Origin of the sequence: Flavobacterium sp. (genome assembly GCF_036759525.1) — a bacterium.
GTDB lineage: Bacteria > Bacteroidota > Bacteroidia > Flavobacteriales > Flavobacteriaceae > Flavobacterium.
In genome coordinates this window covers 57,672-102,822 of the sequence record NZ_DAIOUN010000008.1, presented here as the reverse complement: position 1 = coordinate 102,822, position 45,151 = coordinate 57,672, and the positions used below count along the sequence as shown (strand labels likewise).

36 protein-coding genes (1 of these 36 running past the window's edge) are annotated in these 45,151 nt (G+C 37.3%); 15 read left to right on the top strand and 21 right to left on the bottom strand.

The window, feature by feature from the left end:
• Positions 1 to 1,324, bottom strand: a 1,324-nt coding sequence (locus V7M80_RS07755; RefSeq protein WP_333695223.1) for an immunoglobulin domain-containing protein, incomplete at its 3' end; no start/stop codon positions are given.
• Positions 1,325 to 2,131: 807 nt separating this feature from the next.
• Here V7M80_RS07755 and V7M80_RS07750 point away from each other — a divergent pair.
• Positions 2,132 to 7,528 carry a choice-of-anchor D domain-containing protein gene (locus V7M80_RS07750; protein WP_333695222.1) on the top strand — a complete coding sequence of 1,799 codons (5,397 nt, stop codon included), beginning with the start codon at positions 2,132 to 2,134 and terminating at the stop codon, positions 7,526 to 7,528.
• Positions 7,529 to 7,656: 128 nt separating this feature from the next.
• On the opposite strand, the gene hisS is transcribed toward V7M80_RS07750, so the two are convergent.
• The gene (gene hisS, locus V7M80_RS07745; protein ID WP_333695220.1) at positions 7,657 to 9,024 is read right to left on the bottom strand and encodes a histidine--tRNA ligase; all 1,368 of its coding nucleotides are present in this window, start codon (positions 9,022 to 9,024) and stop codon (positions 7,657 to 7,659) included.
• A 230-nt stretch (positions 9,025 to 9,254) separates the two neighbouring features.
• Between hisS and V7M80_RS07740 the strand changes: the two genes are divergently transcribed.
• Positions 9,255 to 10,502 (top strand): ABC transporter permease, encoded by a 1,248-nt coding sequence (locus tag V7M80_RS07740; protein ID WP_333695226.1) that lies wholly within the window; start codon positions 9,255 to 9,257, stop codon positions 10,500 to 10,502.
• Positions 10,503 to 10,511: 9 nt separating this feature from the next.
• Here the strand turns inward: V7M80_RS07740 and prmC are convergent, their stop codons facing one another.
• Together prmC and V7M80_RS07730 are read right to left on the bottom strand one after the other, a co-directional pair.
• Complete coding sequence (gene prmC, locus V7M80_RS07735) at positions 10,512 to 11,363, bottom strand: peptide chain release factor N(5)-glutamine methyltransferase (protein WP_333695219.1); 852 nt, start codon at positions 11,361 to 11,363, stop codon at positions 10,512 to 10,514.
• Positions 11,364 to 11,366: 3 nt separating this feature from the next.
• Positions 11,367 to 11,849 carry a GNAT family N-acetyltransferase gene (locus V7M80_RS07730; RefSeq protein WP_333695217.1) on the bottom strand — a complete coding sequence of 161 codons (483 nt, stop codon included), beginning with the start codon at positions 11,847 to 11,849 and terminating at the stop codon, positions 11,367 to 11,369.
• Between the two features lie 78 nt (positions 11,850 to 11,927).
• Here V7M80_RS07730 and ribD point away from each other — a divergent pair, with 78 nt between their 5' ends.
• Genes ribD through V7M80_RS07710 form a run of 4 tightly spaced genes read left to right on the top strand, consistent with a single transcriptional unit; the run spans position 11,928 to position 15,057 of the window.
• Complete coding sequence (gene ribD / locus V7M80_RS07725) at positions 11,928 to 12,977, top strand: bifunctional diaminohydroxyphosphoribosylaminopyrimidine deaminase/5-amino-6-(5-phosphoribosylamino)uracil reductase RibD (protein ID WP_333695215.1); 1,050 nt, start codon at positions 11,928 to 11,930, stop codon at positions 12,975 to 12,977.
• Positions 12,970 to 13,578, top strand: coding sequence for an HAD family hydrolase (locus V7M80_RS07720; protein WP_333695214.1), 609 nt, complete (start codon positions 12,970 to 12,972; stop codon positions 13,576 to 13,578). The genes ribD and V7M80_RS07720 overlap by 8 nt, the downstream gene beginning before the upstream one ends.
• The gene (locus tag V7M80_RS07715; protein WP_333695212.1) at positions 13,575 to 14,435 is read left to right on the top strand and encodes an EamA family transporter; all 861 of its coding nucleotides are present in this window, start codon (positions 13,575 to 13,577) and stop codon (positions 14,433 to 14,435) included. The genes V7M80_RS07720 and V7M80_RS07715 overlap by 4 nt, the downstream gene beginning before the upstream one ends.
• 1 nt (position 14,436) lies before the next feature.
• A complete protein-coding gene (locus tag V7M80_RS07710) occupies positions 14,437 to 15,057 on the top strand; it encodes an IMPACT family protein (protein ID WP_333695211.1) in 621 nt (206 codons plus the stop codon).
• Positions 15,058 to 15,059: 2 nt separating this feature from the next.
• On the opposite strand, the gene V7M80_RS07705 is transcribed toward V7M80_RS07710, so the two are convergent.
• Complete coding sequence (locus V7M80_RS07705) at positions 15,060 to 15,464, bottom strand: acyl-CoA thioesterase (protein WP_333695210.1); 405 nt, start codon at positions 15,462 to 15,464, stop codon at positions 15,060 to 15,062.
• 196 nt (positions 15,465 to 15,660) lie between these two features.
• Here V7M80_RS07705 and dnaA point away from each other — a divergent pair, with 196 nt between their 5' ends.
• From dnaA to V7M80_RS07690, 3 genes are all read left to right on the top strand, one after another.
• Positions 15,661 to 17,088: a chromosomal replication initiator protein DnaA gene (dnaA, locus tag V7M80_RS07700; protein ID WP_333695208.1), complete on the top strand. Its 1,428-nt coding sequence runs from the start codon at positions 15,661 to 15,663 to the stop codon at positions 17,086 to 17,088.
• Between the two features lie 61 nt (positions 17,089 to 17,149).
• Positions 17,150 to 17,614 (top strand): low molecular weight protein-tyrosine-phosphatase, encoded by a 465-nt coding sequence (locus tag V7M80_RS07695; protein ID WP_333695207.1) that lies wholly within the window; start codon positions 17,150 to 17,152, stop codon positions 17,612 to 17,614.
• A 112-nt stretch (positions 17,615 to 17,726) separates the two neighbouring features.
• Entirely contained in the window at positions 17,727 to 18,449 is a 723-nt protein-coding gene (locus tag V7M80_RS07690; RefSeq protein ID WP_333695206.1) for an SAM-dependent methyltransferase, read from the top strand.
• 102 nt (positions 18,450 to 18,551) lie between these two features.
• On the opposite strand, the gene V7M80_RS07685 is transcribed toward V7M80_RS07690, so the two are convergent.
• From V7M80_RS07685 to dapF, 7 genes are all read right to left on the bottom strand, one after another.
• Positions 18,552 to 18,941: a DUF1398 domain-containing protein gene (locus V7M80_RS07685; RefSeq protein WP_333695204.1), complete on the bottom strand. Its 390-nt coding sequence runs from the start codon at positions 18,939 to 18,941 to the stop codon at positions 18,552 to 18,554.
• A gap of 175 nt (positions 18,942 to 19,116) precedes the next feature.
• Positions 19,117 to 20,100: a hypothetical protein gene (locus V7M80_RS07680; protein WP_333695202.1), complete on the bottom strand. Its 984-nt coding sequence runs from the start codon at positions 20,098 to 20,100 to the stop codon at positions 19,117 to 19,119.
• A gap of 151 nt (positions 20,101 to 20,251) precedes the next feature.
• Positions 20,252 to 20,890 carry a peptidoglycan-binding protein LysM gene (locus V7M80_RS07675; RefSeq protein ID WP_333695201.1) on the bottom strand — a complete coding sequence of 213 codons (639 nt, stop codon included), beginning with the start codon at positions 20,888 to 20,890 and terminating at the stop codon, positions 20,252 to 20,254.
• A 98-nt stretch (positions 20,891 to 20,988) separates the two neighbouring features.
• A complete protein-coding gene (locus V7M80_RS07670; protein ID WP_333695199.1) occupies positions 20,989 to 21,906 on the bottom strand; it encodes a DUF2279 domain-containing protein in 918 nt (305 codons plus the stop codon).
• Positions 21,907 to 22,947: an endolytic transglycosylase MltG gene (gene mltG / locus V7M80_RS07665; RefSeq protein WP_333695197.1), complete on the bottom strand. Its 1,041-nt coding sequence runs from the start codon at positions 22,945 to 22,947 to the stop codon at positions 21,907 to 21,909. It abuts the gene before it with no gap.
• Between the two features lie 10 nt (positions 22,948 to 22,957).
• Positions 22,958 to 23,488 carry a GNAT family N-acetyltransferase gene (locus V7M80_RS07660; RefSeq protein ID WP_333695195.1) on the bottom strand — a complete coding sequence of 177 codons (531 nt, stop codon included), beginning with the start codon at positions 23,486 to 23,488 and terminating at the stop codon, positions 22,958 to 22,960.
• Between the two features lies 1 nt (position 23,489).
• The gene (gene dapF / locus V7M80_RS07655) at positions 23,490 to 24,281 is read right to left on the bottom strand and encodes a diaminopimelate epimerase (RefSeq protein ID WP_333695194.1); all 792 of its coding nucleotides are present in this window, start codon (positions 24,279 to 24,281) and stop codon (positions 23,490 to 23,492) included.
• A 133-nt stretch (positions 24,282 to 24,414) separates the two neighbouring features.
• On the opposite strand from dapF, the gene V7M80_RS07650 reads away from it, so the two are divergent.
• The 4 genes from V7M80_RS07650 to lepB all read left to right on the top strand — a co-directional run bounded on the left by V7M80_RS07650 (position 24,415) and on the right by lepB (position 28,718).
• Positions 24,415 to 25,806 carry a S1C family serine protease gene (locus V7M80_RS07650; protein ID WP_333695193.1) on the top strand — a complete coding sequence of 464 codons (1,392 nt, stop codon included), beginning with the start codon at positions 24,415 to 24,417 and terminating at the stop codon, positions 25,804 to 25,806.
• Positions 25,807 to 25,952: 146 nt separating this feature from the next.
• A complete protein-coding gene (locus V7M80_RS07645) occupies positions 25,953 to 27,404 on the top strand; it encodes a glyceraldehyde-3-phosphate dehydrogenase (protein WP_333695192.1) in 1,452 nt (483 codons plus the stop codon).
• 147 nt (positions 27,405 to 27,551) lie between these two features.
• A complete protein-coding gene (locus V7M80_RS07640; RefSeq protein ID WP_333695191.1) occupies positions 27,552 to 27,917 on the top strand; it encodes a hypothetical protein in 366 nt (121 codons plus the stop codon).
• Between the two features lie 123 nt (positions 27,918 to 28,040).
• Positions 28,041 to 28,718, top strand: a complete 678-nt coding sequence (gene lepB, locus V7M80_RS07635; protein WP_333695190.1) for a signal peptidase I — start codon at positions 28,041 to 28,043, stop codon at positions 28,716 to 28,718.
• Positions 28,719 to 28,776: 58 nt separating this feature from the next.
• Here the strand turns inward: lepB and V7M80_RS07630 are convergent, their stop codons facing one another.
• The 5 genes from V7M80_RS07630 to V7M80_RS07610 form a co-directional block, all read right to left on the bottom strand.
• The gene (locus V7M80_RS07630; protein WP_333695189.1) at positions 28,777 to 31,041 is read right to left on the bottom strand and encodes an aconitate hydratase; all 2,265 of its coding nucleotides are present in this window, start codon (positions 31,039 to 31,041) and stop codon (positions 28,777 to 28,779) included.
• 313 nt (positions 31,042 to 31,354) lie between these two features.
• Positions 31,355 to 32,308 carry an AAA family ATPase gene (locus V7M80_RS07625; protein WP_333695188.1) on the bottom strand — a complete coding sequence of 318 codons (954 nt, stop codon included), beginning with the start codon at positions 32,306 to 32,308 and terminating at the stop codon, positions 31,355 to 31,357.
• Between the two features lie 31 nt (positions 32,309 to 32,339).
• The gene (locus tag V7M80_RS07620; RefSeq protein ID WP_333695187.1) at positions 32,340 to 33,752 is read right to left on the bottom strand and encodes a peptidylprolyl isomerase; all 1,413 of its coding nucleotides are present in this window, start codon (positions 33,750 to 33,752) and stop codon (positions 32,340 to 32,342) included.
• Positions 33,736 to 34,587, bottom strand: coding sequence for a hypothetical protein (locus V7M80_RS07615; protein WP_333695186.1), 852 nt, complete (start codon positions 34,585 to 34,587; stop codon positions 33,736 to 33,738). The genes V7M80_RS07620 and V7M80_RS07615 overlap by 17 nt, the downstream gene beginning before the upstream one ends.
• Entirely contained in the window at positions 34,587 to 36,554 is a 1,968-nt protein-coding gene (locus V7M80_RS07610) for a peptidylprolyl isomerase (RefSeq protein ID WP_333695185.1), read from the bottom strand. Before V7M80_RS07610 ends, V7M80_RS07615 begins: the two co-directional genes overlap by 1 nt.
• Positions 36,555 to 36,741: 187 nt before the next feature.
• On the opposite strand from V7M80_RS07610, the gene V7M80_RS07605 reads away from it, so the two are divergent.
• Together V7M80_RS07605 and V7M80_RS07600 are read left to right on the top strand one after the other, a co-directional pair.
• Positions 36,742 to 38,331 carry a peptide chain release factor 3 gene (locus V7M80_RS07605; protein WP_333695184.1) on the top strand — a complete coding sequence of 530 codons (1,590 nt, stop codon included), beginning with the start codon at positions 36,742 to 36,744 and terminating at the stop codon, positions 38,329 to 38,331.
• A 55-nt stretch (positions 38,332 to 38,386) separates the two neighbouring features.
• The gene (locus V7M80_RS07600) at positions 38,387 to 39,124 is read left to right on the top strand and encodes a tyrosine-protein phosphatase (RefSeq protein ID WP_333695183.1); all 738 of its coding nucleotides are present in this window, start codon (positions 38,387 to 38,389) and stop codon (positions 39,122 to 39,124) included.
• Here the strand turns inward: V7M80_RS07600 and V7M80_RS07595 are convergent.
• The 4 genes in view from V7M80_RS07595 to V7M80_RS07580 are tightly spaced (at most 59 nt apart) and all read right to left on the bottom strand, a layout consistent with a single transcriptional unit that may run on beyond the window.
• On the bottom strand, positions 39,121 to 41,508 hold the full coding sequence (locus tag V7M80_RS07595; protein WP_333695182.1) for a GumC family protein: 2,388 nt from the start codon (positions 41,506 to 41,508) through the stop codon (positions 39,121 to 39,123). The two genes, V7M80_RS07600 and V7M80_RS07595, sit on opposite strands and share 4 nt — an antisense overlap.
• Positions 41,509 to 41,514: 6 nt before the next feature.
• Positions 41,515 to 42,282, bottom strand: a complete 768-nt coding sequence (locus V7M80_RS07590; protein WP_333695181.1) for a polysaccharide biosynthesis/export family protein — start codon at positions 42,280 to 42,282, stop codon at positions 41,515 to 41,517.
• 57 nt (positions 42,283 to 42,339) lie between these two features.
• Positions 42,340 to 44,304, bottom strand: a complete 1,965-nt coding sequence (locus V7M80_RS07585; RefSeq protein ID WP_442902346.1) for a polysaccharide biosynthesis protein — start codon at positions 44,302 to 44,304, stop codon at positions 42,340 to 42,342.
• Between the two features lie 59 nt (positions 44,305 to 44,363).
• Positions 44,364 to 45,151, bottom strand: partial view of a DegT/DnrJ/EryC1/StrS family aminotransferase gene (locus V7M80_RS07580; protein WP_333695180.1) — the 3' portion only. Its footprint extends 349 nt past the window's final position; 788 of the gene's 1,137 nt are visible here — the last part of the coding sequence; its start codon lies beyond the right edge, outside the window — the gene reads right to left on this strand; it ends in the stop codon at positions 44,364 to 44,366.

The window sequence follows — 45,151 nt, the reverse complement described above, 5'->3', positions numbered from 1 at the left end:
TATCAACCGTTAAAGAATAAGCCTGAGCATGTGTGGTTATTTCAGGTTGAAAGGGAGCTGAACCAATAATAACCTGAGTTTGATTATCCGGAATGCGATTCAAATTCCAATTATTGGGATTATCCCAAAGAGTAGAATTGGAACCTGTCCAAATTAATGGACAATCCGAAGAAAAAAGAACAGAAACCGGTAGTGATGTAACAGTTTGTGAAACCAAACAGTTTCCACTAACACTTATTTCTACCCAAAACACGTCGTTTAAAGTAACATTCGATGCTGTATAGGTAGTCGAATTGGTTCCAACTGTTAATCCATTTTTTTTCCAAGTATACACGGGTTGGTAACTCGCATTTATAGAATTAACACTAAATACCACAGGTTCTGTTGGACATGTAGCTTGATACGTTACAGAAGCCGTTAATGTTATATTGGAATTAACCGTAACAGTTGAGTTTTGAGATTGAACAACACTACCACATGAATTTGAAATGGCAACAGAATAGGAACCGGTAACCTGCAAACTTGGATTTGTAATAATCAATTGAGATGAATTAACACCGGAATACATGCTAGAATTGGATAAATTAACACCATCTTTTCGCCATTGATATGTGAGTGATGTACCCGTAGCTTCAACACGTAAAGATTGTGTACCAATGCCTTCACAAAAATTAAGTTGAGATACTGGCTGAGTAGATATTTGAGTTGTAGCACATGAAGGTGCAATAGCTATTTGTTGACCAACCCAAGTTTCAAAATCAGTAGCTACAGCAGTTCTGTCACCAGTAGCACCAACTAGAGTTTGTACAAAAGATGCCATCATATTAGAGGGTATTCCATCTGAATTATTAGGAACATCATAACGTTCTGTAGTTCCGGTTGCTGGAGTGTAAGTGGAGTTCTTTTTATTAGTGTAAAAACACAAAATCAATCGGTTAGCTCCTGTGGTGGTTATGGATGGAGCTGTCACATTTCTGGAAGCAGATGAACCTAAACTTTCGGATGATGTTAAATTGGATACGGTTGCTCCTGAAATTCGACTCATTCCTATAGCCCATTTTTTATTAATAGACCAATTGTAAGATGTAGGTTCACTTGCAGTGGCAACTTTATAATAGGTAGCCATACCTATATTACTACTTTGATTACTTCGTCTGATTAAGGTCCAACCCGAAGGAGCTGTAACTGTAGCTCCGGAACCGGATTCAAACATAACTCCTGCTATCAATAAATTACCTGCAACTGTTCCTGAAGGTCTTGCAATTGTTGCAGTAAAAGAACTGCCTACTGAAGTAGTAGTTGATTCAAGTGTAGGCTGTGCCATCGAGGCAAAAAAAATAAAATAAATAAAAAAAGATAAATTTTTTAATATTCTTTTACTTTTTAATAAAAATGTAAAGTTCATAATACACGGTTATGTTAAGTTAAACTTAGAAACTACTTTGGGAATAATTTCGAAACAAACCTACAACCACTGTTTAAGTAGAAAATAAAAAAATTGTTGTAAAACATTGAAAAATCGGTAAAGTGAAAAACAATAGAAAAAAATGATTACACTGTTCGATGAATAGTTTTTTTTTATCGACAAAATGCACAATCGAATGAATATAATTTACAAACAATTGATTATTAGATATTTAAAAATTATTTTTAAACATATAAAAAACAACCCGGATTAGGTTAATTTATCAAAAAAGAGAATCTATTTTAACATTTATACATTTTATCGATTATTCTGTACGTTGAACAGATTTTTTTTTGAGATAAAAAGAACACCTCTACTTTTGAATCACCATAGCATTAGTAGGTTAAGTTTATGGTAGATTTGGGGCAAAAAAGGTGGAGTAACTTCCACCTTTTTTATTTTATACTATTCCATTAAAAATGGGTATTGACTTCAAGCTTCATTTTGACGCTCTTGCTTCAATTTTTTAAAATTTCAATCTTTTCATTTTACTTGTAAGTTTAAAAAATACATACGCGTATGTATTTTTTAGTAATTATATACTTACATTTATTTTATTTTAATGCATTTCATCGATTTTTTATGCTTTTTATCGATATTAATCAATTTTTATTTTAGTTTTGAATCGTCAAAAAAAAAATCAAAACCTAAAATTTGTTAAATCGTATGAAACAAATTGCAATAAAAAACAACTTCATTTTTATTCTTATTAGTTGCTTAATAAGTTTGCATGTATCGGCACAATCTGTTGAAAGAATTTTCACTTCAACCGGTACTTTTACTGTTCCACAAGGAGTAACTCAGTTAACGGTTGAAGCTTGGGGTGGCGGTGGAAAAGGAGGTACTCGTACTACAAATGGGGTATCCGGTGGTGGTGGCGGTGGAGCATATGCTCGAAAAATAATAACAGTGGTTCCGGGAAATACCTATACAGTTACCGTAGGTAATGGATCAACTACAACAGCAGAAGGAGGTGACTCTTGGTTTTGGAATCAAACTACCATCTTGGCTAAAGGCGGAAATAGTGTTTTAGATAACGACAGTAATGGAGCTCTAGGAGGTGACAGAACAGCCTGTATTGGTGATGTAACTTACTCCGGTGGAAATGGTGCCAATGGTTCTCTCAATTCATTTAGTGGAGGCGGTGGATCATCTGCAGGTACGGCATCAAATGGAAATAATGCAACATCTAGTTCTGGAGCAACAGCCCCAACGGGTGGCGGTGTTGGGGGGAATGGTAGAACTACTCAAGGTGCCGGTAATGGTGGCCAAGCACCCGGTGGTGGGGGTGGTGGCGGTATGCGTACATCTACTTCAACACGTAGTGGTGGAAACGGTGGAAACGGCCAAATAATAATAAGATACGACGCTCCGGAAATTAATGTTACCGGAAACGGAAATTCTATTCCGGATAACGCTACAAGCACTAGTACGGCAAATTTTACCGATCTAGGTACTACCGATGTAGGTGTAGCTATTTCTAGAACCTATGTAATTCAAAATACCGGTACTTTGGCATTAACAATTGGAGCATTCTCTATAACAGGTACTCATGCAACCAATTTTACACTTACCACCTCCCCAGCATCATCGATAGCACCGGGAGGTACAACAACGTTTACCGTAACTTTTAATCCTACGGCTACAGGTATACGTACCGCATCTATTTCATTTATCAATTCTGATGAAGATGAGAACCCATACAATTTTGCTCTTTCTGGTACAGGAACAACTCCTGAAATAGATTTGAGAGGAAACGGAATTTCAATTGTTGATGGTGATACGTCTCCCTCCCTAACCGACTTTACAATTTTTGAAGAAATTGAAAGTGTACCTGGTAGTACATCATCTCGTACATACACCATATTCAACACCGGAAACAGTCCATTAGTATTATCTGGATCACCTGTAGTTCAACTTTCAAATACCATACAATTCTCCGTTTCACAAGGACCCAATACAACAATACCTGCCGGAGGAAGTACTACTTTTACCGTAACCTTTTCGTCCCTTACAGCAGGAACATTTAATTGTGATATTACTATTGCAAACAACGATTTAAACGAAAACCCCTATAATTTTAGAATTTCAGGAACGGCTATCTTAGGTTTACCAAACGGTCCCGGTGGTGTTAGAGCTGATTTAAAATTATGGTTGCGTTCCGATTTACTAAACGGAACAACATCGGTAAACGATAACTCAAACGTTTCGGTTTGGAATACCCAGGGAAGAGGAAGCGATGCAGTTAAACCTACTGCTACGCGAGCTCCTAAATACCGAAACCACCCACAGTTTAATATTAACTTTAATGCAGTGGTTGACTTTACAAACGATTTCAACAGCCAATCTCAAGTATATACAGATAACGCCACCAATAGAGAATACCTAAAAGGAACCAGTGGCTTTTACACTCAAGAAATGTATGTAGTGATGATACCTGACGTTCCTGTAAATTATACCAATAAAACAATGGATATTTTTTGCGGAGATCGAAATCCAGCGGTAAACGAAACAGACGTAACTGGTTTGGGTATTGGAGATTACTCGTCTCGCTTTAATAATGAAGTTTTAGCCTACTGTGTGGGAGTAAATAGCCGCTATGGTATTGCTCAAGTTAGCACTACAACAACTTATTCTAATGTAGGTATAATCAATGCTCGTCAAAACAGCGGAAACAATGGGGCCGATTTATTTTACAATGATGCCAATGTAGGCAACACTACGGTAAATGCGGCAACTTATGAAAACGTATCCGATAGTCGCTATTGGATTGGAAGAAGTAAAGGTTGGGACGGAAGTTTAGACGGTAGAGTGGCCGAAATTATCACCTTAAGCCGTCGCACTACAGATATAGAACGAAGCAATATTCAAAGCTATTTAGCTATCAAATACGGAATCACTCTGGGTACCAATGGAATAGCCCGAAATTATACCAATTCTGACGGAAACCTCATTTGGGACATTAGCGAAAATGCAGGATTCAATTTTGATATCGCAGGTATTGGGAGAGATGATATTTCCAGATTAAACCAAAAACAATCTAAAAGTATAAACCCTAATACCGTATTAACTATCGGTTTGGGGGATATTGCAACAACCAATACAGCAAACCCAAACACATTTGCTAGTGATAAAAGCTACTTAATTTGGGGCTCAAACGGTCAAAACATGAACAATTCCGGAAACCAAATTGCAGTTGATTTGGGTCCGGTTACCATCACTACCTTTACCGATATTGTAAATCGCAAATGGAAAGTGGTAGAAAAAGGTGGCGATGTTGGTACGGTAAAAGTAGCCATTCCAACAGCCGCATTTACAAGTGGACTCCCGGCTTTAGGCCCAACTGATGCTTATGTAATGATTGTAGCTACCAATGCAACCTTTACAACGGGTGTAGAAATGGTTTTCATGTCAACCTCTGGGACCAACCAAGTTTGTTCCTACGATTTTGATGGCACCAAATTCATTTCTTTTGGAGTAGCTCACAGACAAGTACAACCGCTTCATGTTACCTTAGATGGAGATGACGACTTTATCAAAATTGACGATGTAAACCAAATCGGAACCAACTTCACTTTGATGGCTTGGGTTAGACCTAACGGAAACAATACAGCCAATGAAGAAAGAACCGTTTTGGCCAAAAGAACCGAAACAGCTGGATACCGTTTGGTAATCCAAAACGACAATAAAATTAGAATGGAATGGACCAATGCCGGTAACACACTCCAATTGGTATCCAATACTGCTTTACCGGATGGTATTTGGCACAATATTGCAGTTACCTATTCCGGCGGAACCGGTCTTACCCGAATCTATATTGATGGGGTTATTGATCAATCGGCAAACCTTATCGGTATTCCCGAAACGGTTTCGGCTATGTTTACCATTGGTGCCGAATACATCAATAAAAACAATATCAAAAACCGATTCAAAGGCGATATTGATGAAGTTCGTGTGTGGAACCGGGCTTTAAACCAAACGCAAATTCGTTTCATCATGAATCAAGAAATCGAAGTTTCGTCGAGCAACAATACCCGTGGAAAAGTACTTCTGGAAAATGTAACCAAAAACGATGTGTCCGGATTACCATGGTCTAGCTTAATAGCTTACTATTCGATGAACTCCTATATAGGAACGCATTTAGACGACGATTCAAACTTTAGCAACCGCGGAAGTTTGGTTATTCCGGATAAAATTTCCATCGGCAACCAAACCGCTCCTCTACCCTACACTACGCAAGGTAACGGTTCTTGGGATGAAGCAGCAACTTGGAATAACGGAATACAAATGGAAGCTCCCTACAGTTTATCTATTGTAAACGGCACTCCAATTGCTTGGAACATTATCAAAACCAATCACAATGTGGTTTCCAATGGGAACAAAGTGGTATTGGCTGCCTTCATAGAAGCCAACGAACTAAAAGTTGAAAACAATACCAAATTTGAAGTAACGCATTACCTCAAATTGGACGGAAAAATAGATTTGGAAGGAAGATCGCAACTCATTCAAACCTTAAACAGCGATTTGGATCCAACCAGTAGCGGGTCATTACATCGCGACCAACAAGGACAAAGCAATCGTTTCAACTACAATTACTGGTCTTCTCCGGTGAGTAGTATCAACAATACGACCCTAAATCACGGATATACCGTAGCCGGTGTTATGAAAGACGGAACCAATACAGCTTTACCCCAAAACATTACTTGGACTTCTTCACACAATGGTTCGCCTACAAGCCCAATTACGTTAAGCCGCAATTGGATATACAAGTTCCAAAATGTAAGTGGTTCTTATGCCAACTGGACATCTGTGGGACAAAATGGCTTACTATTAGCCGGACAAGGATATACGTTAAAAGGAAGTGGAGCTACCACCCCAAACCAAAATTACACCTTTGTGGGTAAACCCAACAACGGACTCATTACGACTCAAGTGGCGGCTACCAACATGAACCTTTCGGGTAATCCCTACCCTTCTGCTCTGGACGCAAATCTTTTTATCACAGAAAACTTAGGAGTTATAGAGGGAACCTTATATTTCTGGGAACATTTTACAACAAATAATACACACAATTTGAGTGGCTACCAAGGAGGCTATGCCGCACGAACCCTTGTGGGCGGAACCGCTCCGGTAGCACCGGCTGGGGTGAGTGGATTGGGATCTAGTAGTAAAATTGCCCGTAGATACATTCCGGTAGGTCAAGGATTCTTTATTAAAGGAAACGAAACCGGCGGTACAGTTGTATTCAACAACAACATGCGTACTTTCATAAGAGAGGAAAATTCAAACTCAAATACCGTTTTCAGAACAGCCAATGCAACTACTTCGGCCAACCATTTTTACAACAATACCGAAGATGAAGTGGAAAGCGACAGATTTATGAAAGTTCGTTTAGGTTTCAACTCCTACAACAACTTCCACAGACAGCTTTTAATTGGTTTTATGGATAATTTGGCAACCGAAAATTTCGATCCGGGCTACGATGCAATTCATATTGACAACCAACAAAATGATATGTATTTTGTTTTAGGGGAACAAAAATTGGTAATCCAAGGGGATTCCTATTTTAATCCCAACAAAAGATATCCTTTGGGTGTAAAAACACACGCTGCAGGTACAATCCAATTTACTTTAGACGGAACCGAAAACGTAGACGAAAATCAAAAAATTTATGTATACGATAAGCAAACTGAAATCTACCACAACCTACGAAACGGACATGCTTCGGTAATGATGGATGCTGCCGGAGTTGTAGAAGACCGTTTTGAATTGGTATTCATCAACCAAACATTAGGACTATCTAATCCTTCGGTACAAGAAGCTTTACAAGTGGTATTTGCCAATCAAACCAACACCTTAACGATTCAAAATAAAAACAGCGATTGTAACGTTGAAAACGTACAATTGTATACCATATTAGGCCAATTACTTTCAACTTGGACTCCGGAAAACGGATATGAGGAAAGCATTGCTATTCCGGTTCAACAAATGAGTACAGGCACCTACATTGTTCGGGTTACAACCAACCTGGGAACAAGTAGCAAAAAGATCATTATCAAATAGGGTTTAGATAATTGATTTTTGACACCTAAAAAGCTCCTCCACGTTTGAGGAGCTTTTTAATTTTCTACCGGCAATAAAAAAACCTCAAAAGCAAAGCCTCTGAGGTTCTCGTAAAAGTTTTACAGGTTTTAAATCAAGGCCTTTTTCAAACCTTCATAATCTAAAGTATGCTGTTCTCCGGTTTGCAAATTCTTCAATCCATATACCTGATGTTCCAACTCTGATGTTCCGGCAATGACAGCAAAAGGAATTCCACGCTTATCGGCATGCTGAAATTGCTTTCCAATTTTGGCCGCATCCGGATACAACTCTACTTTTATACCACTTCGGCGTAATTTTGTGATGGCCTCCATAGCATACAAACTTTCTGCTGTACCATAATTGATAAAAAGGGCTTTACTTGTAGCTGTTACCGTTTCCGGGAATAAATCCAATTCTTCCAAAACCAAATAAATACGATCTAAACCAAACGAAATACCTACCCCACTCATATTTTTCAATCCGAAAATACCGGTCAAATCATCATATCGACCACCGCCACCAATAGATCCCATAGCAACTTGCGGGGCTACCACTTCAAAAATAGCTCCGGTGTAGTAATTTAAACCTCGGGCTAAAGTAACATCCAAATCTATAATGGCAGTTTGTAAACCTAATTTTTGTATGGTTTCACATATAAATTGCAACTCCTCTACTCCTTTTTTTCCTTCTTCGGAGGTAGCTAATAAGTCATTTAATTTTTCAATTTTTTCTGAAACCGTTCCGGTAAATTGAAACAACGGTTGCACTTTTTGTAATGCGGCTTCAGAAATGCCTTTTTCCAACATTTCTTTTTTCACTCCGTCTTCGCCAATTTTGTCCAACTTATCTAAAGCAACCGTAAAATCAATCAATTTATCCTTTGCACCAATAACCTCTGCAATACCCGATAATATCTTGCGGTTATTAATTTTAATGGTAGCACCACCCAAACCCAACTCGCTGAAAACGGCATCATATAATTGCACCAATTCTACTTCTTGCCACAACGACGTAGATCCTACCACATCGGCATCACACTGGTAAAACTCTCTAAATCGCCCTTTTTGAGGACGGTCTGCTCGCCAAACCGGCTGAATTTGATAGCGTTTAAATGGAAACTCAATCTCGTTTTGGTGTTGTACCACGTAACGGGCAAACGGAACAGTTAAATCGTAACGAAGGGCTTTTTCGGAGATTTTAGAGGTCAGTTTTTTATAATCAAGAGCAAGCAATTCGTCTGAAGAAACTTTATCCAAATAATCTCCCGAATTCAATAGTTTAAAAATCAAACGATCGCCCTCTTCGCCATATTTACCCATTAAAGTATCCGAATTTTCAAAAGAAGGGGTTTCAATCGGTTGAAATCCATATACCTCAAAATGCCGTTTCATAACCGAACGAATGTAATCGCGTTTGGCTACTTCGGAAGGTGAAAAATCTCTAGTCCCTTTGGGAATACTGGGTTTTTGAGCCATTATTATTTTAAATTTAATTTTTGAAAATTAGTATCCAATTGCTATTGACCTTTGCTATTGACTTTTGCCATTGCCATTGACCTTTGACATTGACCTTTGACCTTTGCCATTGACTTTTGCCATTGCCATTGCCATTGACCTTTGGCATTTGCCACTGCAAATATCTTACTTTTTAAAGAATTTTTAGGCCATGCTGTAACAAAAAATACTTTTGGATGTCAAATGAAGATATGGCAAGTCTAGTCAAAGAAAATATTAAAATCGCTTTAGGGTCAATCAAAACCCAACTCCTACGCACAATATTAACCATTGTCATTATCGCTATTGGTATTACGGCTTTAGTGAGTATTCTTACTGTAGTATCGGCTTTAGAAAATACCCTATCAACCAACTTTGCTTCTATGGGAGCCAATACCTTTACTATTAGACAATACGAACTCGAAGTTCGGGTAGGCAATGGTCCAAGGGGGGAACGCGAAAAAATCAATCCGATTATATCTTACCCTCAAGCTACTGATTTCATTTCAAAATACAACTATCCGTTTACACATGCCTCCTTATCATTTACCGCTACTTCTGCAGCCGAAGTGAAATATGAGAACAAAAAAACAGATCCCGAAATAACGGTTTTAGGGGTAGATGATTATTTTATACCTAACTCAGCATTAGAATTGGGACAAGGTAGAAATTTTACAGGTTTTGATATCGAAAACAACAACTACGTTTGCGTAGTTGGCTCCGATTTTCAAAAAGGCCTGCTCAAAGATGTAAATCCTATAGGCAAAACCCTCTCTATCAGAGGAGCCAAATTCAAAGTGATTGGGATTTTAAAAGAAAAAGGTTCTACATTCGGAAACAGTCAGGATTTACGTGTATTAATTCCAATTCAATTGGCACGTTCGCTATTTACTCAGCCCAACATCAACTACAATTTGAGTGTAATGGTAGAAAAAAAGGAATTGCTGGATGCAGCTATAGACCAAGCTATTGTAGTGATGCGTAAAGTACGCAAACAAAATCCGGCCGAAGATCAGAATTTCGGGATCATTCGCAGTGACGAACTCATCAATCAAATTTTATCAATCACCGGAGTACTCACTTTTTCAGCTTGGCTCATTGGAATTATTACCATTTTTGGTTCATCTATTGCCTTAATGAATATCATGTTGGTTTCTGTAACCGAAAGAACCCGAGAAATTGGAATTCGCAAAGCTCTAGGAGCCAAAAAAAGCACTATTGCCTTTCAATTTTTTACCGAAACTATTGTAATCGGGCAACTTGGCGGAGCGGTGGGAATTATTCTCGGCATTACCATTGGGTCTATTTTTGCTGCAGTTCTCGATTTTAATTTTACCATTCCCTGGATGGCTATACTTGCGGCAGTAATTACCAGTTTTGTAGTGGCTCTAGTATCCGGCTTGTATCCGGCTATCAAAGCATCCAAACTGGATCCGGTTGAAGCTTTGCGTTACGAATAGTTTCTACAACTACCGCTTGGCAAGAATCATACGGTCATTACCATAAATGTCTTTTCGCAATACAACCGATGAAAAACCCATTTCATGCAATAAAGCTACTGTAGCTTCACCCAAATACTGATTGATTTCAAAAAAAAGCAGTCCATTTAAACTCAAGTGTTGCCCAGCTAAAGCAGCTATTTTACGATAAAACAAAAGCGGATCGCTATCCGGAACAAAAAGAGCCAAATGGGGTTCGTAATTCAAAACATTAGGCTTAATTTCTACTTGCTCCATTTCCCGAACATAAGGCGGATTCGACACAAGTACATCATAGGTAGAATCCAAACGGTCAACCTCCAAAATATCGTGTTGAAAAAAAGTAACCGCTGCTTGATTTTTTTGAGCATTCTCCCGAGCTACCTCCAAAGCTGCAGCCGAAACGTCTAATGCAAAAACCTCTGCAAAAGGCAACTTTTTCTGTAACGCAATGGGAATACATCCGGTTCCGGTACCTATATCTAATATTTTCGGGTTTTGAAAACCGGAAGATTGCAAAGCTTCTGTTATCCAAAAAACCAATTCCTCAGTTTCGGGTCTGGGAATCAAAGTGTTTTCGGTTACTTTGAAAATCAAATCGCAAAATGAAGCTTCTCCTAGTATATATTGAATGGGTTTTTGTGCTTTCAATTGCTCCAATATAGAAAACCATTTCTCCAGGGCTTCATCAGGAACCAAAAGTTGGGGTTCTAAGGCCAAATCCAAGCGTTTTAAAGCATGTAAATGCTCCAAACTGAGGTAAAAAAAGGAGTCTATTTCTGCCGTATCATAGCCGGTAGCCAACGCGTTTTGAAATTGAAATTGAAGATCTCTGAAAGTCATAACTCAATCCAATTGTTTTAACATCCAAACCGGACAAGAGGTATGCCCCGTACAACCCATAGGCGAATCCAAATAGGTAAATCCAACTTTTTGATACAACTTTTGTGCCGCCAACATATAAGGCATAGTTTCCAAATAACAATAACGGTACCTTTGCTCAACCGCAAAGGCCAAAGATTTTTCCATGAGGTCAAAACCTATTCCTAATCCTCGGGCTTCTGGCAAAAAATACATTTTTTGCAACTCACAATAAGCTTCATCAGCCCCTGCCAAAGGAGCAATTCCGGCACCCCCTAACAATTGACCCTCTCGCTCCACTACAAAGTAGGTACTTCGTGGTAATCGGTAGGTTTCATACATACAATCCAATGAGACATCTGCATAAGCCGTTCCTACTTTAGGCACATCGTGTTCCAACAAAACGGTTCGGATTAAGGCAGCAATAGCTTTATTATCTTGGGCTTCAATAGCTCTAATAAGAATCATTAGGTAAAGATTTGAATTAGGTGGGTAAAAGTAAAAAACAATTTCCGCTTTATGTGCCAAAATGCTTAAATTTGTCATGTGATACCACATGAAACATACATGCAACGCTGTGTGCAACTGGCACAAAACGGTTTGGGAACTACCTACCCCAACCCTTTAGTGGGTAGTGTTTTGGTATACGAAGGTAAAATTATTGGAGAAGGCTGGCATCAAAAAGCGGGCGGTCCGCATGCCGAAGTGGTAGCCATAAATGCCGTAAAAAACAAATCCCTTTTAGCAAAAGCCACCCTATATGTTAGTTTGGAACCCTGCAGTCATTTTGGAAAAACGCCTCCTTGCAGCAATTTAATTATTGAAAAACAAATCCCAAAAGTGGTAATAGGAACCGTTGACCCCAACCTACAAGTGGCCGGAAAAGGCATTGAAAAATTGCAAAAAGCTGGTATAGAGGTAACACTGGGTATTTTACAAAAAGAATGCAACGAATTAAACAAACGCTTCTTTACGTTCCATCAAAAGAAAAGACCTTATATCCTATTAAAGTGGGCTCAAAGTCAGGACGGGTTTTTAGCCCCTATGAATGAACAAAGAACAGAAAACCAACCGTTTTGGATTTCCAACAGCTATTCCAAACAAAGGGTTCACAAATGGAGAACCGAAGAACAAGCCATTTTGGTAGGAACCCAAACGGTATTAGACGATAACCCCCAACTGAATAGTAGAGAATGGTGGGGAAACAATCCTTTACGGGTTGCTTTAGACCGAACCCATAAAATTCCGGCTCAGGCACACCTTTTAGACAAGCAAATTCCTACGCTGATTGTAACTGAAAAGGATTCAACAAGAGAATACGAAAACCTTAATTACGAAAAAATACCCTTTGATGAAAACCTGGCAGAATCTATTTGCAATGTACTTTATCAAAAGGGAATTCAATCTGTAATTGTAGAAGGGGGTGCACAAACCTTGAATACCTTTATTGCAAAAGGACTCTGGGATGAAGCTCGAATCATTACGGGCTCACAAACTTTTGGAAACGGAATTACAGCTCCCAAAGTATCCGGAATTTACCTGTCAAAAACTAAGCTCGAATCCGATGAACTTCAAATAATTCGCAATTATGATTAATACTTTGATTTTCGATTTTGGAGATATTTTTATCAACCTCAACAAAAACGCCATAGACGCGTCTTTTCGAAACTTGGGCTTATCAGAGTGGAACTCAAAATTACAAAAACTTAATGCCGCTTTTGAAATTGGTAAAATAAGCGAATTGGAATTTTTAGAAGGTATTCAAACGCAAATCCCACACGCCTCACTAGAAGAAATACGCACGGCTTGGAATAGCATTTTAGGTGATTTCCCGTTATATCGATTGGAGTTTTTACAAAGTCTCAAAGGCAAATACCGTTTGTTTTTACTTTCCAATACCGATAAAATTCACATCGATAAATTTGAACATCAAGTAGGCCTGACATTCAGTAGGGATTTTTACAATGGTTTTGAAAAAGTGTACTTTTCTTTCGAATTGGGAAAACGAAAACCGAATCCGGAAATTTTCGCCTATTTGATTCAAAAACACGATTTATCTCCCAAACGAACCCTATTTATAGACGATAAAGAAGAGAACACCAACGCTGCCAAAGCCCTAGGCTTGGAAGTGTGGAATCTACAAGTAGGAAAAGAAGATGTTATCGAATTAAGCTCTAAACTAAGATTAACCCTGTGATATTTATTATTTTAAGTGTACTGTTCAACTCCGTACTTTTTGTAATCCTGAAATTATTTACAAAGTTCAAAGTCAACACCTTACAAGCATTAGTAGTGAACTACTTAACCGCTTTTACTTTGGGGTTTTTCTTAGCCGATTTCCCTTCAAATTACAACCAAATCATTCAAAAATCGTGGTTTACTGGCAGTTTCCTTTTAGGGTTTTTATTCATTAGCGTGTTTTATGTTACCGCTTTAACTTCACAAAGAAACGGATTGTCAGTCGCCTCGGTAGCTTCCAAAATGTCGGTAATTATTCCAATTGCATTTGGAATCCTGCTATTCAAAGAAAATTTAGGAATCTTAAAAATAGGGGGAATCCTTTTGGCTTTGGTTGCCGTATATTTCACCTCCAAAAAAGAAAAAGGTAAAATAACCGAAAAAACAAACTTACTCTACCCTATTTTGGTTTTCTTTGGAGCCGGTGCTATTGATACTAGCCTAAAAATTCTGCAACATTTTCACATGGAAAGTAGCGAAATACCACTCTTTTCAGCTCACACTTTTTTAATGGCTTTTGGAGTGGGAAGCCTACTCGTTTTGAGTAAAGTGGTAATCCACAAAGAAAAAATATACGGAAAAAGTATTTTGGCCGGTATCATCCTAGGGATACCCAATTACTTTTCACTGTTTTATTTAATCAAAATGCTGGAAAGTCAAGTTTTTGAAAGTGCCACGCTCTTTACTCTGCACAATATTGCTATAGTCCTGGTAACTACGCTAACCGGAATTGTATTTTTCAAAGAAAGAATTACACCAAGAAATGCCTTAGGTATCGGTTTGGCAGTAGTTGCTCTCTTTTTGATTACCTTTTAAAATGAGTGAAATTCAAGACACATACAAAACAATAAGCAATCCGGTTACTGAAATTTTATTCAAAGAAAAAAACAGTAAATTCATTGGATTTGCATTTCCTGTTGAAACAGAAGAACAAATCAAAGAAAAACTGGAAGAAGTAAAAAAATTGCATTATTCTGCCCGCCACTGGTGTTATGCCTACCAAATAGGAATAGAAAAAATGAAAACCAGAGCCAATGACGATGGCGAACCAAATAACAGTGCAGGCATGCCAATCTTTGGACAAATCCAATCTTTTGGACTAACCAATGTGCTGGTTATCGTAGTTCGGTACTTTGGCGGTGTAAAATTGGGAGTTGGCGGACTCGTATCGGCCTACAAAACTACTGCACAACTCACACTTCACGAAGCTCAAATAGAAGAAAAATTCCGTATGATAGATTTTGTTATTCAATTTGGATACCAAAATATGAATAAAGTAATGCGGTTGATTAAAGAAAAAAATCTGACCATTCGCCATCAGGAAATGAACGAAACCTGTCAGATTTATATTTCAGTCCGAAAAAAACACGCACAAAACACGATTGAACTTTTCGAAAATTTACATGAAATTACTCTTAAAAAAATAGATAATAAATAAGATTAATCCATCTTGGCAATCAATTCCTTAATCTCTTGTGGAGGAACCGTAGGTTTACCCGTTTTCATATCTACAAATACCAAAATAAAATCGGCAGTTGTTAATAACTCACCCATTTCGTTTTCAATCTTACATTCAAATTCAATCTTCACCGAAGTCTGACTTTTAAAAGAAGTAGTAATAGTCAACAAATCATCGTAGCGAGCCGGCTTTTTATAGGATATTACAATATTTACTATAGGTAATGCAATTCCGTTTTCTTCCATACTTTTATACGAAATCCCTTGATTTCTAAGCCATTCCACTCTACCTATCTCAAAATACGGCAAATAATTACCATGATAAACTACTCCCATTTGATCGGTTTCGGAATAACGCACTCGAATTTGACTTTGATGAACTTTCATTATTTTTGTATTATTTTTCTTTATTAAACGAATTTGAATCGAAACACCTTTACAACATTTTTTTTATAAAATCAATAGCATTTTATTTTTTTTTAAGGTTTTTTGTTCACATATTTGTTATCCCAAATGTTGGTAAGGAAATGCCCTATTTCCTTTGTAAGAGAACCTTTAATAAACAACAAAATTTATAGAATATATGAGCAAAACTGCGGAATCGGTATGGGAGAACTGTCTGTCATTTATAAAAGACAACATTCAGGAGCAAGCCTACAAAACTTGGTTCGAGCCGATTAAGTCAGTGGAACTCACAGACAATGCTTTATACATTCAAGTACCCAGTAAATTTTTCTACGAGTGGCTAGAGGAACATTACGTAAAACTACTTAAAGTAGCCCTAACCAAAGAACTTGGAAAAAATGCAAAGTTACTGTATAAAATTAAAATGGAAAACACTTACGGCAATAAACAACCATTTACCGAACAATTGCCCAGTGCCCATAGAAGTCCTGTAAAACCACAAGACGTTGACGCTCCCCTGAAAAATTTAAGCCCCGAACTCAAAAACCCCTTTGTAATTCCGGGTATCCGAAATTTGAAAATAGAGTCGCAACTCAACGCCAACTACAGTTTTGACAATTTCCTGGAAGGTGATTCCAACCGATTAGCCCGATCGGCAGGTATGGCTGTAGCAAACAAACCCGGAGGAACCTCCTTTAACCCGCTTTTGATTTTTGGTGGCGTAGGATTGGGAAAAACCCACTTGGCACATGCCATTGGAGTAGAAATTAAAGACAAATACCCGGACAAAACAGTATTGTACATTTCTGCCGAAGTCTTTACTCAACAATATATAGACTCGGTTAAGAAAAATACGCGTAACGATTTCATTCATTTCTACCAATTGATTGACGTTTTAATCATTGACGATGTGCAATTTCTTTCTGGAAAATCCGGAACTCAAGATGTGTTTTTCCATATATTCAATTACTTACACCAAAACGGTAAACAAGTAATTCTAACTTCCGATAAAGCTCCGGTAGATATGCAAGATATTGAACAACGCTTGCTGTCGCGATTCAAATGGGGACTTTCGGCAGAATTACACCAGCCGGATTACGAAACCCGCATTTCCATTCTTAAAAATATCCTCTACCGAGATGGCGTAGAAATGCCGGAAGAAATTATTGAATATGTGGCTCGAAATATCAAAACCAATGTGAGAGAACTCGAAGGAGCTATAATTTCTCTTATTGCTCAATCTTCTTTTAATAAAAAAGAAGTGACTCTGGAATTGGCCAAAAGTATCGTAGAGAAGTTTGTAAAAAACATCAAACGCGAAATATCTATAGACTACATCCAAAAAGTGGTATCCGATTACTTCCAACTCGATGTAGATACCCTTCAATCTAAAACCCGAAAAAGACACGTGGTTCAGGCTCGTCAATTGGCCATGTTCTTTGCCAAAAAATTTACCAAAGCCTCATTGGCCAATATCGGCTCTCAAATTGGAGACCGCGATCACGCCACTGTTTTACACGCTTGTAAGACAGTTGACAATTTGGTAACTACCGATAAACAATTCAGAAAATTCGTAGAAGATATTCATAAAAAGTTATCTTTATAAAGTAAAAGTTTCAGTATTCTTAGTACATTTGAATGCTGAAACTCTTATTTTAATACACAAAATGACTGTAAAAATTCTAATGGTTTGCTTGGGAAATATTTGCCGATCCCCGTTGGCAGAAGGTATTTTGGCCTCAAAACTTCCCAAAGATAAATTTTGGGTTGATTCAGCCGGTACCGGACATTGGCATGTGGGAAATCCTCCCGACAAACGTTCTATACTTACAGCCGAAAAAAACGGAATTGACATCTCAAACCAAAGAGGTCAACTTTTTAAACCTTCCTTTTTTGATACCTACGATCATATTTATGTTATGGATTCCAGCAATTATGAAGAGGTAACAGCTATGGCCCGTAGTGAAGAAGACAAGAAAAAAGTAAAACTCATTCTCGACGAACTCTTTCCCGGTGAAAATGTAGATGTACCCGACCCGTATTACGGACTTTTAAGCAATTTTGAACAAGTATTCGAAATGTTAGATGAAGCTTGTGAATCTATTGCAAATAGACTGTTAGAAAAGAAATAAAGCATTTTAATGATCCCAACCTGTTTTGAAATGAGTACGCCATCTGAGAAAATACTATTTTAAAATAAACCTGTCCGTTTTTGAAAGGGGTTCGGTATAAAATTAAATCGATATGAAACCCATTACATTTTTTGGAAAATTATATTTAATTCCCACAACACTAGGTGAAGTGGCTCCCGATGAAGTATTGCCTCAAACCGTAAAGAGAGCCATTGATTTCATCACAGATTATATAGTAGAAAATGAAAAAACAGCTCGTCGATTTATCAAATCAGTAAACCCTGAAAAAGTACAAGCAAGCCTTAGAATCCATGTTTTAAACAAACACACCGAAGTTTCAGAACACCAAGCCATGCTTCAACCTTGCCTAGAAGGAAGAAATGTTGGCTTAATGAGTGAAGCCGGTTGCCCCGGTGTGGCCGACCCAGGGGCTGTTATCGTAAAATTGGCTCATGAAAAAGGGATACAAGTCGTGCCTTTGGTAGGCCCCTCCTCTATCCTGCTGGCTTTGATGGGATCGGGAATGAACGGACAAAATTTTGCTTTTAACGGATACTTACCCATTGATAAAGGAGAAAAAAAAGCTCTGTTAAAAAATCTAGAACGGCAATCATTCGAAAAAAATCAAGCCCAAATTTTTATTGAAACCCCATATCGCAATACCAAATTGATAGAAGATATACTTCAAACTTTACACCCTGCAACTCGACTTTGTATTGCAACCGATATTACCCTTCCTACCGAATATATCAAAACACTTCCGGTAAACGATTGGAAAAAAACAAAAGTAGATTTACACAACCGACCCACTATTTTTATCATTCAGAAATCGTGATGACTGTAAACTCTGATTTTTAATACGGATAAAGTTACAGTACTAAGGTAGTATAAAATTGCCATACCTTTTAGGTAACACCTAATAAGAATCTGCTCTTTTCTATTCGGGTATAAACTCCGTTAAAAGCAAATTTCCTTTAGAATCATAATAAGAACAAGTCATTTGTTTTATATCAATCATCCATTTTTCAACACCGGCATTTGCACACATCGAAACAAATGTAGGATAATCTGTTTTACCTTCTTGGTGGGCACGTAACTCGGTTTTAAAAAAAGCTAAATCAGGATTTTCAGCAATAGTAAGTAAATCATATTTAGAAGAAACGGTTACCTTAAAATCTTTGCCGTTATGATAATCTACATGCCCATCACTCACATATAATTCATAATGCGTAACCCCTAATGCTTTAATTTCTTTAATATAATTTGGAAAATCAGCTCCGGATTTCACTTTGCTGTGAGCATCCAAAATTTGTTGAAGTTCAAACATAACAATAATTTAATAAGGCTAATATATTTTTTAAATCTAAAACCAAAAATACCTAAAATACAATCATATTGTAATAAGTAAACTTAAAATCCACATCTTCTTATTACTTTTAACCCATAAATAGCACTTCCCAAACCCTACTAGAACTCATTTACAAATTCTTCAATTATAGAAATTAATTTAGTATTTGATGTAATAAGGATCGTATCGCTAGTGCTCCGGCTTCTATTCCGGCAACGTCATGTGAAGTTTCATTAGGTAAATAAATCCAACTTTTTGCCGATGTGATACTATTGAAATACAGAAGTCCTTGTTGATCTGCATGGGTAATGTCATCCGTATTCACAAAATACAAATGCATTAAACTATAATTGTATTTATTTTCCGGTTTATCTTGTACTAAAGATTCATCACGAAGTCTATCCAATACAAAACTTGGTGGATTGACAGCTCTATTTGTACAGTAATTACCGTTGTTTCGCCACCCCATTATGTAATCCGTTATTCCAAATCCGCCAATACCATCCGGCCATAAAGCAATATCTTCTTGCTCACCAAATATAGCTCTTTCTAAATCACTACTTGGTGGTCCAGCTACTAATATTCCATAATCGATAAATTCATCCAAATCAAAATTTGTTAATCCATAAGCTATTTGCATAGAGCCACCACTTCCACCATGACAAATAATCTTGTCTGTGTTTTGTACTCTATTAATCTTGAGCCACTTTACAATTTCTGTATAACCTCTCAATGCCAAAGTATATCCTATACCTTCATTTGCAGTACCCCAGCCATATGGACCTTCCCATTTTATTTCAAAAACCTGTAAACCATTTGATAAAGCAAAATCTAGGGTCGTGTTGGTCTGAAAACCTATTCCATAAAAAGAGTTTCCAAATCCCCCACTACTCAAAATCAAAGCTCCTTTTGGACTAATATCACTTTGCGTTATTCTGATGGTAACATTACGCGTTGAAACATTTCTATCTGTTAGGGCCAAAACTAAAAGAGTTGAACTTCTACCCAGATAAACTTGATTCGATTCACTAATCAGTTGAATTGTAACCAAATCCGGTTCAACCTTAGGCAATTCCTTTTCATTAGTTGTACAAGAACATAATGCAATCAAAAAAAAAGTAAAAATTGGAGACTTCATTGGGATTTCTTTTCTAATTTAGACAGAACTTAATCTAAAAAGTTTAATGCCTTGTAAATGATATAAAACATAAGAAAGTTATAGAAAATAGAATCCATAAAAAAAACCGATTGTACAAATCGGTTTTCTATTATTAAATTCTACTTCTGAATTACTTAACTCTGGCATTTTTATTGGCTACAATATGAGAAGTATCATATCCGCCAAATTTGTGGATGTAACTTTTAATAGAGGTACCAAATCCATCTTTGATACTTCGCTTTCCGTTACTTCGTAAAAACTTTTTAACCGATCCGGCACCACCCAAATGAGCTGCTGCCAATAAGCCCGACTCGGTTATGGTAACACCCTGTATTACTTTACCCTCATACTGCTCAATTTCTTTTCGCAACTCCCACTTGTTTATAGCAGCCAAAGCATTAAAAGCTCGTTCTTGTAAGGAGGGGGATTGTAAAAAATAAAGACTGTCACGTACACCTATAGTACGCAAAGTGCCCATACCAAATTGGTATTTCCCCATATAACCGAAAGAATTGACTAAATGATATTTGCCTTGCGACTCTTTAAAGGCTAAAGCTTGTTTAAAACCGGCATAGGTCTTACCGGTTTGCGGAAAAATGACATTACGATATTCTAATTCTGATGCAGTGGGAACTGTAAAATGAAATACTTCCTCCGATTCAGTTTGTGACAACCAATTTAAATTTTCAAAATTGTAGGGCTTAAAACCCGAACCAAAAAGAATAACTATAAATGCAATACTAGAATAAAAATACCATTTTTTTGACATGTAATTTGATTTCTCAAGTGCTGTCACCATCTTGAATTTCACCGGTGCAAATATACAACTTTTTTTAGAAATTTGAATATCAAGTAGTTAATCTTTTTTTAAAAGTAAATCGCATGCCACTTCGTTTGTCCCAATCCATTAATTTCAAAGGCGGGAGCGGGAATCTTAAGGGTATTGAATACCGAAAATAAAGTCCTCAAAAATGCAGATTGTGTTTCTATACGTGTCAAATCGATGTCCAAACTCAGATAAAATTGTCGCGTTCGAACCGGTACATGTTCCAAAATTGGAGAATTCGATTGTGCTGTTGCCGAAAGCATTCCCGTTGCTCCATAACCCAAAGCAACGTTTAACCATTTCGGGATACGGGATTCCTTGGCAAAAGAATGCAAATTTACCGACAACCAATACGTTTGACCATTGTAATCTTTTATAAGTCGTTCCCCAAAACCTTCTCCCAACAATTCAGGTCGTTGGGCTGCATACCGTGTACTATGAAACGAAAACTTGGGTACAACACGTTGTTCATCCCAAAGTAATTCCTGAGATACATAAAGCAGAGTCCCTGTAGCATTTGCCGCAACATCACCCCAAGAAAAACCCCAAGCCTCCGAATGCCCGTCAAAAACTTCAACTGCAGTCAAAAAAGCAAAACCATAGGTGGCTCCATACCACATCTGATCGCGTTTTGAAATTCCCGCCCAAGAAAAAAGCTCGGCACTAAATCGACCCAAATGATAGGCCGAATACATATGACCCGCTTTGTCCACTTGGAACCAATCGTTGTTATCGTCTTTAAACTGAAATGCCGATTTTTCATAATCTGAATACCATAATTCATGCAAACCAACCAAAGCCGCCGTACTCAATGTAGCTTCAGAAACTACTACACCCAACCTACGAGAGGTATTCAAACTGTCTGCCGGACGCAAAAAAGAATCCAAACGGGATTGGGAAAATACAGTTGAGGAAAAACCAACCCAGAATAATAAACGGAATAAGACTACAACTTTCAATTAGGGTTTAACGGTTTGGGAGTTTAACCATTGAGCATATTTACGGGCATTTACCTGATGTTGCTCCAATGTGGTAGCAAACTCATGATAGCCAAATCGCTCAACACTAGCACAAAAATAAAGAAAATCATGATCCTCCGGATTTAAAACCGCATCTATAGCATTCACATCGGGCATGAATATAGGGCCGGGTGGTAAACCGGTATTTTGATAGGTATTATAGGGAGAATCTACTTCTAAATGTTTGTAATAAACCCGTTTAATCACTTGATTAAAGTCGCCCGAAACCAATTTGTAAGCATAAATAACAGTAGGATCGGCTTGTAACGGCATTCCAATTTGCAATCGATTCAAATAAACTCGGGCTACTTTGGCTCGTTCATCTACTTTTGAAGTCTCTTTGTGAACTATAGAAGCCAAAATAGTTACCTCTGTTGGAGTTAAGCCCAAAGCGGTGGCCTTGGCTTGCCGCTCTTCTGTCCAAAATTGATAATAAGCTCGTAGCATTTGATTGCGGAACTTCTCTGCCGATGTGTCCCAATAAAACTCAAAGGTATTAGGTAAAAGCAAGGTAAACACGGTTTCCTTTGTAAAACCGTTTTCGGTTAAAAAACGCTCATTTTGAAAAGCTTCCAACAAAGACAAACTGTCGGCTTCCAATTGATTGCTGATTCGTCCCGCTAAATTTTCCAAACGCTCCTGATTGTTAAACGTTACTCGCACCGGAACACTACGACGCATAGCCGAAACCAAAGCATGAGTATTCATACCTCGAGTAAGTTCAAACTTACCCGCTTTAACTGCAGCAGCATACCCCCTTCGAACAGCATAGGTTTCAAACTTATCCATATCCTTAACATACGGAGTAAGCAAAGTTTTAACTTCCTCAAAAGTTGAATTCGTAGAAACATAAACCATCACTTTCTCTTCGGTAAAAGAAGTATTAGGCACAAAAACTATTTGGTAAATCTTAAAACCAAAATAGGCAACCACCACCAAAAGGAGTAAGGAAAAATAAAGAACGATTTTCTTCAAAGACATGTGTAATAAATTAAGATTTTAAGAGGCACTGATACAAAGCTTCGTCACTATAAACGCCATGTTGATAATTCCAATCCTTTTTAAGGCCCACCAATTGAAAACCAAAAGTAGTAAAAAGGGAAATACTAGCGGTATTATCCCAAGCAATATTCGCATACAACTGATGCAACGAAAGTCGTTCACGGGCATAACGGATTAACAACCCCAAAGCTTCTGTTCCATAGCCTTTAGACCGTTGCTCGGAATGTTGAATCAATATCCCAACACCAGCTCTGTGATTCTTAGGGTCAAAATCAAACAAATCTATCAACCCTATAGCCTCAAAACTGTCATTTTTACAGATTGCCAATCGCAACTGCTTGGCTTCATAAATGTCCTGATGAGCCTGTTCCAAATACTGACGTATCAAAAAACGACTGTATGGCGTTTGAGTATGACTAATCTCCCAAACCTGCTCATCATTTTCCAAACGGTAAACAAAATCCAAATCTTCCGGCTCTAAAGCTCTCAAATAAATTTGGGTTCCTTGTAAGGTTTCCATATCAATCCGTCTTTATATTCACAACGCCTTCAAAAACAAAAGTGGCTGGACCCTTCAAAAAAACCCGGGTATACTGATTTTCTTTGGGTTCATAGGAAACCTCAAGTGTGCCTCCGGGTACATGAACCGTAACGGTATGGGAATGGGTTTTACCCAAAGCATTCAAAGCTATCGCAGCAGCAGTAACGCCTGTACCACAAGACAAAGTTTCATCCTCTACCCCACGCTCGTAGGTACGAACAGCAAATTCAGTATCACTTATAGGTTCTACAAAATTAACATTGCTCCCCGCTGCTCCATACAAGGCACTGTATCGAATTTCTCTTCCCAACTCTTTTACAGGAACATCGGCTACCGAATCTACCAAACATATATGATGAGGCGAACCGGTATTCAAAAAAACATAATCCGAACCAAAAGTCAATTCCGTAACATCATGCATTTGCAACGAAATCTGTCCTTCGGATACAACCTCAGCATAATGAATCCCATCTACAGCCAGAAAAGTAGTTTGATTGCCTATTACACCCAGCCGGTTGGCAAATGCCACGATGCATCGTCCTCCATTGCCACATAGCGTACTCTCACGACCGTCTGAATTGTAATACACCATTTTAAAATCTGAAATTTTGTCACTTTCCAATAAAATCAGTCCGTCGGCACCTATCCCAAAACGTCGGTCACACAGTCTTTCAATGAGTTTGGTATCATTTTTGGGAAAGAAAAGAGAACGATTATCAATCAAAATGAAATCATTTCCGGTTCCTTGATATTTAAAAAAGGGTACGTTCATATCGTAAATTTAGATGATACAAAAGTACAATTATTTTAAAGAAAAGTTAAGGGCTGTTAAAGAGCGTTAAACAAAGAATAACGAAACAAGAATTCAAATAAATTTACATAGTATAACTAAATAGTGAGTATTTATGAAAAAGGCAAGCAACTTATTTTTAGTATCTCTGTTAAGTGGAGCTGTAACCCTAACCGCTTACCATTATTTTTTTGAAAAAGAAACCGAAAAAAACAAAATTGGGGTAACCACTGCACCGGTTTACCCAACCAAAAATGTAGGAATGAATGCCGAGGCAGTCGATTTTACTGAAGCGGCAGAAATAGCCTTAAATCAAGTGGTTCACGTTAAAAATGTATCCTATCGAACCATTTCAAATCCGATTATGGAATTTATGTATGGCTACAGAGGAGGACAACAACAACAGCAAATAGGAACCGGTTCGGGGGTTATTATTTCTGAAGATGGTTACATCGTAACCAACAACCACGTAATCAATGGTGCTCAAGACATTGAGATTACACTCAACAATAAAAAAACATTCAAAGCCAAACTCATTGGAACCGACTCCAAAATGGATATAGCCCTTTTAAAAGTGGATGCCGATGAAAAACTTCCATATGCCGTTTTTGCCGACTCCGATCAAATTAAAGTTGGCGAGTGGGTATTGGCAGTAGGAAATCCCTATAACCTCAATTCTACTGTTACCGCAGGAATTATATCGGCAAAAGCCCGAAATTTAGAGGCCGGAGGAATACAATCTTTCATTCAAACCGATGCTGTGGTTAACCCCGGAAACAGTGGAGGGGCTTTGGTAAATACCAGAGGAGAATTGGTAGGAATCAACACCATGATTTCATCAAATACCGGAAGTTATGTAGGCTACTCCTTTGCGGTTCCCTCCAACATTACCCGAAAAATCATTGAAGATATTATGGAATTTGGTAACGTTCAGAGAGGTATTTTAGGTATTGAAGGAAGAGAATTAAATGGTGCAGCTTCAAAAGAACTGAAAGTTGACCAAACCCAAGGCTTTTACGTTAACAAAGTAACCAAAAATTCAGGAGCCGAAAAGGCCGGAATCAAAACCGGAGACGTTATTATTCGTTTAGACAATCAAAATGTGACTTCTTTTGCTGAACTTTCGGGTTATGTGAACACCAAACGTCCTAACGATGAAATTAGAGTAACTGTAGTTCGAGACGGAAAGACACTGGCTATACCTGTTAGATTAACTAAAAAAGAATTGCTGAATTACGAATTCTACGGTTTGGAATTAGAAGACCTGGATGCAGCAGATAAAAAACGTTTCAACTTAAGACAAGGAGTTAAAATCAAAGACATCAATAATGAAAAATTAGTTCCCTATGCCGAAGAACTTAAAGGAAGCATTGTCTTGAGTATAGACGGTGTAAAAGCTACCGATGTAGAAACCATTTCCAGAAGTTTGGGTAGCAAAGGAGAAAAAGAAGGAGTTCGTGTTGAACTGATGTTACGCAACGGTCAAATCATGAGAGTTATTTTGTAAATTTTTAGAGTCCCATAAAAATCCTGTAACAGTAAAAGTCTGCTACAGGATTTTTTTATGTTATTTTTTTAGCAAAAGGGTTTACGAAAACGTTTGAAATATATACTTTTGCACCAAAATAACAACAGCAACTAATTTTTTACATCATGAAGAACAACCCTTCTGTTTACGAAAAAGAACTTTCGTTTCAAGCCGACCGAAGAAGAGCCGGAGTCGAATTTATTAAAATCATAAGCGATTTATGGTATGACAAGTCTATTGAAATGGTCTTATTCCGAAATCAATTGATAGACAAAAACGTTTCCGAAATTTTGAATCTTCATGAATATGCAGGGGAATTTGTGGGAAAACCAATCTCCATTTTTGACTCTGTCGAAATTGCACGCGAAATTTTATCTCTAGATTTACCCCCTTCCAAATTAGATATTGGAAAACTAACCTACGAATACCATCTGGAAGATGACAAATACCACAACACCAAATCGTTTGTCATTGATAAACTCCGAAAAGCCAAAGACTTTGACAGCATTAAACCTAAAGATGTAGTATTGTATGGTTTTGGTAGAATTGGTCGCCTTTTGGCACGAGAACTTATGTCTAAAACCGGTAAAGGAACCCAACTTAGACTAAGAGCCATTGTCACACGCGATAAAAATGATGCAACCATTCTCGAAAAAAGGGCTTCTTTATTGCGATACGACTCGGTACACGGTGATTTCCAAGGTTCAGTAACGGCCGATGCTAAAAATAATGCATTAATTATAAACGGAACTACCGTTCATATCATTTCTGCGAACAGTCCGGAGGAAATTGATTACACAGACTACGGAATAGACGATGCATTAGTAATTGACAATACCGGTGCATTCACTACCGAAGAAGCCTTGAAAAGACATTTAGTATCAAAAGGGGTTTCCAAAGTTTTACTAACAGCTCCCGGCAAAGGAATTCCCAATATAGTTTATGGAGTAAATCACAAAGAGCACCATCCCGATGAAGTTAACATCTTCTCTGCAGCCTCTTGTACAACAAATGCCATAACCCCTATTTTGAAAGCTGTAGAAGATACACTAGGAGTGGTAAAAGGGCATCTGGAAACGATTCACGCTTACACCAACGACCAAAATTTGGTAGACAATATGCACAAAAAATACCGAAGAGGTCGTGCCGCCGGTTTAAATATGGTTATTACAGAAACCGGTGCAGGAAGTGCAGTAGCTAAAGCTCTACCCAGTTTGGCCGGAAAATTAACTTCAAATGCCATACGGGTTCCGGTACCCAATGGGTCATTGGTGGTTTTAAATTTGGAAGTTAGTCGTGAAACCTCGGTAGATGAAATCAACGACATCATGAAAAGATATGCTTTGGAAGGACAATTGGTGGAGCAAATCAAATATTCGCTAAACAACGAATTGGTTTCCTCTGATATCGTTGGCACCAACGCACCTTCAATTTACGATAGCAACGCAACTATAGTATCGGCAGATGGAAAAAATATTGTCCTTTACATTTGGTACGACAACGAATTCGGATACAGCCATCAAGTTATTCGTCTGGCCAAGTATATTGCCAAAGTTAGACGATATGCTTACTATTAATAAATTACAAAAAGGGGTCTTAAAACAGACCTCTTTTTTTTTCAAAAAATTAAAATAAATTTCATTTTTTTCAGTTATTTCATGTAAATTGGCGTTCCCAAAAACAACAGAATTTCACGTGCGTCTGCCGAACATCAAAAAGGATTTATGAAAAAAATAATTTTGCTGTGGGTAGGACTTGGTCTTGCTCATTATGGATTTGCACAAGAAAAAATCACAACCTACAAACACGGCCAAAACGGAATGGAATTGGTTGCCCGATCGGCAACAGGTATGGTTATCGTGAGCACTTTCAATGCTAAAATGAGTTTACGAGCCGAAATAGCACGCAAAATTTACGAACTCTTCAAAGCCCATAAAATCTCTGACAATACCTATATTACCGTTTTAGGTAAAGAAGCCAAAGTTATGGGTACTTGTGTCATTAAAACAAAAAACAACCTCACATCTATTGAGTTTTATTACGACAGAGTTATATGGAATACCGGATTAACTGAGGTTCTTACCAAGTAATTTGACAAGGAATTAAAACACACTTCTTTTTTTAATAAAATAGAAAAATCTACAGCTTCGAGTTGCACAATCAGACTAAAATTTGACTAATTTCGCATCACTAACCCATGAATTCGCATACCCATGAAAAAGTCAATAAAAGTGGCTCTCATCACCTTTCTTACTTTATGTATTATTTTTTTTAGTCTCAACGGTTTAGGTATTATCAAAATATACAAAAACCAAACTCGAGCCAACGAACCCAACATCAAAGCAAACAGTTATTTGTTATTATCCAATTTTGCCAGTCCAAAATCGGGAGATTTTATTAGCTATACGTATGAAGAACCTTTCATCGGTAGCCATACTCGTATTCACAGATTGGTAGCTCAAGAAGGAGACACCCTTCAAATTACCAATGGTATTTTGTATGTGAATTCGAAAAAAGCCGACGAAAACAGAGAACTTGCCTACACCTATGAATTAAGTTTGGAAGAATACAAAGCTTTAAAAGAACCGGAAGCTGTTAAAGAAAAATGGACAACCGATTTTATAGGGGGTATTGTAGTTCGAATGGCAATTCCAGACAAAACAGTAAAAAAACACAAACTTAAAGCCAAACAAGCAATGGAAACCGAAGGCAGTCCGAGTCCTGCCGTAAAAGCCTATTACAAAAAAGATTGGAATGAAGATTTTTTTGGCCCATTTGTAGTTCCCAAGGGAACGGTATTTGTCCTGGGTGACAACCGATCAAATTCAGAAGATTCAAGACATATTGGCCCCATTAAAACAGAAGATATAAAAGGGGTACTCCTTTTTTAATCAAAAAGCTCCTTAGAAAACTAAGGAGCTTTTTTTATAACTAAGATGTAAAAATAAATTAGGCTTTTCCGGCAGCTATCAAATTCAAAGCAGAACCGGCAACAAACCAACCTATTTGACTCTCGTTGTAAGAATGGTTCGCCATGATAATATCCTTAGAACCGTCAGCATGAACAAACTCTAAAGTTAGAGGTTTACCCGGTGCAAATTCGGTTAAATCTAAGAAGTTAATGGTATCGTCCTCTTGGATTTTATCGTAATCTGCCTCTTGGGCAAAAGTTAAAGCCAACATACCTTGTTTCTTCAAATTGGTTTCATGTATACGGGCAAACGATTTCACCAAAACCGCTTTAACTCCCAAGAAACGGGGCTCCATTGCCGCATGCTCACGTGAAGATCCTTCACCGTAGTTATGGTCTCCCACTACTATAGAAGGTATTCCGGCCACTTTATAGGCTCTCTGAACTTTGGGAACTTCTTCATAAGCACCCGTCAATTGATTTTTAACCGAATTGGCTTTGCCATTGAATGCATTTTCAGCACCAATCAACATATTATTGGAAATGTTATCCAAATGACCTCGGAAACGCAACCACGGTCCGGCCATAGAAATATGATCGGTGGTACATTTTCCAAAGGCTTTGATTAACAATTTAGCTCCGGTAATATTGGCTCCATCCCAAGGCTGGAAAGGATCCAGCAATTGCAAACGCTCCGAAGTAGGCGACACCACTACTTGTACAGTAGAACCATCTTCGGCTGGAGCTTGGTATCCGGCATCTTCTACATCAAAACCTCTTTGGGGTAATTCATCTCCGGTTGGAGCAACCAATTGAACTGCTTCACCTTGGTCATTCAATAAAGTATCGGTAATGGGATTGAAATCCAAACGTCCCGATATAGCCAATGCAGCTACCATTTCAGGCGAAGTTACGAAGGCATGTGTATTAGGGTTCCCATCGGCACGCTTAGAGAAATTTCGGTTGAACGAATGTACAATGGTATTTTTTTCTTGCTTATCTGCTCCTTCACGATCCCATTGTCCGATACAAGGTCCGCAAGCATTGGTAAATACTTTAGTTCCCATTTTTTCAAAATCGGCAATGATACCATCTCTTTCAATAGTATAACGGATTTGCTCAGAACCCGGATTGATACCAAATTCAGCCTTAGGAGTTATTCCATGAGCAACGGCTTGTCTTACAATAGACGCGGCTCGAGACATATCTTCATAAGAAGAGTTGGTACAAGAACCAATTAACCCCCACTCTACTTTCAAAGGCCATCCGTTGGCCGCAGCCTCTTCTTTCATTTTAGAAACCGGAGTTCCACGGTCCGGAGTAAACGGTCCGTTGATATGAGGCTCTAATTCTGATAAATTAATTTCAATCAATTGGTCAAAATAAGCTTCCGGGTTGGCATATACTTCCGCATCTGCGGTTAAATAAGAAGCTACTTTATCGGCTGCTTGAACTACATCTTGTCTTCCGGTTGCTGCCAAATAACGACGCATCGAATCATCATACCCAAAAGTAGAAGTTGTTGCACCAATTTCGGCACCCATATTACAAATGGTTCCTTTACCGGTACAAGACATCGCCTCGGCTCCTTCACCAAAATATTCAACTATAGCTCCCGTTCCTCCTTTTACTGTAAGTATATCGGCTACTTTCAAAATTACATCTTTGGGAGCAGTCCAGCCACTTAATTTTCCGGTCAACTTTACACCGATTAATTTTGGAAATTTCAATTCCCAAGCCATACCGGACATTACATCTACCGCATCGGCACCACCAACTCCAATAGCCAACATACCTAATCCCCCGGCATTAACCGTGTGAGAATCGGTCCCTATCATCATCCCACCCGGAAAAGCATAATTCTCCAAAACAATTTGATGAATAATTCCCGAGCCCGGTTTCCAAAAACCTATACCGTACTTATTGGATACCGATGACAAAAAGTCAAACACCTCTTTAGATTGGGTATTGGCTACTTGCAAATCGGTTTTTGCTCCGACTTTAGCCTGAATCAAATGGTCACAATGTACTGTAGTAGGAACGGCAACCTTACTCTTTCCGGCATGCATGAATTGCAACAAAGCCATTTGAGCTGTCGCATCCTGACACGCCACGCGATCGGGAGCAAAATCAACATAATCAACACCTCTTTGGTAAGCTTGCGAAGGCATACCTTCCCACAAGTGAGAATACAATATTTTTTCGGATAACGTAAGTGGACGCCCAACTATAGTGCGAGCCTGATCTACACGCTCGGCTAAGGTAGCATACACTTTTTCAATCATTTCAATATCAAAAGCCATAAATATTTAGGTTTATTTTGTTTGTGTGGCAAAATTACGAAATCGATGTAACATTAGAAAATTATTAGTAAACTATATCAATTGAAGTGCATTTTTTAGACAATTCCCATTTTATGAAAATTTTTTTCAACAAAAACCATTTTTTTAGCCCAAAAATGTAAAATTGCCAAAATTAAGCGTCTAAATTGCCAATTTAGCAAAAAGCCCTTGTTTTGACTCAATCCAAATTATTCCGATTGGGTAAACTCAAACCCGAAAACCTATAAAAAAACGCTCCAAAATGGAACGTTTCTCTGGTATTTTGATTTTTTGATTACAATAAAGTACTAATGATTTTTTCAATGCTTACCCCTTCCGCATCGGCTTTGTAATTTTTTACTACCCGATGACGTAAAATGCCTTCGGCTACAGCTTTCACATCTTCTATATCGGGTGAGAATTTCCCTTTAAATGCGGCATGAGCTTTGGCTGCTAAAATTAAATTTTGCGAAGCTCGAGGACCTGCTCCCCAATCGATGTAATTGCGAATGTAATCGGTAGCCAACGGACTGTCGGGACGCGTTTTGCCTACTAAGGTCACGGCATATTCTATCACATTATCGGCTACCGGAATACGGCGAATTAAATGCTGAATATCTATAATCTCTTCGGCTGTAAACATAGAGTTAATAGTAGTTTTTGAATCGTTGGTTGTACTTTTAACTACTTGAACTTCTTCGTCAAATGTGGGATAATCCAATTTTATCGAAAACATAAAACGATCGAGCTGGGCCTCCGGTAACGGATAGGTTCCTTCTTGTTCTATAGGGTTTTGGGTAGCCAAAACAAAATAAGGCAAACTTAATTTGTAGTTGTGACCGGCAATGGTAACCGCTCGCTCCTGCATGGCCTCTAGTAAAGCGGCCTGAGTTTTGGGTGGTGTTCTATTGATCTCATCGGCCAAAATGATATTGGCAAATAGGGGTCCTTTGATAAATTTAAACTGGCGGTTTTCATCCAAAATTTCGCTTCCTAAAATATCCGAAGGCATCAAATCGGGTGTAAACTGGATGCGTTTGAAGTCCAAGCCCAAAGCTTGAGAAATTGTATTTACCATCAACGTTTTGGCCAGTCCGGGAACGCCTACCAATAAAGCATGACCCCCCGAAAAAATACTTAAAATAATTTGGTCTACAACAACTTCCTGACCAACAATTATTTTGGAAATTTCTTTTTTTAATTCGACTCTTTTTTGAACCAATTGTTCAATGGCTGCTACATCAGACATACGTGTACGGTATTAGGAAAGGTATATGAATTTATTTTTTTAACCAATTGTTGTCATAACTACATTCGCGGTATTGACCGTTGATGCGAATGTAGGTTTCCAATATCTTTTCATTGGTCCACTTAGCCAATTCTTTAAACTGCTTTTCTTTTAAGGCCAAATCTTTAATCTTTGTATAATCTTGAGCATAATCTGCTGTATGCGAATCGATACGATTGGTTACCATCAAAAGTTTGTATCGCTTGGTACCTTTTTGATCTTCATCCAATAGGGCCAGCGATACCTCTTTATCCTTCAAATTGGAAACCTGACTGTATAAGGCCGGATCCATTTTGGTCAATTCAAAACGAGAATCTAACGTTTTAGGATTCAATAATACGCCTCCATTGGCACGGGTTTCTTTTTCATCAGACATACTTCGGGCAGCTTCGGCAAAAGTAATTTCGCCATTGTTTATCTTAGATCGAATCAATTCAGCACGTTCTTTTGCCTCACGTAAAGCCGCATCCGATACTTTGGGTGTCAACAGTATGTGTCGCAACTCCACTTCTTGTCCTCGAATACGCTCTACCATAATAATATGAAAACCAAACTCGGTTTCAAAAGGTTTCGAAATTTCTCCCTCGGCCAAACTGAACGCAACATCTTTGAACTCTTTTACAAAAGGCGTTTTTCGGTTTATTTTGTAATACCCTCCGGAAGAGGCCGAGGCTCTGTCTTGCGTATAAATAACCGCTTTGGTTTTAAAACTGGCTCCGTTTTCTATAACATCCCTACGAATGTCATTCAAACGATCAATAACCGCTTGCTTATCTTCTTTTGATACTTTGGGCTCTACAACAATTTGAGAAACTTCCATCTCGGCACCAAAGGTTGGCAATTCATTTTTAGGTATGTTTTTAAAGAAAGTACGCACCTCCTCCGGTGTAATTTCAACTTTCTCTACAATCTTATTTCGCATTTCAATGGACAACTTGTTTTGTTTCAACACATCAAAAAAGAACGAACGGAAATCTTCCTCATTCTTTTTGTTGTAAAACTTCAACATTTTATCCAACGAACCTATTTGCTCCAAAATAACAGAAATTCGTTCCTCCATCATGGCGTTAATTTCGGCATCTTTCACCACAATAGTACTATCCAATTGAGCTTGATGGGCAAATAATCGCTCTTCCATTAATTTTTCGAGTAACTGACAACGCGTGATGTTTCCAATAGAATTTCCGCCTTGAGAAAGCTCTACATATTCCATGTCTATATCAGAATCCAAAATGATATAACTCCCCACGGTAGCTATAACCCCATCAATTTTTCTACGGTTTGTTTTTAAGGTGGTATCCTTTTTTGGGGCAACAGCGTCTTGAATAATTTCTTGAGCACTCATTGGGAGCGAAATCAAGCATAGAAATACAAAAACAAGACTTTTTTTAGCGGTAAACTTCATATTTATTGTTTTTAATGGCATCATCAGTAATATCCTTCTCGAATTTTTTAATTAAATCTAACTTTCTTTTGTTGAGTAACAACTCTTTTAAGGTGGGTTTTACATAATCATACGGACTGATTTCATTTTTATCTAAAACCGCACTCACTTTAACCAAATAAACATACAAAGAATCCGGATATTGTATACTTTTTCCGGAAACTATATAATTTTCTCTATTTTCAGGGTTGATAAAGGGTAACTTGCGATACACTTGATTCATCTCTACCCAAACACTATCATTCAACGCCGAGCTTTTAAACTGAAGCTGATAGGTTTCCCAAAATTTGGCATCTCCTTTTTTCCTATCAAAAAATTTGGATTTTATAGTTTCAAATTTAGGGTGATCTTTTGGCAAATGTAGGTAACGCAAACGAAGTAAAACACCATTTGTTCTGAAATTTTCTTTATTATCGCTATAATAATTGCGCATCTCCGTTTCAGAAACCAAGGTATCCAACTGATTGGAAACTATTTCTTCCAAATAGGCTTTGGTGTACAAATCGGTTTTGTATTGCAAAACCAAATTATCTATCTCTATTTGTCTCTCTTTTCGAATATTCAATTCGGCCGCTTTGATTAACAACTTTTGAGTTGCCCATCTATCGATGTAACTTTGTACAATGGCTACACTATCTTCTTTAGAAGTTCCCTCCGGAATCAATTCGACAATTTCACTTCGGTACAAATAACTATCCCCTACACGGGCTATGGCCTCGGGTTTCGCCTCTTCTTTAAAATAAGAACACGAACTCAAGACTAATAGGAACAAAACCGATGTGAGTTTTTGAAACATTAGGGTTTGATTTGAGACTTCACTTTTTGAAAAACAGCCGTGTCTATAGATACATTGAATTCTTTTTGAAGCGAGGAGACCCAATGTGACTCCAAATGGTTTTGATAATCATTGATAACTCTTCCTTTACACTCTTCGAACAATTTAGGCCCGGCAGGCTTAATCGCATTTACCATCAAAACATAATAGTAATTTCCTTCTTGAAAAACTTCCTGCAATCCCGTTTTGTTAGGAATTTGCTTAGGCAAAACATCACTTCCTTCTTCATATTCTCCGGCTGTAGCCATAATTTTCACTTGATTCTCGGTATTAAAAGCCAATTTTATAGCATCCGGAGTTTTACCTTGTTTGAGCATTTTATGTGCTTTTTTAGCCACATCGGCTTGAGTAGAAGACAACAAGACCATATCATATCGCTTCTTCCAAACATATTTCATACGGTTTTGCTCGTGAAAACTTTTCAATCCTAGGGTATCGGTTTTCGATTTTTCCCAAATTTCTTTTTCCAACAAATCAAACAACAACAGTCCGTCACGGTATTCGTCCATTACAGCCGCAAATTCCGGAAACTCTTGCTCCAAATTATCGTTGTAATATTGATTCAGTTTTTGGTCGATAAAAGCTTGGTAATGAAAATCTACCAAGGAAGCTATAGGTTTGGTTTTAGTGGGATTTTTTTGTTGAATGTACAAATATTCCAAAAACTCTTGAGCCGAAACCGACTGATTAGCATAGGAAAAAAGAGGGCCGGCAAATTCTGTTTTTACAGCCGGTAATTCCCAACTCCCATCATAATAAGTATCGGGTATTGTCTTTTTGATTTTTGCCAATAACGGAGCTTGGGTTTTAACCGGATATTTGGCTCGTAATTTTTCTTGTAAGGAAGCGGCAATCTTGCGGGAACGCTCGTCTCGACTGATTTTGGTTTCCAATTCAGATTTTGATTCGTCAAACGATTTAAGCGGATGTTTCGAAATTAATTTTACAATGTGCCAACCGAATTGCGTTTGAAACGGCTCTGAAACTTGCTGAGGCTTTTCCAATGAAAAAGCAACGGTTTCAAACATTTCAGAACTCAATTGACCCGACCCGAAACGATTCAAAAGTCCACCTTTTGATGCGGTAGATTTATCTTGTGAAAATTGCTTGGCCAAATCTTCAAATGCTTCTCCTTGTTTGATTTTGGTTGAAATTTCCTGTATCAACTTTTTATTTTTCTGAACCTCATCTTCTCCGCCTTCTTGGGTGTTAAGCAACATAATATGAGCTACGGTTACTTCACCTCGGTTATCCCGAATATCGGTTACCTTAACCAAATGATAGCCAAATCGGGTGCGAACCGGCATAGAAACCGAACCCAACGGAGTGCTGTAAGCCGCATTTTCAAAAGGATAAACCATTCGGAAAGCAGAGAAAAATCCTAAATCGCCGGAATTTTCTTTGGCACTGGGATCTTGGGAATATTTTTGAGCCAAAGCAGCAAAGTCTTCCCCTTTCAAAATACGATTTCGCAATTCAATACAACTGTTGTACACACGCAATGTATCTTGAGGTGTACTGTTCTCGTCTAAATTTAATAAAATATGTGAAGCTCTGATTTCTTTCAACGAACGCTGGTAGCCTTCTTCCAATAAGTCTTGGGTAACCTTAGAATCGGTTATATAATTTTTGGCTAATTGAGTTCGGTAAGAGCGAAGCTCGTTTTGATATTTGGGATTTTCATGCAAACCCAATTCATATGCCTTTTGAATTTTCAATTTATATCCTACAAAAAGTTGCAAATAGTGATCCAAATCTTTTTGCGATTCGTCTTTAACTAAATCCAAATTCTTCTGGTAAACCCGAACAAATTCATCCGTATAAAAAGGCTTACCGTTGATAGTAAACAACACTTCTTTGGATGTTTGTGCAAAACTCAGAAAACTAAAGAACAAAGAAAGGACTACAATATAGGCTAATCTTGGCATAGGCTAAAAAACAGGTTAATATTCAATAGAACAACGCAAGGCCCACTAGACCTAGCAACTCACAAAATTAACAATTCAAAGACATTATACAAGTATAGCCCACACTATTAACAAAAATTTATTAACGAAAATAGTTTGCCCATTTTTGGGCAATAAATACTATTTTTGCACACCCTATACATGAGCTATGAGTTTTACAGAAGAAATTAAAAGAAGACGCACATTTGGTATTATTTCGCATCCCGATGCCGGAAAAACAACACTCACAGAAAAGCTTCTGCTTTTTGGTGGGGCCATTCAAGAAGCCGGTGCCGTAAAAAACAATAAAATCAAAAAAGGAGCTACATCCGATTTTATGGAAATTGAACGCCAAAGAGGTATTTCGGTAGCCACATCGGTTTTGGCTTTTAATTATAAGGATAAAAAAATCAACATATTAGATACTCCGGGACATAAAGATTTTGCCGAAGACACATTCAGAACCCTAACTGCTGTAGATAGCGTTATAGTGGTGATAGATGTAGCCAAAGGGGTGGAAGAACAAACCGAAAAATTGGTTGAAGTTTGTCGCATGCGAAATATCCCTATGATTGTTTTTATAAACAAATTGGATCGTGAAGGAAAAGACGCTTTTGACCTAATGGATGAAGTAGAGAAAAAGCTGAAATTACGAGTAGCTCCTTTGAGCTTTCCTATAGGCATGGGGTATGATTTTCAAGGCATTTACAACCTTTGGGAAAAAAACATCAATATTTTTAGTGGAGACAGTCGAAAAAACATCGAAGACACCATTGCGTTTTCAGACATTCACAATCCCGAATTGGAAAAAATTATTGGTAGCAAAGCCGCAGAAAAACTCAGAGAGGAACTCGAATTAATAGACGAAGTCTACCCACCTTTCTCCAGAGAAGAATATCTGGAAGGAACGCTACAACCGGTTTTTTTCGGATCGGCTTTAAACAATTTTGGCGTTCGTGAATTATTGGATTGTTTTATTGAAATTGCTCCTTCTCCACGAGCCAAAGATTCTGATTCCAGAACCGTAGAACCCACTGAAACCAAAATGTCGGGATTTGTATTTAAAATCCACGCCAATATGGACCCCAAACACCGCGACCGTTTGGCCTTTGTTAAAATTGTATCGGGTACTTTTGAAAGAAACAAACCCTACACACACGTGAGATTAAACAAAGCTCTAAAATTTTCGAGCCCCAATGCTTTTTTTGCAGAGCGTAAAGAAATTGTAGACATTTCGTATCCCGGCGATATTGTAGGACTACACGATACCGGAAACTTTAAAATTGGAGATACTCTCACAGAAGGTGAACTCATGAGCTTCAAAGGAATACCCAGTTTTTCGCCGGAACATTTCAGATACATCAATAATGCCGATCCGCTCAAATCCAAACAACTCGAAAAAGGAGTAGACCAACTTATGGATGAAGGCGTTGCACAGCTTTTTACATTGGAAATGAACAACCGTAAAGTAATTGGTACGGTAGGGGCTCTGCAATATGAAGTAATTCAGTACCGCTTGGAACACGAATACGGAGCCAAATGCAACTATGAAAACTTTCCGGCACACAAAGCCTGTTGGGTAAAACCGGAAGATCCCAAAAACAGTGAATTTGCCGAATTTAAGCGAATCAAACAAAAGTTCTTAGCTCATGACAAATACGGTCAATTGGTTTTCTTAGCCGATTCTGAGTTTACCATTCAAATGACGCAAAGTAAATTTCCAACGGTGAAACTATTTTTTACCTCAGAAATGGATTAAAAAAGGGTTTTAACTATCTTTACTCTAATTTGTTAGCTAATTCCAAAACACTGCTTTGATTTTTTTCAAGAAAAAAAAACCTTCACTAGCCTCATTCATACCGGATGAATTTGCGGATATCCATTCGCATATCCTTCCGGGATTAGACGATGGTTCTAAATCTTTTGCCGAGACCGTTGAGCTTATTCACACCATGAAAACTTTAGGTTTTGGACCCATTACCACAACCCCACATGTTATTGCAAATCTATGGAATAACACGCCGGAAAAAATCAATGAGGTAACCGAAAAAGTAAAACAGCACTTGAACGAAATTAACCTAACAATCCCTTTACATACTGCCGCAGAATACATGATGGATGCTTCTTTTTTTCAAAACATTCATTCCGAAAAACTTTTAACTGTAAAAGATTTTTACGTTTTGGTAGAAATGTCCTATTTAGCTCCACCGGCACAATTGTACGATCTAATTTATGAAGTTCAAGTAGCCGGTTACAAACCCATATTAGCCCACCCAGAACGCTATTTGTTTTACTATTCACGCTTTGAAGAATATAAAAAGCTGAAAAAAGCAGGCTGCCTTTTTCAGCTAAATTTACTATCCACAACCGGATATTATGGAGAAATCGTTTCAAAACAGGCTCAAAAACTTCTCGAAAACGACTTCATTGATTTTGTTGGTTCTGATATCCATCATCAAAAACATGCCCAAGCTTTTTACAACCCTATAACTATCAAGGCCATCGAACCTCTTGAGCTAGCATTTCAAAACAACCAATTATTTAAATTCTAACGTTTAAACCATCTTTTGTACCAAGGCTCAGCAGACTTATCTAATTCTACACCATAACCATAGCCATAGCCATAACCATAGCCATAGCCATAGCCGTAGCCATAACCGTAGGTTTTTTGAGGATCGGTACCGTTCAAAATTAAGGCCATATTGGGTAACTTATTTTCTTTATGTAAGGCTTTCGGAATTACCAACGAATGCTTTTTAAGGTAGTTAGCCCTGACAATATAGATAAAAACATCAGCAAACCTACTAACCAATAATGTATCGGTAACTAAACTAACCGGAGCTGTATCAACTACGATATAGTCATATTGGCTTTTGAGAGTTTCAAACAACTCTGCAATTTTTCCTGTATTCAATAATTCGGCAGGATTTGGGGGGATAATTCCGGATGGCATTACCCAAAAATCTTTTGAACCAGGTTGTTTATGAATAATGTCAGACACAGCCAATTTATCACTTGAAAGGTAATTACTCAAACCAATATTGTTATCGATAGAAATGTATTCAGAAATTTTGGGGTGTCTTAAATCCATTCCAATAAGTAATACTTTTTTACCGTATAGAGCCAAAGTACTAGCAATATTTACAGCAATAAACGTTTTTCCTTCTTTTGGGATAGTAGAGGTAACGAAGATTGTTTTGGCTTGATTGTGAGTTGTATTGGCCAACATGAAATCTAAATTGGTCAACAGAATACGGAACGACTCTGCTGTACTTGATCTACTATCAGATGTCATCACTTCGTCACTCGACTCAGACAAAGGGATATCACCCAAAAAGGGTAAGTTTAGGTATTTTTCAAGATCGTTTCTCGAATGTATTTTAGTATCAAGAAGTTGGATAATATAAATAATAGATAGCGGTATAAACAAGCCAATGAATAAGGCTATTAGATAAATATTTGACTTATTTGGAGCCACCACTCCAATAGAATAAGCCGCATCAATCACCTTGGCTTTGGGTGAAGTAACAGCTAAGGAAATGGCCGTTTCTTCTTGTTTTTGTCTTAAATACAAATACAAAGCCTCTTTAATGTTTTGTTGTCTATCTATGGTTCTGTATTTCCGGTCTAAAGTGGGTACTTGGGTTACTTTTGAATTGTATTTGGACTCTTGCATTTGCAATTGGCCTTTTTCAATGAGTAAAGAGTTTTTTAAATTTTTTAAACTCTCTTTTATATTGGATTTATAACCTAATATTTGTTGGTCAAAAGTAGCTACAGAAGGATGATTTGGGGAAACATTTTTTAAAAATCTCAAACGTTCAAGAACCAAAACATTATGCTCATTAATTAAGGTTGCCGAGCCACCACTTGGGATAATATTTGAAGGAATGGTTTGATCTAATGAGGAATTGGCAATTGAATTAAGCATAAATTCAATCACTTTAAGTTCCTTACCATTCTCTACAATTGCTTTTTCATATTCTGATGATGTTGATAAATTTAAACCGGCATCTGAAGTTAAGTCTGTTAATCTATTTTCTTTCTTAAAACGTTCAGCATACCGTTCAACGGTATCAAGTTCTCCTGTGATTATACCGAGTCTTTCATCAATAAAATCTTGAGTATTTTTGGCAATAAGATTTTTGTCGGCCAATGCATCTTGATTGAACTTTAAAACAACGGTATTTAGAAAATCAATTCCCTTTTGAGGCAAAGGGTCAACTACAGATAATTGAATTATACTGGTTTGATCTCCCATTTGTGCTACTTTAAGATTTCCTTGGTAGGAGGCCGCAACAGCATTAATAGGTGCTATTTTTATAATTATAGTATTGTCGTTTTTGGCGTGTTTGGCTGTTTTTACAACCCTCATTTTACCCAATTTGGTCTCAAAAAAAGAACCAAACTTATATTTTTTAACATTTTCCTTGTTGGCATCGGCCAATTCAAAAAAGTCTTGATCAATTGGACTGTAGTAAAAAGTAGCATTTGAATTCACAAATGCTGAACTGTCTTTTTCAAACTCAATATTTATGGGAGAATTATGGTAAAGCTCGGGAGTTATAATTCTTCCTTCAGCAAAAAACGAAACATTAAAACGAAGTTCTTTGATAATATTTTGAGATAAAGTTCTGGATTTTAAGATTTGGATTTCATTTTCCAAATTACTTTTTTTAACCCCTAAAACTCCCAAATCACTAAAGGCGTCTAACTCTGAAGCTCCTCCTTTTTTATCATCTTTAATGAGTATTGTGGTAGTTAGTCCGTATTGTGTTATTTGATATCTCAAATAAATATAGGCAATTGACAAACATAAGAAAACACTTAAAACAAACCATTTCCAATTTTTGAGATATCGAAAGATTTGTTCAGATAAATTTATTTTGGAATCAATGATTTCCGAAGTTTCTTTAATAGGATTACTATTTTGCATGAGAAATTACTTGGTTAACAAAAGCACTGTAGTTATAGCAAAACCTAAAATAGAAATTCCTGCCAAGATGTTCGGACCTATTGCAGTTGAATTTATTTTACGTTTATTGGGTTCGATGTACAGTACATCGTTTTGCGTTAAATAATAATAGGGCGAATTTATAATTTCGGGATTTGTCATATCCAGTCTTAAAGTTGATTTGACCCCCTGTACTTCTCTGATTAATAAGATATTTTCTCTTTTACCAAACAACGTCATATCTCCAGCTAACGCCAAAGCTTCCGGAATTGTAATTCTTTCATTGGTTATGACAAAAGAACCCGGAGAATTTACCTCACCTAGAACCGAAATTTTAAAATTCATTATTCGTATATTTATGACTGCATCTTTAGCAAATTCTGAAATTCGGGATGAAACCATATGAGTCACTTCGGCTTTTGTTAAACCACCAACTTTGAGCGTACCTAAAACGGGAAATTGAATTGTACCGTCATTTTTAACTAAATAAGTCAATCTTTGAAGTTGCACACCGCCTCCTGCTCCACCGGTACCTTGGCCTTCTGTATTTCCTAGATTGAAAGGTTCTGCTGCCTTGGGATCTAGTGTTGAAACATTTATATACAAAATATCATCCGCTTTTATAACGGGTTCATAATTAACAGACGCTGTAGAATTTGCATTATCAATACCTTGAAAATAAACTACATCCTTGGCAGGCACGCAGGAAAAAAGGATACTTGCAAACAGAATGAGGAATAGAGAATTATTTTTCATGAAAATATTGGGTTAGTATTTTGGGCAAATATAGTTTTAATTGTTAATATTTATAGATTATCGAATATCAAGTTCTTGAAATACAGAATTCATACTTTTAAACTCAGGAACAATTTTTTTCATTTTCGATACTATAATCTGATTGGACTTTAAATGAGCAGAAATTATCAAATCTTCAATTAAATCAGCTACAACTTCATGATCTTCACAAACCTCTTCGGCAATCATAATTTTCTCATTGTGTGTTGCTAAATTTTTGGCTGTATCATTAAGAAGTTCTTCAAATAATTTTTCGCCGGGTCTTAAACCTACAATTTTTATTTTTATATCTCTGTCCGGAATATACCCCGCTAAACGAATCATTTTTTTGGCTAAATCAATAATTTTAACCGGCTCACCCATATCAAAAATAAAAATCTCACCTCCACATCCCATAGCACCAGCCTCCAGCACCAATTGACATGCCTCGGGAATGGTCATAAAATACCTTATTATTTCTGGATGGGTTATCGTTATAGGTCCGCCTTCTTGAATTTGTTTAGTAAAAAGAGGCACTACCGAACCATTTGATCCCAAAACATTACCAAATCTTGTAGTTATAAATTTAGTGTACGTATCAGAAGATTTTTTTCGGTTTTTAAAATGAAGGGATTGTACATACATTTCTGCAATTCTTTTACTCGCCCCCATGACGCTGCTAGGATTAACTGCTTTATCTGTAGAAATCATCACAAACCTTTCTACTCCAAACTCAAGAGCTAAATCGGCAAGGTTTTTTGTACCTTGAATATTTGTAAAAACGGCTTGTGCCGGATTATCTTCCATCAAAGGCACATGTTTGTAGGCCGCTGCATGATATACAACATCGGGTTTAAAAATCTTAAATAAATGTTCTAAAAATTCGTAATTCCGAATATCACCAATTATAGTTTTTACTTGTACAAACTGATTCAACTGTGCAATTTCTATAGACAAATTATGAAGTGGAGTTTCAGCTTGATCAATTAAAACTAAGGTATCCGGTTTAAAACTCAATACTTGCCTTACGATCTCGCTTCCAATAGAACCGGCTGCACCGGTAATCATAACTTTTTTATTTTGCAATTGTGAAGAAATCCCTTTAGTATCTAAAACTATAGGCTTGCGTTCGAGTAAATCTTGAATTTCAAAATTTTTGATGTTTTTAGAAATTTCATTTTTATCTTCCCAATCGGCCACAAGGGGTATTGTGTAAGCTTTGTAATTGTATTCCAAACATTCTTCAACAATTTGAGAGCGTTCTTCTTTGTTCAAACTTTTATCGGCTATAATTAAAGCTTCCGATTTGTAAAGTCGCATAATTACCGGAATACGTCTTTTAAGATGTAAAATGGGCAAATCAAGTATTCTTTTGGTATTGTTTTGATTTTTTTTATCAATAAAACCAATAATCTTGAAACGTTGCGGGACTTCTGATTTTAAAGCATTGGCTACTGCAATAGCATTCGCATCGGTACCGTATATTAAAACTTTCTCTTTTTTAGTGTCATTTACTGCGTTGAAATACCTTTCAAAAACTTGTTTTACTACAACGCGATAAAAAAACAACAAACTAAATGACAGTACGGCATGAATGAAGATTCCAGTGTTTAAAAATATCTTTTCGCTGTTATTTAAAACTGTAATAAAATTGACAACAACAAAGGTAATTAGGGTTGACGACTGAGAAAAGAAAATCTTTAATGCATCAATGTAAGAAGAATGCCTAATGATTCCGGAATAGGTTCTAAATATCCAAAAATAAAGAATGTTTACTGTTAAATATAGTATTGAACCTATAGCATAGTATTTTTCATTTATGTAGTTTAGTTTAATTCCGCTAAGGAGTAAAAAGGTTACAATTCCGGAAAAAACTACAATAAAAACATCCAAAAGAAGTACCACCCATCGAGGTAAATACCCTAGGTTTTTAAAGCTAAAATCTAATCTTATATTAGAAAACAAGCCTCTTAAATCTTTTGCAAATTGATACTTTGGTTTCAAAATTTAGAGTTAGTCAAATAAACGAGTAAATATACTAATTATAAAATCTTAAAAAAATCTTAAAATAAAAAATCATTTATTTTTTCTTTTATTCGAACTCTATCCTCATCCGTTAAATTGGAACCCGAAGGCAAACAGAGTCCATTTTCAAACAATTTCTGTGAAACATTACCCCCAAAATAAGGATACTTTTCAAAGATGGGTTGCAAATGCATAGGCTTCCAAAGGGGTCTGGATTCAATTGAAAATCGATCTAAAAATTCACGTAATTGGGTTGAGCTATGTTGTTTTGGGTTGGATTCAAAAACTATACAGCTTAACCAATGATTTGAATAAAAATCAGAATTTGGCTCATTAAAAACCTTAACATAATCCTGCTTTTCAAACAAACAAACATAAAATTCATGCATGGCTCTTCTTTGTTTGACATGACTGTCTAAGACTTCCATTTGACCTCTTCCAATACCGGCACAAATATTACTTAGTCTATAATTGTAACCTATTTCGCTATGTTGGTAATGCGGAGCATTATCTCGAGCTTGGGTAGCCAGAAAAACAGCTTTTTCTTTTAATTCTTTATGAGGGACAACTAATGCTCCTCCTCCGGATGTGGTTATGATCTTATTTCCATTGAAAGAAAGTACACTTAACGTTCCAAAAGTACCACACTTTTGATTTTTGAATGAACTACCTAAAGCTTCTGCACTGTCTTCAAGAATTGGAATTTCATATTTTTCAGATAGGGCTTGTAAAGCTTCAACTTGAAAAGGCATTCCATAAAGATGTACAGCTACAATTGCTTTGGGTTTAATACCCTTTGCCAACCTATCTTTAATAGCTTCTTCTA

Bases quoted from the DNA above. Each gene is read 5' to 3' on its own strand.
- V7M80_RS07685 (WP_333695204.1), bottom strand. From the start codon at position 18,941: ATGTTTGAACTTCAACAAATTTTGGATGCTCACAGCAAAGTGAAATCC.
- V7M80_RS07660 (WP_333695195.1), bottom strand. From the start codon at position 23,488: ATGGAAACCTTACAAGGAACCCAAATTTATTTGAGAGCTTTAGAGCCG.
- V7M80_RS07615 (WP_333695186.1), bottom strand. From the start codon at position 34,587: ATGTTTCAAAAACTCACATCGGTTTTGTTCCTATTAGTCTTGAGTTCG.
- V7M80_RS07605 (WP_333695184.1), top strand. From the start codon at position 36,742: ATGAGTTTTACAGAAGAAATTAAAAGAAGACGCACATTTGGTATTATT.
- V7M80_RS07740 (WP_333695226.1), top strand. From the start codon at position 9,255: ATGGCAAGTCTAGTCAAAGAAAATATTAAAATCGCTTTAGGGTCAATC.
- V7M80_RS07620 (WP_333695187.1), bottom strand. From the start codon at position 33,752: ATGAAGTTTACCGCTAAAAAAAGTCTTGTTTTTGTATTTCTATGCTTG.
- V7M80_RS07625 (WP_333695188.1), bottom strand. From the start codon at position 32,308: ATGTCTGATGTAGCAGCCATTGAACAATTGGTTCAAAAAAGAGTCGAA.
- V7M80_RS07595 (WP_333695182.1), bottom strand. From the start codon at position 41,508: ATGCAAAATAGTAATCCTATTAAAGAAACTTCGGAAATCATTGATTCC.
- V7M80_RS07675 (WP_333695201.1), bottom strand. From the start codon at position 20,890: ATGTCAAAAAAATGGTATTTTTATTCTAGTATTGCATTTATAGTTATT.
- mltG (WP_333695197.1), bottom strand. From the start codon at position 22,947: ATGTCTTTGAAGAAAATCGTTCTTTATTTTTCCTTACTCCTTTTGGTG.
- V7M80_RS07690 (WP_333695206.1), top strand. From the start codon at position 17,727: ATGAAACCCATTACATTTTTTGGAAAATTATATTTAATTCCCACAACA.
- V7M80_RS07590 (WP_333695181.1), bottom strand. From the start codon at position 42,282: ATGAAAAATAATTCTCTATTCCTCATTCTGTTTGCAAGTATCCTTTTT.
- V7M80_RS07645 (WP_333695192.1), top strand. From the start codon at position 25,953: ATGAAGAACAACCCTTCTGTTTACGAAAAAGAACTTTCGTTTCAAGCC.
- V7M80_RS07610 (WP_333695185.1), bottom strand. From the start codon at position 36,554: ATGCCAAGATTAGCCTATATTGTAGTCCTTTCTTTGTTCTTTAGTTTT.
- dnaA (WP_333695208.1), top strand. From the start codon at position 15,661: ATGAGCAAAACTGCGGAATCGGTATGGGAGAACTGTCTGTCATTTATA.
- prmC (WP_333695219.1), bottom strand. From the start codon at position 11,363: ATGACTTTCAGAGATCTTCAATTTCAATTTCAAAACGCGTTGGCTACC.
- V7M80_RS07640 (WP_333695191.1), top strand. From the start codon at position 27,552: ATGAAAAAAATAATTTTGCTGTGGGTAGGACTTGGTCTTGCTCATTAT.
- V7M80_RS07705 (WP_333695210.1), bottom strand. From the start codon at position 15,464: ATGAAAGTTCATCAAAGTCAAATTCGAGTGCGTTATTCCGAAACCGAT.
- V7M80_RS07695 (WP_333695207.1), top strand. From the start codon at position 17,150: ATGACTGTAAAAATTCTAATGGTTTGCTTGGGAAATATTTGCCGATCC.
- V7M80_RS07680 (WP_333695202.1), bottom strand. From the start codon at position 20,100: ATGAAGTCTCCAATTTTTACTTTTTTTTTGATTGCATTATGTTCTTGT.
- lepB (WP_333695190.1), top strand. From the start codon at position 28,041: ATGAAAAAGTCAATAAAAGTGGCTCTCATCACCTTTCTTACTTTATGT.
- V7M80_RS07710 (WP_333695211.1), top strand. From the start codon at position 14,437: ATGAGTGAAATTCAAGACACATACAAAACAATAAGCAATCCGGTTACT.
- V7M80_RS07630 (WP_333695189.1), bottom strand. From the start codon at position 31,041: ATGGCTTTTGATATTGAAATGATTGAAAAAGTGTATGCTACCTTAGCC.
- V7M80_RS07720 (WP_333695214.1), top strand. From the start codon at position 12,970: ATGATTAATACTTTGATTTTCGATTTTGGAGATATTTTTATCAACCTC.
- V7M80_RS07650 (WP_333695193.1), top strand. From the start codon at position 24,415: ATGAAAAAGGCAAGCAACTTATTTTTAGTATCTCTGTTAAGTGGAGCT.
- V7M80_RS07750 (WP_333695222.1), top strand. From the start codon at position 2,132: ATGAAACAAATTGCAATAAAAAACAACTTCATTTTTATTCTTATTAGT.
- V7M80_RS07730 (WP_333695217.1), bottom strand. From the start codon at position 11,849: ATGATTCTTATTAGAGCTATTGAAGCCCAAGATAATAAAGCTATTGCT.
- hisS (WP_333695220.1), bottom strand. From the start codon at position 9,024: ATGGCTCAAAAACCCAGTATTCCCAAAGGGACTAGAGATTTTTCACCT.
- dapF (WP_333695194.1), bottom strand. From the start codon at position 24,281: ATGAACGTACCCTTTTTTAAATATCAAGGAACCGGAAATGATTTCATT.